The sequence below is a fragment of the Methanobrevibacter sp. genome, assembly GCF_030539555.1.
In the GTDB taxonomy this organism is placed as follows: Archaea; Methanobacteriota; Methanobacteria; order Methanobacteriales; family Methanobacteriaceae; genus Methanocatella.
In genome coordinates, this window is the sequence record NZ_JAUNXX010000001.1 from 1 (window position 1) to 57,671 (window position 57,671).

The 57,671-nt window shown below is 36.6% G+C and carries 42 protein-coding genes (1 of these 42 running past the window's edge); 7 read left to right on the plus strand and 35 right to left on the minus strand.

The features are described 5' to 3' along the window. The 6 genes from Q4Q55_RS00005 to budA form a co-directional block, all read right to left on the minus strand. Window positions 1-688: LlaJI family restriction endonuclease (locus tag Q4Q55_RS00005; RefSeq protein ID WP_303370771.1), on the minus strand; the 688-nt coding region annotated here is incomplete at its 3' end. Continuing rightward, complete coding sequence (locus tag Q4Q55_RS00010) at window positions 689-2,479, minus strand: AAA family ATPase (RefSeq protein ID WP_303370906.1); 1,791 nt, start codon at window positions 2,477-2,479, stop codon at window positions 689-691. 243 nt (window positions 2,480-2,722) lie between these two features. Next, a complete protein-coding gene (locus tag Q4Q55_RS00015) occupies window positions 2,723-2,920 on the minus strand; it encodes a hypothetical protein (RefSeq protein WP_295030645.1) in 198 nt (65 codons plus the stop codon). A gap of 101 nt (window positions 2,921-3,021) precedes the next feature. Beyond that, on the minus strand, window positions 3,022-3,147 hold the full coding sequence (locus Q4Q55_RS00020) for a hypothetical protein (RefSeq protein WP_303370772.1): 126 nt from the start codon (window positions 3,145-3,147) through the stop codon (window positions 3,022-3,024). Window positions 3,148-3,325: 178 nt separating this feature from the next. Further along, window positions 3,326-3,511, minus strand: coding sequence for a hypothetical protein (locus tag Q4Q55_RS00025; RefSeq protein WP_303370773.1), 186 nt, complete (start codon window positions 3,509-3,511; stop codon window positions 3,326-3,328). A gap of 349 nt (window positions 3,512-3,860) precedes the next feature. Then, the gene (budA, locus tag Q4Q55_RS00030; RefSeq protein ID WP_303370774.1) at window positions 3,861-4,670 is read right to left on the minus strand and encodes an acetolactate decarboxylase; all 810 of its coding nucleotides are present in this window, start codon (window positions 4,668-4,670) and stop codon (window positions 3,861-3,863) included. Window positions 4,671-5,007: 337 nt separating this feature from the next. Between budA and Q4Q55_RS00035 the strand changes: the two genes are divergently transcribed. Together Q4Q55_RS00035 and Q4Q55_RS00040 are read left to right on the plus strand one after the other, a co-directional pair. Then, window positions 5,008-5,652: a hypothetical protein gene (locus Q4Q55_RS00035; protein WP_303370775.1), complete on the plus strand. Its 645-nt coding sequence runs from the start codon at window positions 5,008-5,010 to the stop codon at window positions 5,650-5,652. 172 nt (window positions 5,653-5,824) lie between these two features. Further along, a complete protein-coding gene (locus Q4Q55_RS00040; protein WP_303370776.1) occupies window positions 5,825-6,436 on the plus strand; it encodes a hypothetical protein in 612 nt (203 codons plus the stop codon). Between the two features lie 21 nt (window positions 6,437-6,457). On the opposite strand, the gene Q4Q55_RS00045 is transcribed toward Q4Q55_RS00040, so the two are convergent. Further along, entirely contained in the window at window positions 6,458-6,961 is a 504-nt protein-coding gene (locus tag Q4Q55_RS00045; RefSeq protein WP_368660122.1) for a metallophosphoesterase family protein, read from the minus strand. A 75-nt stretch (window positions 6,962-7,036) separates the two neighbouring features. Between Q4Q55_RS00045 and Q4Q55_RS00050 the strand changes: the two genes are divergently transcribed. Beyond that, window positions 7,037-7,462, plus strand: coding sequence for a DUF4268 domain-containing protein (locus Q4Q55_RS00050; RefSeq protein WP_303370777.1), 426 nt, complete (start codon window positions 7,037-7,039; stop codon window positions 7,460-7,462). 185 nt (window positions 7,463-7,647) lie between these two features. Next, window positions 7,648-8,517 (plus strand): zinc ribbon domain-containing protein, encoded by an 870-nt coding sequence (locus Q4Q55_RS00055; RefSeq protein ID WP_303370778.1) that lies wholly within the window; start codon window positions 7,648-7,650, stop codon window positions 8,515-8,517. A 119-nt stretch (window positions 8,518-8,636) separates the two neighbouring features. Here Q4Q55_RS00055 and Q4Q55_RS00060 read toward each other — a convergent pair whose 3' ends face one another. From Q4Q55_RS00060 to Q4Q55_RS00085, 6 genes are all read right to left on the minus strand, one after another. Continuing rightward, complete coding sequence (locus Q4Q55_RS00060) at window positions 8,637-9,212, minus strand: Ig-like domain-containing protein (RefSeq protein ID WP_303370779.1); 576 nt, start codon at window positions 9,210-9,212, stop codon at window positions 8,637-8,639. A 165-nt stretch (window positions 9,213-9,377) separates the two neighbouring features. Continuing rightward, window positions 9,378-10,661, minus strand: a complete 1,284-nt coding sequence (locus Q4Q55_RS00065; protein WP_303370780.1) for a radical SAM protein — start codon at window positions 10,659-10,661, stop codon at window positions 9,378-9,380. Beyond that, window positions 10,639-10,965: a hypothetical protein gene (locus Q4Q55_RS00070; protein ID WP_303370781.1), complete on the minus strand. Its 327-nt coding sequence runs from the start codon at window positions 10,963-10,965 to the stop codon at window positions 10,639-10,641. Before Q4Q55_RS00070 ends, Q4Q55_RS00065 begins: the two co-directional genes overlap by 23 nt. A 21-nt stretch (window positions 10,966-10,986) precedes the next feature. Continuing rightward, window positions 10,987-11,706: an endonuclease/exonuclease/phosphatase family protein gene (locus Q4Q55_RS00075; RefSeq protein ID WP_303370782.1), complete on the minus strand. Its 720-nt coding sequence runs from the start codon at window positions 11,704-11,706 to the stop codon at window positions 10,987-10,989. Next, window positions 11,676-13,163 (minus strand): DUF2779 domain-containing protein, encoded by a 1,488-nt coding sequence (locus Q4Q55_RS00080; RefSeq protein WP_303370783.1) that lies wholly within the window; start codon window positions 13,161-13,163, stop codon window positions 11,676-11,678. The genes Q4Q55_RS00075 and Q4Q55_RS00080 overlap by 31 nt, the downstream gene beginning before the upstream one ends. 250 nt (window positions 13,164-13,413) lie before the next feature. Continuing rightward, window positions 13,414-13,998: a hypothetical protein gene (locus Q4Q55_RS00085; RefSeq protein ID WP_303370784.1), complete on the minus strand. Its 585-nt coding sequence runs from the start codon at window positions 13,996-13,998 to the stop codon at window positions 13,414-13,416. A 993-nt stretch (window positions 13,999-14,991) separates the two neighbouring features. Here Q4Q55_RS00085 and Q4Q55_RS00090 point away from each other — a divergent pair. Then, entirely contained in the window at window positions 14,992-15,825 is an 834-nt protein-coding gene (locus Q4Q55_RS00090) for a hypothetical protein (protein ID WP_303370785.1), read from the plus strand. Between the two features lie 779 nt (window positions 15,826-16,604). On the opposite strand, the gene Q4Q55_RS00095 is transcribed toward Q4Q55_RS00090, so the two are convergent. From Q4Q55_RS00095 to Q4Q55_RS00185, 19 genes are all read right to left on the minus strand, one after another. Beyond that, window positions 16,605-17,639 (minus strand): NADH:flavin oxidoreductase, encoded by a 1,035-nt coding sequence (locus Q4Q55_RS00095; protein ID WP_303370786.1) that lies wholly within the window; start codon window positions 17,637-17,639, stop codon window positions 16,605-16,607. A gap of 225 nt (window positions 17,640-17,864) precedes the next feature. Continuing rightward, the gene (locus Q4Q55_RS00100) at window positions 17,865-18,656 is read right to left on the minus strand and encodes a potassium channel family protein (RefSeq protein WP_303370787.1); all 792 of its coding nucleotides are present in this window, start codon (window positions 18,654-18,656) and stop codon (window positions 17,865-17,867) included. 968 nt (window positions 18,657-19,624) lie between these two features. Continuing rightward, window positions 19,625-20,299 carry a hypothetical protein gene (locus Q4Q55_RS00105; protein WP_303370788.1) on the minus strand — a complete coding sequence of 225 codons (675 nt, stop codon included), beginning with the start codon at window positions 20,297-20,299 and terminating at the stop codon, window positions 19,625-19,627. Between the two features lie 46 nt (window positions 20,300-20,345). After that, window positions 20,346-20,795, minus strand: coding sequence for a dCMP deaminase family protein (locus tag Q4Q55_RS00110; RefSeq protein WP_303370789.1), 450 nt, complete (start codon window positions 20,793-20,795; stop codon window positions 20,346-20,348). A gap of 197 nt (window positions 20,796-20,992) precedes the next feature. Then, window positions 20,993-21,664, minus strand: a complete 672-nt coding sequence (locus Q4Q55_RS00115; protein ID WP_303370790.1) for a hypothetical protein — start codon at window positions 21,662-21,664, stop codon at window positions 20,993-20,995. Between the two features lie 420 nt (window positions 21,665-22,084). Beyond that, on the minus strand, window positions 22,085-23,956 hold the full coding sequence (locus Q4Q55_RS00120; RefSeq protein ID WP_303370791.1) for a sensor histidine kinase: 1,872 nt from the start codon (window positions 23,954-23,956) through the stop codon (window positions 22,085-22,087). 255 nt (window positions 23,957-24,211) lie between these two features. Next, a complete protein-coding gene (locus tag Q4Q55_RS00125; protein WP_303370792.1) occupies window positions 24,212-24,583 on the minus strand; it encodes a hypothetical protein in 372 nt (123 codons plus the stop codon). A 55-nt stretch (window positions 24,584-24,638) separates the two neighbouring features. Then, the gene (locus tag Q4Q55_RS00130) at window positions 24,639-24,899 is read right to left on the minus strand and encodes a helix-turn-helix domain-containing protein (RefSeq protein WP_303370793.1); all 261 of its coding nucleotides are present in this window, start codon (window positions 24,897-24,899) and stop codon (window positions 24,639-24,641) included. A 91-nt stretch (window positions 24,900-24,990) separates the two neighbouring features. Continuing rightward, on the minus strand, window positions 24,991-25,950 hold the full coding sequence (locus Q4Q55_RS00135; RefSeq protein WP_303370794.1) for a tetratricopeptide repeat protein: 960 nt from the start codon (window positions 25,948-25,950) through the stop codon (window positions 24,991-24,993). Window positions 25,951-26,003: 53 nt separating this feature from the next. After that, window positions 26,004-29,696: an ATP-dependent DNA helicase gene (locus tag Q4Q55_RS00140; protein WP_303370795.1), complete on the minus strand. Its 3,693-nt coding sequence runs from the start codon at window positions 29,694-29,696 to the stop codon at window positions 26,004-26,006. Beyond that, window positions 29,686-30,543, minus strand: coding sequence for a hypothetical protein (locus tag Q4Q55_RS00145; RefSeq protein ID WP_303370796.1), 858 nt, complete (start codon window positions 30,541-30,543; stop codon window positions 29,686-29,688). The genes Q4Q55_RS00140 and Q4Q55_RS00145 overlap by 11 nt, the downstream gene beginning before the upstream one ends. Before the next feature lie 197 nt (window positions 30,544-30,740). Further along, window positions 30,741-31,115 carry a HEPN domain-containing protein gene (locus tag Q4Q55_RS00150; RefSeq protein ID WP_303370797.1) on the minus strand — a complete coding sequence of 125 codons (375 nt, stop codon included), beginning with the start codon at window positions 31,113-31,115 and terminating at the stop codon, window positions 30,741-30,743. Then, window positions 31,112-31,417, minus strand: coding sequence for a nucleotidyltransferase domain-containing protein (locus Q4Q55_RS00155; RefSeq protein WP_303370798.1), 306 nt, complete (start codon window positions 31,415-31,417; stop codon window positions 31,112-31,114). Before Q4Q55_RS00155 ends, Q4Q55_RS00150 begins: the two co-directional genes overlap by 4 nt. A 244-nt stretch (window positions 31,418-31,661) precedes the next feature. Continuing rightward, window positions 31,662-32,141 (minus strand): bacterioferritin, encoded by a 480-nt coding sequence (locus Q4Q55_RS00160; protein WP_303370799.1) that lies wholly within the window; start codon window positions 32,139-32,141, stop codon window positions 31,662-31,664. A gap of 62 nt (window positions 32,142-32,203) precedes the next feature. Beyond that, window positions 32,204-32,662: a MarR family winged helix-turn-helix transcriptional regulator gene (locus Q4Q55_RS00165; protein ID WP_303370800.1), complete on the minus strand. Its 459-nt coding sequence runs from the start codon at window positions 32,660-32,662 to the stop codon at window positions 32,204-32,206. 118 nt (window positions 32,663-32,780) lie between these two features. Then, window positions 32,781-33,128, minus strand: coding sequence for a hypothetical protein (locus Q4Q55_RS00170; RefSeq protein ID WP_303370801.1), 348 nt, complete (start codon window positions 33,126-33,128; stop codon window positions 32,781-32,783). A gap of 16 nt (window positions 33,129-33,144) precedes the next feature. Next, a complete protein-coding gene (locus Q4Q55_RS00175) occupies window positions 33,145-33,690 on the minus strand; it encodes a hypothetical protein (protein WP_303370802.1) in 546 nt (181 codons plus the stop codon). A gap of 589 nt (window positions 33,691-34,279) precedes the next feature. Continuing rightward, window positions 34,280-35,944 (minus strand): AMP-binding protein, encoded by a 1,665-nt coding sequence (locus Q4Q55_RS00180; RefSeq protein ID WP_303370803.1) that lies wholly within the window; start codon window positions 35,942-35,944, stop codon window positions 34,280-34,282. 165 nt (window positions 35,945-36,109) lie between these two features. Beyond that, complete coding sequence (locus Q4Q55_RS00185; protein ID WP_303370804.1) at window positions 36,110-36,682, minus strand: XRE family transcriptional regulator; 573 nt, start codon at window positions 36,680-36,682, stop codon at window positions 36,110-36,112. 452 nt (window positions 36,683-37,134) lie between these two features. On the opposite strand from Q4Q55_RS00185, the gene Q4Q55_RS00190 reads away from it, so the two are divergent. Further along, window positions 37,135-37,824, plus strand: coding sequence for a hypothetical protein (locus Q4Q55_RS00190; protein ID WP_303370805.1), 690 nt, complete (start codon window positions 37,135-37,137; stop codon window positions 37,822-37,824). Between the two features lie 250 nt (window positions 37,825-38,074). After that, the gene (locus Q4Q55_RS00195) at window positions 38,075-38,773 is read left to right on the plus strand and encodes a thymidylate synthase (RefSeq protein ID WP_303370806.1); all 699 of its coding nucleotides are present in this window, start codon (window positions 38,075-38,077) and stop codon (window positions 38,771-38,773) included. 14 nt (window positions 38,774-38,787) lie between these two features. Here the strand turns inward: Q4Q55_RS00195 and Q4Q55_RS00200 are convergent, their stop codons facing one another. The 3 genes from Q4Q55_RS00200 to Q4Q55_RS00210 all read right to left on the minus strand — a co-directional run. After that, complete coding sequence (locus tag Q4Q55_RS00200) at window positions 38,788-43,197, minus strand: C1 family peptidase (RefSeq protein WP_303370807.1); 4,410 nt, start codon at window positions 43,195-43,197, stop codon at window positions 38,788-38,790. Window positions 43,198-43,239: 42 nt separating this feature from the next. After that, window positions 43,240-46,995, minus strand: a complete 3,756-nt coding sequence (locus Q4Q55_RS00205; protein ID WP_303370808.1) for a C1 family peptidase — start codon at window positions 46,993-46,995, stop codon at window positions 43,240-43,242. 178 nt (window positions 46,996-47,173) lie between these two features. Further along, window positions 47,174-57,671, minus strand: partial view of a right-handed parallel beta-helix repeat-containing protein gene (locus Q4Q55_RS00210; RefSeq protein ID WP_303370809.1) — the 3' portion only. Its footprint extends 3,479 nt past the window's final position; the window shows 10,498 of its 13,977 coding nt (coding positions 3,480-13,977); its start codon lies off the right edge, out of view; the stop codon is at window positions 47,174-47,176.

A 57,671-nucleotide genomic window follows, 5' to 3' on the forward strand; every position in this document is an offset into this window, starting at 1 on the left:
CATTAAGCTCTTTTTCCAGTTTATTTAAAATAAATTCTGTTTCACCAAAATCATCCAACTCGTTATCTGATAGTTCAACTGGAGTTAGGTCAAACAAATCTAGTAAACCTGCTTTTTCCAAATATTTTGAGCATTCAGTAATAATATACTCATGTAAAAGTCTAAAATAATTAACTAAATCATTAATCTTATATTTGGTTTGAAGTTCAACATAATAGGGTTTATTGTCTTGAATAATTGCAACATTATCATTTACTGTACGGTTCCAGTCGATTTCACCGTTTCCGTTGACTTCCAAGATATTTTGAATACTTGTGTAAACCCCGTTTTCAAAGTAATCCTCCAGGAAAAAAAGCATCATGGACAGACGATTGAATGAAATGTCTTCAAGCTCATCATTTTGGAAGCTGAAGTCATCCTTTGATTTGTTGTATTTTTTAATAACACGAATAACTTGTTTAAAATCGTTTTTAATGTTTTCTTGTGAAGTGATGTATTTGGGATAAACATTGATGATAACATTTTCAATTATGATTACTCCAACATAACTGAACTGATACCCGTCACTTGTAAATTTGACAATATCAAACTTTAAAAGCTTATCTAGGGCGTTTTCATCGTTTTCAAGAATATCTAAAATATTTTTTCTCGAGTAATATTTTAGCTCTCTTACGTAGATGTTTTTCATTTATTCACCGTCATCATCTGTGATGAACTTCTCTTTTATAGAGTCTGTAAATATTTCAATTCCGTTTTTGTCGAATTCATCACAAACCTGGGAGTAGGTGATGTTTTTACCAGCCCCTGAGAACAGCTCATTTCTTTTGGATCTTGCAGCATCCTCAAACAAATACATGATAATTTTGTTTTTGAATATATCTTTGAAAGTTTCAGTTGGTATTTCTTTGTTCATGAATTCATTAAATGCAAAGAACGGTCCAATAAGTTTATCCTCATTGATTTTGTATGATAATAATTCATCGTTTATTGCTTTTCTGAGGTCGTTCCAATTAACTTCCTTATTGTTTAATGTGACTTCAGTGTTTTCGATTAGATTTTCATTGTTATCTATTGAGAAATATTTGAAATCCCATCTTCTCTTGAATGCAGTGTCCATTGGAAAAACTCCCTGGTCTGCAGAGTTCATGGTTGCCCATATGAATAAATTTTGCGGCAGGATGATTTTATCCTGATTTAGATAAGTTTTCATGTCTTCAGTTGCATCAATCGGATAAATGGATTCGTTGTTTTCACGGTCAAGAATCTGGAAAACATCACCGAAAACAGCTGCAACGTTAGCACGGTTGATTTCTTCAATTATTAATAAATAAGGTTCACTTGGATTATTTATTGCTTTTTTAAGGATTCTCATGAATGGACCCGGAACGTATTTGTATGTGATTGAATTGTTTTCAGGAACAGGTTTGTAAGTTCCGACAAAGTTTGCATAGGAATAGTCCGGATGGAATGTAACTCTTTCATAGTTGTCTTTGTGATCTTTTAAAAGAGAATCTTTATCTTGGTTTAAATTGTATGATTTTCCGGTTCCAGGAGCTCCAAAGTAGATTATGTTTCTTTTAAAATCCCATGAATCATCTGCAGTATAATCTTTTATCATCTGATTGATATTATCCAAATATTTAATATCAATTTTTTGATCCTTATTTAAACTTCTAATGTCTAGAACATACCTTTTTATATCATTTAACCCAATTGGTTTGTTAAAAATTTCAATTGAATCTTTATCAACCACATAATATCCTTTATAAGTAATTCCATTAACAGTTTCAGGATTGTCAAATTCATCAATAAAAATACATTTGGCAATTAGTTTATCTTCATATTTAAATAAAATTAAAGTTTTTCCAAATAAATAAACAGGTCTTCTTCGGTCATAGTGAAAATGACAATTTCTTTCATTAATTAACACATTTGATAGAAAATCGACAGCATTCTCATAAGTCAGACAATCAGGATTTTGAAGCGATAATGTTAATGTCTGAATTTTATTAATATACTCATTATTAGAGAAAACATTTAAAATATCTACTTTAGCATTCTCATTAATATTAAATACTGTTGTTTGAGCACCTAAAGTGCGTTGAGTTGTTTTTTTAAGAGAATCTTTTGGAATATCACCTAACCATTCAACATCACGAATATCATAATAATTATCATTAGCATCATCCACTTTGGTTATTTTATCTGAATGATAATAATCGGAAGTAATTCTACCCAACTGATATACTCTATTTTCCCTGTCGTATGTAACTACATAATCATCAACTTTAATATCATATACAAATCTTATAACCTGCATTGCAGAGCGAGTGTTTGAATATTTTTCATTAAACAATTCATAAATCTCATCAGAAGATTTATCTTTCAAATCACCTAAATCCCAACCGATAGCTACTAAATTAAATTGTTTAAAATCATCTATCAAAAAAGCATCTTTACCTGCTCGAACCATCCACATGTTTGTCAATATACTCACCAGACTTGTGTTAATCTTGTTAGAAATTATGTTGATTATTGCATAAAATTATTTCTAAAAAAAATGTAAATAAAAATTTTAAAAAAGAAAATTAATTAGTTTAAAACAATTATATTAACTTAACATGCATAAATTTTATCAAAAAATATAAAAAGAGTAATAAACATTATTTTTGTCTATCACAATCAAAATAAAGTTAATATACTTGAGATATATTTTTTGAAGCTATTCTTCATCGTCCATTTCGTCAAGTTCCTTTTGCAAGTCATGGATTTGCATTTCTTTGTAAAATCTTTCGAACTTGCCCACTTCAATGAGATAAGATGAAACTTCAAGAGCATCTCTAAAGGTATAATTGGACTCTTTGATAATTTGCTTTTTGTCTTCATCCATGTAGGATGATGTATTATTTATATTGGCCATAGCTATTACAACATGTATATAATAATTAATATAATATTTTATTATTTCAATTATATAAAATTATCATTATCTGATTTAAAACATTGCAAAATTATTAATTTTTACCTATTTGATTCTTTCATATGCAATTTAAGCTTTTCAATATTGTCATAATACCATGTACATTCCTTTAACATGGTCAATATTTCATTTTTATCATATGCTTCTATATCAAATCCTATAATCAAATTAACAAGCCTATCAAATGGAATGTCTTGAATAGTGAAATAATTCTTAACTTTTTATGAGTATCAGAATCAATATTTAAATTAACACTTTGCTTATTAGGATAACAGACATTATTATTAGACGGTGCATTATATATCTCATCATAAATGTCATAAGCAGTATTATCAACCTCAATATCTAACCAATTCTCATTACTAAATGCATTTTTAACATATCTGACAATATCAAAATTTCCAATCTCTTTTCTATTATTGCAGATACAGCTTCACTAAAGTTATTATACCTTCCGGATGCCACTATTTTTAATATTGATAATACAAATTTATCTAGAATAACTGTTCTTTGCTTTTCACGACTGTCCATTTCATAAAATAAAAAATAGTTTGGGATAGTTGAAACAACATTAAATTCTTTATGGACATCCATGTTATCTTGAATAGCTGAAATAACTCTCAATTTTCTATGGATGTTAAAATCAACAAATACATTAATCTTTTGAATATCTCTTCCATAACAGGCAGTATTGTCAATATCAATTTCTAACCAAGTTAAATCTCCATCGTATCTAAATGCATCTTTTACATTTCATGAGGTTATAATTAATCATCATATTAAAAAGAATAATAAACGAAGTGATTTTGCTAGTGAAAAGGATATTAATAGTTTAGTTCAAGTTATTTAAAAAAATAGAAAATGGAATAACTCAAAAGAGTTATTCTACACTGCTGATTTTATTTGTCATGTCTTCGGTGAAATTCATTTTTACAAATGTGTCATCGGTTGGAAGTATCATGTTGAATTCGTGGATTTCATCAATCTGGCCGGATCCGCTGAAATTATTGAATCCCAGGACGTGACCTCCTGTCGCCTTATCATCAGACAGGAAATGAAGATGCCATCCGTGCATGTTCAACTCATTCATGTACTCAGGGAAATATACTGCAACAAGTGTTCCGGTCTGGTCAGTATGGTTGAATACCTTTTGGTCTACTTTTGCAACATCAGTGAATTCCTTATATGGTTTTTCCTGTTTTTCAACGCTTCTAACAGTAATGTTTGAAAAATCACCTTTGATTTTGATTACATACATGTTGTTTACACCATATTTTTCAATTTCCTTGTCCAATTGACCGGTTAAGTCATCGAAATTCTTGGCAGTTATATTGGTTATGTTTCCATCTTCATCAAATTTGGTGATTGTGGCGAATGGTATGGTTTCATTATCCGGCACGACATTAATGCTTCCGTCAGCGGCTGCCTGATAAACAACACCGTCCAAAACTATCATCTCACCGTTTACTCCTTCAAATGTTCCAAGACCAATGTCTCCATGTGATTTAAAATCTCCTACTGTGATTACTCCGTTATATTCTCCATGCATGAAAGCCTGCATTAAAGAGACCTGATACATGGAATCATCATTATTATTATTGTTTAGAAACAATGAATTCTGAGCGCTGACTGCTGAAACAGCAAGCAGACCCACTACAATTAATGCAAAAAGTATTTTTTTATTCATCATGATTTCCTCCTTTTCGTATTAATTAACTGTATATCCTGTAGAGTAATTAAATTATGTGGAGAACGAAAGTTCTGTACATAAATTAATATTAAGAATAATAGTTTTGTTATATTGGAAAATAGCAATTTAATTTGTAGTTTTGGTTCATTAAGCAACAAAATCTTTATAAAACAATAAAAGGACAAATATTGACAAAAAAATTTGCCAGTAGAATTATATATATTTTTATTACTTTATATATTAAAATATAATTCATTAATTTTAGATTTAAAATAAATTTAAACCTTATTTTAATATTTAAGTGATGAAAAATCATATTTTAAAAAGGTGGAAAGAAATGACAGTTAGTCCTTATAAATTAGATGAATTTATATATGCTGTAAATACTTACAACGTAACTAAGAAACAACTCGCTTATTTTCTAAAAGATCCAAGTGAAGATATAAAATATATACAAAACAATTTTTTAGGAATTGGTGAAAATAGTTTTTATGTAGATATAACTACTATTGGACCTATCATGGAGAAATACTTTATTTCAGAGTATAAACAACTTCCAGGTCCAGATATGGAACAAAGTTATGTTACTGGCGACTATGAAGTCAAATATAATGTTAAATTTGAACTTATTAAAAATTTTGCAGTAGCATGTGGATATGTGACAAAAAGAAGTCAAGAAATAAAAAGTGAAGAATTTGTTGTATTTGGACAAGAGGATGAATGGGAAGAAAAAATAAAACCATTGATGGATGAAATAAATAAATTTGAATATGATGAATCTTTTTGGGAAGAATGGCCTCAAAAAAGAACTGAACTAAAAGAATATAATAATGCAAAACTAGAAGAGCAAAGAGAACGTATGAAAAAATTTAGGGAAGAACAAGAAGGTCGTAATCCACTTAGCATTATTGGTGAAGAAGCAAAAGATAATGCTGAATCTGACAAAGATACTTCTGAAGAACCTAATGATGACGAAAAATAATTTTTTCAAAATTGGAGATCTAAAAGTTTTGAATATTTCATTTGAAATATTCATTTCAAACTTTTTTTATAATTCTATTCATAAAAATATCTAGACAGTACATGATTTAATGTCTGTCAATCAAGATATATTAAATTTAGCCATTCAATGGAAGAGCATGATTTCACAGCATATGATAGCGATCAATCTGAAAATCCCAGATATCCAAAAGCACAACCGGACATTCATGAGCGAAAGGGAAATCAGTTTAAAGCTAATTTTTTTGAATTTTAAAAAAGGCTTCGGGAATTCCGGCCGGCAGGAAATAACTATAAATAAAATCAGGACAAGATTTTCCAATATGAAAGACATACTCAACAAATACATCAACCAGGACATAAGAATCAGGGACAATGACTCTTCGCAATATCACTTCTATCCCCTGACCGGAGTCGGCGACAACTACTTTACAATAAGCAATCCATTCGATGAGAGCTATGACGTTTACAACAGGCATATCCCCTACACTTCCATTCGTGAAATCATCGAAACCGATTCCGCCATAACAATCGAGCTTGCAGGCCATCATGATGCCATCAGGAAAATGGAAGATGACATAAGCACAATAAAAGAAGAGATTTTCAACGTAAAGGGATGCATAATCGGAAATTCCGTGCCTTTAGGCGAGATAATGAGAAAAGTTAAGGTGCTTGATGAAGACACCGTCAGGGAAAGGCAAAACTCCCTCAAGTCAATCGAACGCAATGTCTCAGCACTTGCAAACAACACCAGATTCTACAGATGAAAAAACCTTTCCGCAACGATTTTATAGCTCGATGAAAGTGACTTCAATGTCACTGACATGCCTATGGGCCTTATCGATTTCCAATATCGCAGCTGACGCCTGTGACTTGATGGGTCTGTTTGAACTTCCTGGATTTATGAATAAAACATCATCAATTATTTCACAGTGCGGCCTGTGGGTATGGCCGGTGACGAGGACATCAGCATCCAATTTCCCAGCCAGTCCGGAGAGCTTATCGAAATCACTGGAATATCGGGTCCCGTGGTTTACGGCTATCCTGAAGCTTTCCGTTTCAATGACTTCACTTTCATTCAAATCCAATTTATCGTTGTTTCCAAGAACCGCAACGACCGCAGAAATCTCTTCAAGCTCTTCAATGACCTTCCGGTGCGTGATGTCTCCTGCATGAATGATCAAATCAACACCGTCAAACGCTTCCCAGACCCTATCCGGCAGCCTGCCTCTTTTTTGCGAGATGTGGGTATCTGAAATCAAACCTATTCTCATGAGTGATATTTTTATCATATTTCCTAATTAAATAATACACATAATTTTATAACACTCCTGAAATATAATTAACCTTAAAAGGGCTGTGATAAAATGACTGAAACAGATATCAAAACATTACAAGAGGCATATTGGAAAAGACTAACTGAGGAAATAATTGACAACTACCCGGAATTCAAGCCAAGACATCCGGATAGAAACGCTTACTATTTGCCTTTGGGAAGCCGATTTGCACACATTTCAATGAAAGTCAACTCCAGAAAAAATATTCAGGAGTGCAAAATCGTTATGACCAAAAAGGAATTGTTCGATTACCTTAAAGAATTCAAGAAACATATTGAAGATGACCTTGGATTTTCACTTGACTGGGATAGGAAAAACGGCGTTGAATCACACATTACCATTTCAAATGATTTCAACATAAGAAATGAAGATGAATGGGACGGGGCAATCAGATGGCATTTGGACAATGCCTCTAAAATGCATCTGATATTTTCAGCAATGATTGATGATTACTGAGCAAATGAATTATATTCTAAAATTACAACAATTCTCATTTAATTAACTACATCTTAGTTTTAATATGATGCATCAGTAACAGATTTTAGAAAATTCCAGATTCTCCAATAACAACATCATTGCCATATGATAATCACAAAACTTAAGTTTTAGCAGAATCTAACCTAACTATAAGGAGGTAACATATGGTTCAGTATTGTAGAAAATGTGGAAAGGAACTTGATGATGATGCAGAATTCTGTGATGATTGCGGGTTTAATCTAAATGAAAGTTTAAATGACAACAAACCGGTTGTAAAACATGACCAAAACAATAAAAACGAATTTATAACCAAATTACCATTAATCCTTGCAATAATAGGTATTATCGTATCAGTTGCTGAAGGATTGGGCACACCAATGCTTATGGGTTGGGACAACATCCTGACTGCAATGGGAATAGGCATCATCGGAGGTTTAATGGGAATATTATTAATGGAAAAACTGGACGAACCATTAATTGCAGCGGTTGAATTTATTGCAACAGGTGCATTGGTTTACATATTTATCGGAAGATTTGGAGAAATATCTGCAGTATTATTCATTATTGCGGCAATTTTAGCTCTTTACTTCAAAGGCCATTATGCACATAACAAGAAATTATGGGCAATCCCAATTTTAACTGTCGTTTTAATATTCGTAATGCTGATTGCAGGAGGAGCATTATATCAGATGAATGCGGAAAACTCAATTGAAGTGGGAAACATCACATCAGATATTAAAAATGACGGTTACGGATATTATAACGGAAAAGTATATGGAGACATATTTGTAGGCACTGGCTTTGATTATCTGGAAGTTACAGTTAATTTTTATGATAGTCAGGACAAGATACTTTACTCAACAATTGCATGGAATGAGTTAAATCCAGACAGCGGAAAAACATACAAATTTGAAGGAATGTACTTTGATCAAAAACAACCCATAAAAGCAGAAGTTAAAGTAGTTGACTCCGCAAAGTCCACAACACCACTATATAGTGAAAATATAACCTTAACAACAGAAAGTGGAGTTTAAATACTCCATCCCTTTTATTTTTTTAATGAAATGCTCTTATTATTCTCAATAATCCGAAGAAATATGTAATTTGACTTCAAAAATTCAGACTCCTAAATTTTTTTATATGTTTTAATATCCTATGCCATGTTATATCCACCCCATGAATGACCAGTATTTTCATCATAATATTCAATATATCCTGTTTTTACATTTTTCTTCCAGTGAATATTTGGATCATCTGAAGCACCGGCTCCTGTTCCATAAATCCATTCATCTGAAGTGGATGAGCTTGATGATGAGCTTACTTCTTGTGTTTGTTTTTCTTCTTCTTTTATAGTTAATTTTTGTGTTGCATTACTGCCAGTGTAGTTTTCATTTCCACCATAAGTTACATTAACTGTATATTTTCCTTTATCTAAATCTAAATTAAGAGTAGCCTTACCTTTTGAATCAGTTTTTACTACATCATCAACAACTATTTTACCTTTTTTATTAGTAATTGTAATATTTACTATTTCTTTTGAAATTGGTGTTTTGTTTAAATCTGATAATCGAATAGATAATTTTCCATCAGTGTATTGTTCTTTTTCACTAGTTATTTTTACATTTGTAGGTTCTTTTGCTTCTGTTGGATTTAAAAACATAATTCCAGCTATTGCAATAAGAATTACAATTATTATTATTAATATTATAATTATATTTTTGTTTTCCATTTTTCATCTTCCAGTAGTTTTATATGTATATATCTTATTAGTATGTTACGATATATTTTTTTAATTTATATGGAAAGTTTTGGAAAAGAAGTTTTGAATAACAAAACATTTATTTTTAATCAAAAACATGACTTAAATAAAATAAGTAGTGAAAATATAATCCACTCAATCATTTAACAGTTGAATTTCTTGTGTAATCAAATTCAGATTATCGTCAAATTCCTGAATCAGGATATGAGTAGCTTCCTCTTTTTCAACAATATTGTATCTTATCACTTCTCTTTTCAAATAGACCTTAATCTTATTTTCCTGTGATAAAACTTCATATGCATTTGACAATATGTATTTTGAATCGATTTCAGCAATGATATTATCAAACATGACATCCCTTTTGGAAAATTTAAATTCAAGATAATTATACTTATCAATTTCCCATAATTTTAAAGGTTCAATTTTATTCAGCTCATCCAAATTTGATTTGTCAATGGATACATTGGATAAATGATTTATCGGATATAAAACAACAAAGAAGTTATAATCCAACTCCAGACTGTCAAAACATTTCTGTAATTTGGATATGACTATTTCTTTTAGTTTGGAAAATTCATCATTATAAATGGAATCATATTCAAAAATAAATTCTGTTCTTTTAAACATCCCATCCGGGAAGTTATTCATGTGGAAATTTAGAATTGGTGCGATTTTAAGTAGAATTTCCGAAATTATATACTTTTTAACATAAGTGTATTGAAGATTAAAAACTTTTTCTTCAAATTCCTTTTTATATCTGTAAGCATCCACTGATATTTCTTGAAATTCATCAGTTTCAATATAATTAAAAAATTCAATGTTTTTAAATCCCATTTCTTGTAATTTTTCGCAGTCTGATTTGATATCCTCATCCGTGTTGAATTTTGGAATTTTTGGAACGCGTACACGTATTTTTTCCGGTTCGACATTTGCTAAAAGATACTTCAAATTAGATATGAACAGATCATAATCTCCTTTTGTATACAGTTCATATCCCATTTTGTCCATATCTTTAGTATCGACTATAAAATAATCTATACAATCAATGATATCTTTTAGAAATTCCTGTTTGGTTGAAAGGGAAGTTTCCAAGGTGAATTTCCATCCGGTGGATTTATATTTACTAATAAATTCCTTGATAAATTTGTGATGAAGCAACGGTTCTCCACCTCCAAAGACCAAACCGCCACCGGTTGCTAAAAAGTAAATATGATCCTTTTTAACTTCATCATACAGTTCGTCTAGGGTGTATTTTTTAGGTTTGACTGAGTCATCCCAACTGAATGGATTAATACAATAAGCGCATCTCAAAGGACATCCCATGCATCCGATTAATGTAGAAACACCATCTCCGTCACTATATGTTCTCAGTCGTGAGATTTTGGAAACGTTAACCTTATTCATATTCATAGCTCTCATTAGGATAATCATCTAAAGCAGGCGTGCCATCCAACTCAACAATTTCATCAGAATTGAAAAGATTTGTAACTTTTTCTTTGGCAACATCCAATTTGAAAATATTTTTGATGTTGACTTTTTCACCGGATTGCTGTTTTTTAAGAATCTCATGAGTTAGATAATCGAGTTCTGATTCACATTTCGGGCAAGTTCCGGTGCAATCTCCCTCAAAGGTGCATTCCTCACTAATGTATTCAATATTATTTTCATCTGCAATTGTTTGTCTTACTTCTTTTAACAAATCGCATTTATCTCTACCTTTCATAAACTCACATACTATAAACATTTAAATTTCAAAAATCATCGGCAGATGATCACTTTCCTTGAGCCATCGCTCTTCACCGCCAATTTTTAAGTATTTAATTCGTCCTGGAGATTCAAATATATGATCCAAATGATATGGTTTATCCAAATGTCGGTACATATAAAAAGTTGCCTGTGACTCTTCACCTTGCTTTTCATCATTCAAGTAATGGTAAGTATCTACCAGACCAATATCTTCAAGATTTTCTTTCATTTCAAAGACATTTCGGGCATGTGTTTTCTTTAATCTTGCATCACAATTAAAATCTCCGCAGATAATCATGTCTTCATTGAAGAAGTCAGAATCTTTATGTAGCTCATAATATCTTGTTATTTCTTTTGGATATTCATTTGTTTTATATTTTTTATTTGGATTTGTCCAAATTCCTAAAAGATTAAAAGAATCATTTACTCTGACGGGAATGAAATATCTAAGCCCATTATCATCTAAATCAACCAATTTTATGTCAACATCATCACGGGCAAATATTCCTAAACCTCTATATTTATCCTCTCCAACCCAAAAATAATTGGAAGCGAATCGCCTATATTCCTCAGTTTTAGATTCAATAGGATTTCCACATTCCTGAATAACATAAATATCTGCATTTTCTTTTATAATTTCTTTAAACGATTCATGAAATTTACCATTACAGTTCCAGGTTATGATTTTCATTGTGTTACCTCTATGAATTTCTCCCATATCTTTACCATGGCCAGTGTGTCAAGTTCACAGTATTTAAGTAAACCTTCCCTTATCACTTCCGCCTCTTCAGGCGTCTTACCTTTCAGAGTTAAAAATGCGGATGATGCTTCACTTCCGTTGTGAACTACTGAAAGATTTACATAATCCAGTTCGGGGTCATCTGGATAGAGTGCGGGCAGGACATATTTTATTGAATATGATCCTTTCATCTCTTTTGTATAATAGTCCCTGTCCTTGAATGGCACCATCAGGTCAACCATATTGCTGTTTATTCTCTCCATTTCGCTTTTCAAATCGGGAAAGATTTCTGCGATTTCTTTGTTTCGTGTGGCTTCAAAGGATTTGTTGTATACAATGACGCTACCGTTTTCGGGCATGTCACGAATCATGTTTTCTGCAAAAGTCCTGATCGGGTTGTCGTCATCAACTTCAGCGAGGTATTCGAGATGCTCCATAGGCCCCCCCTCTTCTTTAATAACATGCAGCGAGTACTGGAAGGGTATCTGCTGGTATGGCTTTGTATTTTCATATTCGGGAATTGCATACTGGCAGGTTTCATAATCGATGAAGTATAGGGGATAAACCAGAGAGTCCAGAAGCTTTTTTATGGCTTTTTTATTGATTTTCGCTTCCCTGTCATTGACTTCAAAGTCAATCTGCTCGAGGTACTTTGGGTTGAGCTTTTCGTTTTCAAGGTCTTTGAATGACACTTTGCCTTCATAGTACTTTTCGAACTTTTTGGATTTGTACATTCCGCTTATATCAAAGACATTGGGTGTAGGCAAATCCCGTGTGCAGTAATCCCAGAAATCACAGGAATAGGGTTCAAAGCAGTGCTTTCCAATGTCCTTAACAGGCTCACTACCACCATCATGCTCGGCCATGAACTTATTGATATAATCAATGTTTTCTCTTATTTCATCCTGCTTTTCAATGGCCGTGTCGGTTATATCCTCAATTTTGAAGAGTTTTTCAACTTCAAGTTCCTCGCCCCTTACGTATTCATTGTTAATGTAGACAATGGCCACCTTTTTAACGTTCAAACCAAGGTTTGACAATACGAAATACTGATATGATGCATCATCGAGATACGCATCCTTTATTTTTGTGGAACTTTTAACTTCATAGATTTCCACGCCGTCATCATCGTTTTTAAGGATATCGACGCTGCAGAAACTGTTGTCATAAATGAATGATGCTTCCGTGATGACATCCGCTTTATTTTTAAGCAAATCAGCGGTCTTTTTTACTCTTGAAGTGATATTTTCATCATATGCCACGTCATTATAATCTCCGAAAAGTCCCTTTGCAAGTTCACCCACTTTTTTTCCGACTTCCATGGTGGTGTTTGCATTTTCATCATCCGGAAGGGGCTTAAATCTATTTAGCCATAAAATCTTTTCACACTGCACGGCCAAACAATACTTTGATTTTGAAAGAAACATTCTACCCATAATAGCAACCTCTTAATAATAATTTATTGCAGGTTTTAATTATAGTTTACATCGCCATTACTCTTTAGAGGTGAAAATCAAATTTTTGAAACTAGAAAAAAAGTCCTCTGCCATGACATGATTTTAAAAAACAATGACGGTTAAAAAGCCCAAGGCATGAAGATTAATGAAATAATTTTTTTAAATATCAGCTCAACTTAAAAAAATAAAAATGATTTTTAGAAATTAATCTAAAAATCGTTCATGTCACTTATTTTTCCAGAGGTGCAATACTGTCAATTATACCATCGATTTCTGAAGTGTATAAATTGGTAGTGGCATTGTTTGTAAAAATAAGTAATTTATGTTCTTTTCCGTCTTTAATGAATGTAACTGACCTGAAGTGGTCAACAGGGTCAGTGAAAGGTGCGGCTATTTCCGGTGGGAACTCAATCCATGCTTCATCGCTTCCTTCAACTTCAGTTGAAACTGTCATGTTTTTTAGTTTATCCGGATGTGCAGCAAATTCATGCACTGTATATCCATTCACGGTTTTGTTTGTTACATTTTCATATCCTGACTCGTTTCCCTTGGTTTTGACGGCTCCGAAGAATTCATCTTCAAACTTGTCATCTGTCTTTAATTGCGGTGTGAAAGTTACATTAATGTCACCGCAGGATGCAACAAGCTTCTTGTCATCAAGAGTGTAGTTGCCAGGTACTGTAATCTGTGAACCGTCGCCTTCCAAATGTTTTTCTCCACCTAAAAAGTCGAACCATCCTGCACTTACAACGCTCAAACAGCTGAAGACTGCAAGAACTATTATTGTTATTGCCAATATTTTTTTGGTATTCATTTTAATCTCCCATTTTTTTGAATAATAGAATCTGAATGTTTTAAACAATTCTGCAACAATGCAGAAATATGTTACATAAGAAACTAGAATTCTATAATTAATTGTTTAAACAGATTTGCATATATATTTTGCTAAATAATTTGACATGATGCAAACCGATTGAACCTCTCCGGATTGTAGAAGCCGGAGAATTCTTGCACGCCATAGGTGAGAAATATGCTCATAAGGGGATTAGGTTCTGAAATTTTGATGAGTATCTTATCCAATGTTAAAAATATTGCTGAAAAATAGTGTTGAATTAAGATTCGTCACTGCAGAAGGTTATTCAAGTGCATATGGATTTTATATAAGTCATAACTTCATTAACCTGAAAAAAATGAGGATAAAATAAAGGAAAAATTAGATATCCTAATAGAACGAAATCCAGAGAAAACATTTTATTTATATTTGGATTTATGGGTTCTAGAATGACACTTTTCTAGCTGCATCATGCTCTTTTTAAATTCCTTATCCTTTTTGAGAGAGCTTCAACATTCTATTTAAAAAATGCCCAATATTACCAAAGATAAAAACAGCAACAGTGATTACTATAAGTTTAGGAAATATGCTTGCATCCCTAAATCTTTCAATTAAGTTTCTATTGGAACTTTGAGCAGATTTTGAATTATTCAATCCTGCACCGCAATTTGAGCAAAAATTATTATAATCTATCTGCCGGAAGCCACTTATACTTGTTTAGCCATTAAATCTTTTCACACTGCACGCCCAGGCAATACTTGGATTTTGACAGGTATTCTACCCATAATAGCAACCCGTATCATACATTTTGATTATACTTAACGCTGGTCATGATTATTTACAGATTGAATTTTCTCCTATCTTGGCAATATTGCTTAAATTCAATAATTTGCTTTTAAAAAAACATTTATTAAATGATTTGTCTTTTAATTTAAAAATTAACATTTATTAAACGAGTAAATCTAATTAAACCATATGAAAATAAAAGATTTTGTTATTTGTTTAATTCTTTTGTTGACCGGTGCTTTTGATGTTGAACATGATGAATACTCCAAATTAGAAAAAACTTCCAATCTTTCAATAAGAAGAGATGATTTGCCCGATGATTTCAGTGAAGAAGCTTATGGAACTATAGTTGAATTCATACAAAAAACCAGAGATTTGGATAATGAATGGGCAGTATACTTTGATTATATTACAGGTGAAATTCTTAAAGCAACTAATGGTGAAAGCAATAATGTTAAAATATATTTTAACGAAAAGGAATTTGAAAATCATCATGTTGCATCCATCCATAATCATCCCAAAGATGTTTTTTCTCCACCATCGGAGAATAATTTTGGAATAATGACAAGGAATTTTGAGGATTACGAGTTGGTTGCAGGTTTTGAATATTTCTGGATATTGAAAGCAAAAAATGTCCATGAAAAATTGATTCATGAAGTTAAATTTGTTTCGAGATTGATTTTTAGAGCGGCATTGGAAAATTCTAAACTAATGTATGATGATTGGAATGAAATCAATGACGAATGCGATAGGGCTTATGGAAATCAACTATTAAACTATATTAATAATAAAAACATAAAAGATATACAATTATCTAAAATGGAGTATATTGTCATGTCCACTAAATCAAATTATCCTAAAGCACAATACAACTGTTTAAAGAGAATCTATGATCCTGAAGAATTCAGAAAAGCTGATGAACGCAATGCAAATCCCAACATATTGACCGGTAAGGATGCCATTTATGCATTGTATCAGTTAATGGGCATGGAAATTGAATACGATGATATTTTTGAAGAGTAATTCACAGTTGTCCATACTATAAGTTTAATTTCCTTTTTTTAAAATAATTATCCCCAGCATCCATAGTTATCAAATTCCCTTAAAGTCGAAAAGTATTCGGTAAAAATCACATCCTGGATTAGAATGTGTCAATCAATCCAAAATCAGCAATAATTATTAAAAGATAGATTATTCTATCTTTTATAACCTCTTTTAAATATTTGAATCGCTCTTTAAGATTTGTTTAGTTATTTTAAAGTTTTGTGATTCTACTATAGTTTTCTGCAATAAATATACATTCTAACAGAATTTGATTTATAGTAATCCAATCCTATCTCAAGAATTCTTTGTGTGAAATATTTTTGCCAGCGCATTAAAATCCACCTATTATAATTAACAATTTTTATAAATTATAAATAATTAATAATTAATCAAGAGGATTTTAACCTCCACAATAGGTGATAACCTGATTAAATTATGTATAAATCAATATCATGTGTTGAATTGCAGATTTAATTCTGCAATTGATATTGATTATAATTTCAGTTTTTCAATACTCATTTTCTTATTATCCAAATAATGCTAATTCAATTCCCCCGCCGAAAGCATTACTACCAGAATATCTTCTAGCAGAATTCTTGGCAATATTTCAATACCCTTGTTTTCAATTTTCAAATATAAACATCAACTAAACTAAATTCTTCACAATATTCGTATTTTATTTAAAACAGAAAAAGGAGGTTATTTCCATCCACTTCATTTAATTCTATAATACGAACATTATTTTAAAAACATCCTTGCTATCCTGCTAAATCCACCTCTCGCAAGATGCATTTATGTAAATGTGATGAGTAACAGCGGTTGCAGGATATGCATTTTGAAATCACTGCAGAATCCTTTTTCATCTTATTGGGAAGGTCAGGTTCGCATAGAAGCGGTCGTGAGAGTGAAATCATACTTATATTTGTTTTATTTAAAATGTATTCAATTGTGTCCGTGCTGCGCAATCCTCCGACAACAGATACAGGGCATGAGACTGAATCCGCAATCTTAATAGCAGTGGATACGAAATATCCTTCATTGACATGTACCTTGATTGCTGCAACAGAAGTGCCGTTGCCGCTGACCTCAATGGAGTCAATCCCAGCTCGGTCCAATATCCTGCAGATGGCAATGCACTCATCTTCATCCACACCCCCAAATGTGAAATCGCTGGAGTTGATTTTTATTGTGATGTGGAGCGCCGGGGCAACTTTACGGATGCCGTCCATAATCTCAACTAGAATCCTGCATCGATTTTCTGTTGATCCGCCGTACTTATCTGTCCTGTGATTAGCTGCAGGAGATATGAAACGGCTCAGGAAAAAGAAGTGAGCGGCATGAATTTGAATGCCGTCAAAGCCTGCCTCATCTGCACGGGAAGCTGCATCGACAAACTGACTTATTACCATCCGTATTTCATCTACACTCATATCATCCGGCTCGACCTTCATGTATCTGCCGTTCTTTTCCCTGTGATAATCTCCAAGAGCAATCTCGGTGATGACCGGGCAGCCTTCAGCGTGTATTATATCTACCAGTTTGCGATATTGGGCTATCAAAGCATCATCACACAGCCTCATAGTACCGTCAGAATTGTGATCGTGTGGAACAACACTTGTAAAGCCTGTGATGATTACGCCGACACCGCCCTTTGCCAGCTCGCAATAGATGTCGTAGGCTTCATCCATCAAGCTTCCATCTGAATTTGCGATTCCTTCCCAAGTGGCGGAGCGTATCAGACGGTTGCGGAGAGTCAGGTTATTCATTTCAACAGGTTCAAATATTTTTTTCATTAAAATAATCTCCTATTTTCAAAATAGTTATAAAAAATAATTTAAGCATTATTTATTCCCTTATTTATTAGTTAAACTATTTTTATATTTTTATAATTATGTTTTATTCACATACCATTAAGATGAACATGACCTATTTTTCATCTTGTTTAAGCATCCATTATCATCAGGGAAAATATTCAATAATTTGCTTTTAATTTAAAAAATAAAACATATGTTAAACCGTCACTTGCGCTCGATGAGTTCCTTCAGCTCACTGATTTCATCCCTCAATTGCCTGTTTTCCTCTTTAACGGTCATCAACTCATTCATGATTGTTTGAGAGTTCTCCTCTACTGCTTTTCTGATTTCATCATCCTCATTTTCCAATATCCTGTCTGTGAAAAATGAGGACATGACCGCTGTGATTGTGGAAACCAAAGCCAATCCAATCAGAATCAGAATCATGGCCAGGACTTTCTGATTATGGGTTGCCGGAGTCACATCACCGTATCCGACAGTGGTGAGGGTGACTATGACGAAATACAAATCATCGATTCCCCCAAAACTGGGACCGAAAAAACAGAACAGTCCGGTGAACAGTATTACTGTGGCAACAAACCATACCATAACCTTGTGCATTCCTGTCTTATCGAATATGTCTCTAATGGACTGCAGCCTGCTTGACAAAAGGAATATGCTGAGGAGTTTCAAAAGCCTGAGATATCTTAAAAGACTGGAGCCCGGAACGGTAGCGCTAAAAATAAGATCCAAAGGTATGGATGCAACAAGACCCATCATGGTCAACGGATTCAATATGAAATCCCTCCGGGATGGCGCAAGATAGAGGCTCACCGAGTATTCAAAAAGAAGGATTATGCAGACGGCCCAATCAAAATGCTGGATATTCCGGGCAATGCTATCAGGAATCTCAAAAATCAGGGCGACGGTAATGAGAAACACGTCTATGACTATCAGAGCGTAAAAAAAGTAATAGCCAATATTTTTTAATTTGATTTGCCTGCCGAATATTTCCATCTTCTGTCTGCTCCCGATTAAAATCTCTTGTAAAAAGTTATGTAAAAAATATTTATTAAATATTTTTATGCGTTGTATCTGTTAATGGGCATGGAAATTGAATACGATGATATTTTTAAATAATAATTGAGTTTACCCTGAATACCCATTCATCTCGATTTAGACAATCAAAGACATTCCTGTGCAGAAACAATGAAAAAATTAAAATATGCCCATCACAAAAGCATCTTAAATGGCCATCATGTCCCGGCAAACGGCACCTCACAAAGACATAGAATAATTGATTTGAAGTTCAATTAAACCGGCAGTTGAAAATCTTCATTTTGATTTGCCAAGTCACTTTTCACATTAACGTAATCCTTACCAATATCCAGATGTTTTAAAATGGAATGGGCCCATATGTAAATAATTTAAAAAAGCATTTTTGCATGACCTATGCAGATGCCAATGTCAAAAGAGATATACTTAAACACAATATATACATAATCATGCATTGATAAAGCACAGCAGCAGTTCCTCAGACAATTCAAAAGCGGGAAAACACACCTCCAAGAACATACTCCAACAGAGGCAACTACGCTCCTTCATATTCAGAATGCCCTTCATACGGAGCCCCGTACTACGACGGTTACTGCGAGGAATGCGGATATCCCGACATCAACCAGGGTTGAATCGGGGAGAACTACTAGAAAATAGAGCAAAGCCAAATTAACATGACACATCAATACCTAAAATTGAAAATGAGTGTATGAAATGGCAGGATTTAACTTAAATCTGGCTTTGATTGTGATGAACAATTTCTTTTCATCTTAACTTCTTAACTATTTTTTCAATCATATTTTGCAAGAATATCTTAACTGTTTTGAATTCAAAAAAAAACAGAATTTAAAAATCAAATTCGGTGAAGAAATTTCGCAGTGCCCGATAAATGATTCATATGCAAACATTTTTTTTAAATCAGAACATATTCACTCCTTAAGTACGAAATCAGGAAAGTTGTAGTGAAAGCGGGGTTTTGGATTGTCTTCCTTAATCATTACAACAATATGGACCTTATCGAAGAGATAGTGTTTTACTTCAGTTGAATATGAGCGCTTATATGTCTTTTTAATAAGCTTCTCTTTCTTTTCGCATTCCTCTTCGGTTGAAAACGGAATGTAGATTATCTCAACAGTATCAGTTACGTCACATAACTTGGAAGATGATGAGGAGTATGCAGTTCGTGTTGTTCCTGAAAATTTATAGGATACAGATCCTCCTTTTCTCCTCGCTCCGGATTTTGTTGCCTTATACCTGAAAATCTTAGCGTCGTTCAATGTTGAATCCTCTTCGCTGTCAACCCATTTCCAGTTATTATCTTTCATATCCCTGCAATATGCATCAAAATATTTGAAATCGTGAGGGATTATATTGCGATAGATGATGGATTCAGGTTCGTATTTGACTCTTGGCAGGTCAGTCAAAAGCACTGATGCAAGGAAAAACAGAATTATGCTTGCCATGCATCCGACAAAGACTCCCCCCAGGAGGTCATCTGAATATCCGCCTGTCAGAATTTTTACAGCCGCATATCCTATCGAGAAGAGAAAGAGAAATGTGCTGAAATATAATATTGCCTTTTGAACGCTTTGCTTCAAGCCCATACTTTACACCATTTTCAAATAATCAATTTTAATCCATCATTTCAAGTTATCGAAGCTCTGAAACTCCCTTTTTGGATACTATCCTGTCGATTCCTGAGTTTTTAATCATCCTGAAGCATATCGGACAGGGTTCGGCATCATCTATTTCCACCCATGTGCCGTCGTCGAACTTTTCTCCGGCCAGATAGATTGTTGAGCCGATCATCTCGTTTCTGCTTGCGCTCAGCATTGCGTTCTGTTCTGCATGGACTGAAAAGCAGTCGTTGTAGTTTCCCGAATTGGACGGCAGGTTCATCCTCTGACAGTCCCCTCTGTCGCAGCAGTTTTCATCTCCTCTCGGATTTCCGTTGTATCCTGTGCTCACTATCTCGTCGTTGTTTACTATCACAGCGCCGTAGCGTCTTTTAAGGCATGTGCTTCTTTTTGATACTGCAAGGGCGATCAGAAGATAGTACTCGTTTTTGCTCATACGGTTTGCATTGTTTTCATCCGCCATAAATTTTCATCTCCATCATTAAGGAATTATATTATGATATGTGGTTAATGATTTAAGTCAGTTTTTACAATTGACATGGTAAACATATGATGAAAGTTGCATGGGATTTAGAAGAACACTCTTCCCATTTGCCATCCCATCACTAAGGACAATAGTGAAACACTAAAAAAAAGAAAAATTGTCAGATTAACTGACAGCTAAACGATTCTCAGGTGATTTGCATTCAGATATCCTTCAGCATACCTGTAGCCGTAAGTTGTGTAAAGAAAGATTACAGGAACCTTCTTAAGGCTGTTAGTGTTTACAAGGATATTTGCAAGAATCGGATATTTCTGATATTTGTAAGACAGTACGCGGTATTTCTTGACCCATGTTGAAACTGAGTGCTGATATGCGCTCAAACCGATTCCACGTGCATTGTCAGGGTTTTTCACCCAATATGTGTATTCGGATACACGGCTCCATCCGTTACGGTACATGTTTTTGAATGCCGCAAGATATGAACCATACCATGTCCTTACCAGGTTAAGCCTCTTGACCTTTGTGAGAGTTTTGTAGTAGGGTATCTTGTAGGTTTTGTAGTAACCGGTCTTTACAAGTATTGACCTGTATACATTCTTCTTGTATGCCAGAACAAGTGACTTGTACTTTGCGGCGGGAATCTGAATGTAGTAGTTTCCCCATTTGACTATCTTGTTTCGGTAGAGAACCGGTCCGTTTCCATTTACAACCTGCAGTTTCATTTTGGTGCTTGACGGAGTGAACTGGCCGTTTCCGTTGAATTTGATGAGGACATTGTATATGCCTGCAGTCAGAGGCATCACCACAGAAACCACACCGTTGGCGTCGCTTTTGACGTAGAGATTCATTAGAAACTGTGATCCCTTGTATATGGTGAACGTTACCGGCTGGTTTTTTATGGCGCTGGCTGTGTCAAGGTCATAGAGTTCCGCCTGAATAATCGGAGCGTATGTCCTTTTAAGGTAGGTTATCTTGATTTTTGCAGTGTTCCTGTAATCTGAACCGGTGGCTTCAAGAAAGTCCCCGTCATCAGTTGCTTGATAGCTTTCATCGCTAGTCGCTGAGAGGTTGTCTGATATCACTTCAGAGGATAATGTCTGATTTTCACAACTCGCAAGTTCATCGGCAGATAGGACTTCACTGTCTCCTGCTGATATGCCGTCATCAAGTTCCAGAGTCTGGTTTTCCTCCGCAGCGCTGACACATCCGACAGCCAAAATCAGAATTGCCAATGCAAACAGCAGCAATATTCCTTTTTTCATGACTCCTCATCCATGTATAGTATGCTTCATTCCCATAGGGAAAATCAGAGTATATTCTGTTCCGTTTTTATGTTCAGTGAGCTTGATTTCACCGTCAAGCTGCTTTGTAAGGTTCTTGATGATTTCCCAGCCCAGATTGGTGGTGACGTTATCAGGGTTTTCAATGCCCTGTCCGTTGTCCTTGAACACCATTTTGGCATGGTCCTTGTCGATTTTTGTGATTGTCTTGGTTATTTTATTGTTACGACCGGACTTGTCAGGGAATGCGTGCTTTATAGCATTCATGGTCAGCTCATCCATAATCAGAAGCAATGGAGTTATGACTTCAATTGTAAGATGGAGATCCTTATCAACATTTGATTCGAACTCCACATTGTCCCTTATTCCCACAAGGGTTTTCAGCTGAAGATCCTGATCGTCTATGAAGTCCTTGAGGTTGATGTTTTTGAAGTCACGTGTATTGTATGTTTTCTCGTGAAGAAGAGCAAGTGAGGTCAGACGTGCCTGCATATGGTCAATGACCACTTCCGGATTGTTGCGATATGCCCTTTTTTCAAGATTAAGGAAACTGTTGAGAACCTGGAGGTTGTTCTTGACTCTATGGTGAACCTCCTTGATTAGTATTACCTGATAGTCGTTTGATTTTCGCAGTTCAAGCTGCTTGTTTCTCTCATCGGTGATGTCAGCCAAAAATCCTATGCTATGCTTTTGGTTGCCGAATTCGAAGCGTTCGATATACAGCTCGCAGATTTTAAGATTTCTCTCATCCCCGTCAACATAATATGTGAAGGTTTCATCGATTGTGTCCACTTCACCGTTGACAAGCTTTAATATCTGCTCTTTTGTACTGTCCTCAACGATGTGCTTTATAACATCGATTGAATGGACGTAGCTTTTAGGATCCTGGTGTATGAAATAGTAAAAGCCCTGTGAGAATTCATAATGCTTGGTGTTCAGCGGTTCAATCAGCAATGCCAATTTTTTGCTGTTTTTAAATCCGTTCAATAGGAAATCTACAGGTTTTGAGGATGATTGTGACTGCTTGGTGATGTCGTTCATCATTCCGTATCGGCTTATGAGATTTCCGTTCTCATCGAAATTCGAATAGAGGTTTATTTCAAGATACTTGAGCGTTCCGTCATCAGTCTTGATTCTGATGATGTCCTCGTGATGCCCTACATCGGTGTCCATGATTTTAAGGATTCTTTCTATGAGCTTCTTGTCTTCAGGAATGGCCAAATCGAATACTATATTGTGGTAGTCATCATGCTCATCTCTTGGACGGTTTATGATATTGTATATACCCTGTGTCCATGTGTATTTTCCGCCGACCTTACGATAGCTTCCTGTCTGTGTAAAGTACTCCATAAGGTTTGCCTTGTCCTCGGCATGGTCAATCAGGTCTGATTCGAATAAATTCGGTGTGGTAGAACCGATATGGTCTGCAAGAACAAACAGACGGTTCATCTCATAGATGATTTTGACATTGGTGATTTTTGAGAGCTTTTTCACACCGTAATAGAAAACCCTCATTTCCTTGGTTTTCTGGGTTCTGTAAACTTCTGTGAAATATTCGTGGAAAATGCCATAAAAAATTGGTGAAATCTTGCTTAAAAGCCTTCCCTTGACGTCCTCCTGCTTCAGGTTTCCCCTGTTGAGTATGAAATCTCCCAGCGATTTGATTATGAAATCGTTTCCGTCATTGTGAGGTATGAAAATATTCACATCCATCGGCACGTTGCTTATTAGCTGTGGAAACGGAACGTCGTCCACATGAAACTCCATTGGCGTTGGCTGATACAGTTTCTTTTCATTTAAATCATAAATACGAAGCTCATTAATATTTTCCAATTTTCTATAATCCTTATAAACCTTCATCTTAAAAATTCCTTCAATTAAAGTCAGTCACACAGATAATACCATTACAATAAAACGATACCATGAGCGGAAAATATCATACATTCAATGCAAAGCGAGAAACAATAATTGGGAAGCACTGAACATTAATAGAACATATGGTTACTACATGATATTATCATATTCAATATTAATAGATTTATAGTAAATACTATTTAAACTTGACACCGCCAAAAGGTATTCGGCAGCTTGGCCGGTAAAGATTTTTCCGGCCTTTCAGGAAAATTTTCGCAGGTCAAGTTTCCAGTTCTTGTATGCAAGGTCCCTGTCGATTTCTTTCCACTCCAGACCGGATTTTTCAACATTCCTCTTTAATGTCTGAAGACTGTGGGATTTCAAGTCAGATCCTCTATAGTACCAGAACTCCCCTTTCCTGTAGACATTAAGGAATCCTGTATAGTTTGCCTTGTCCTCTTCAAGGGATTTTTGCGCAAGGTCCCGGTCAAGAACCGACCATTTAAGCCCATGCATGCGGACAAGGAATTCCAAATCCTTCAGATTGCCTGCCTCATGGGACTTTTCACCAAAAATGTATTTCCAACTCAAGTCATCCATCTGGTATACGTTCATGAACCCGGAAAATTTCATCTTTTCTGCCTCCGGTTTAAAAAAAAATGTGATGAGGATTGAAATTAGGTCAATCCTAGTCCAAATTTTCGGCTATTTCCTCTCCGACCGGCGTAAGCCTGTAAAGTCTTCCGCGCTTAACTTCTTCATTTATACATTCCACAATACCTGTTTCCTTTAAGTCCTTTAAAACATTTGATATGTGGCTCATGTTTATAGATGTTGCTTTTGAAATTTCAGTTGGGGTTTTTACCCCTCCTTCAAGTGTTTTCACTGTCTTATATCTGTATGAAGAAATATGAACACGTGCATATTTTTTTAACGTCTCATCGTCCATATTAACACATCCTAATTTTTAATCGTTATTATTATATATTGTTAACAAGGTGTAAATAAGTTTTGTGTTATTAAGGTGTAAATAGCGATGGCTAACTGGCCGGGTCAAGCTGGCTCAGGATGTCCCTTTCACAGCTGGAGTCTTTTGAAAGAGCCTCAAGGGCAAAGGCTTTTCCTTCAACTGCCCTTGTGAAATCATCATCCAAAACGAAGTGGTTGTCAAGAAATTCGCAGAAACATTCAAGCGCCTTTTCATGCTCATTCATCTCATTGAAGATTGAAGCCTTTAAAAGAAGCGGTTTTTTATCAATCTTATGAGCCATGTCAAGGCTTTCAATGCAGTCCATCCCCAAGACGTATTGGCAGTAGCCCCTGCCGAAATATGCCGTGTCGTTTTTGCGCACACCCAAGGATGCGTCGAAACTGGCCAGCGCCTCATCAAATCTGGAAAGTTCACACAGGACAAATGCCTTCTTATTCAGGAGCTTGAAGAGAATCCTGTTCTTGAATTTTGAAGGGTTGACTAGAGCCTTTTCATAGAAATCCAAAGCCTTCTCGTATTCTCCTCTTGATGATGCTTCATCGCCTGCATAGATGTTTCTTTTAATCCTTGGGAAATTGTCCCTTTCACCAGCAGATTCCTTTAAAAGCATCCTGTAATAATCATTATCACTGACTGAGGACTTTCTGTAGAATCTGAGGGCCTTGACGAAGTGTCCCTGAGCGTATAGCGCATGGGACTTGCTGATTAGTGCACCTGAATACTTGTCATCATACCAGATTACGCTGTCGAAGCATTCAATGGCCTTTGCGTACTTTTTTCTGCTGAGAAATCCTATTCCCTCATCCAGAACATTCCTTATTTGTATTTCCTTTTGAAGATGTCTTAGCGGATAGAATCTGTTTAGGTTTTCAACGCTGATTCTCTGCATGAACGCATCATTCGAACTCATCCAGTTCGTTTCAATCTCACCAAATCGAATCCTTACCATGTCTGCCTTTGTTGAAACAGACAAATCATCTGTCAATTCCTGAAGTTCACTCAAGCTCATCACGAATATTTATATTGAAAACCCCTTAAATATCTTATTCAAAAATAAGATTCTCATCTCTCAAACATACAGGTCACCGAGCTGAACTCGCAGTTCCTGCAGTTTACGACATGCTTTGGATAGTCATCGTTTTCAATATGGGTTATTACGCTTTTAAGATAGTCAAAAATAAAATCGTTTCTTTCAAATGAGATTTCATACTGCTTGTTTTCATCAAGGACATGGAGTATAAGGGAATTTATCTCAAAGTTCTCGTTTTCAAGAAGGGCATATGCATAATAGCATAACATCTGCATGTAGAAGTAGTGGTAGTTTCGCATTTCATCACGGGACTTTATGAAATGAACAAGATTGACCGAAGTGTCGTTTTCCCTTACTATCAAATCGATTATTCCGTTGACGTCATAGCCGCCGATTTCAAGTGACACCGGATGATTGAAATCGACGATTTCACACTCCCTTCCATAGTCAATCCAGTAATCCGCCACATGATCAAAAAGCCGGGTGAGATAATCCCTCATGGTCTTGGAGGCAAAGCCGTATGACTTCACGACTTCACCCACAAGCCCGACAATGTCCTGCCTTGACCAGTCCCTTTCAAGTTTTGGATTATGGATTGTGTTAAGGATGACTCTCATTTTCGAGTTTATGAACTTGTTGATGTTTTTGGGATTGCGATAGCCCAGATTATTCTCCAGATTGTACCTCAAAGGACAGAAAAGATAATCGCCGAGTATGTCCTCGAATTCTATCTGCCTGAACAGGTTGCTTTCACGGGGCATGTGGGAGGTCACCTTCTTGAGGCCCTCGACGTCATCAGGTTCTATGCGCTCTATCACACCGAAATCATCCTCGAATCTATCCAAAACGTCAGGCAGAGGAGTGTTCATTCTTGCCTCAACGCTTGAAAGGATGAGAAGCTCTTCTGCACGGGTGTTTGCAACATAAACTATGCGCTCCTCCTCGCGGTTCAGCGCCTTCAGCTCATCTGATTCGGACATCTTGTATTTCAAAAACCTGTTCGGTGTCGGATAGGTCGGTCTTTCAAAGTCATCGCTTTTCCTGCCCCTGAAAAGAATCGGGAACTTGTTTTCCTTAAGCGATGCGGTTATGACAACTGGATATTCAAGTCCCTTGGCCTTGTGGACCGTCATGATATGGACCTTGTCTGTGTTGTCCTCGTATTCGTTGATAGGGCAGCTGTAGTACTTGAGAGAACGGTGCAGGTAATTGAAAAGGCCCACGACATCATGCTTTCCCATGATGTTTTCATAATCGGATATTATTCCGGATATCAGTGCAAGGTTAAGTGACGCCTTTCTTGACTGGAAGTCTGATTTCGATGATAGCTCCTCAAGATAACCCGTGATGTTGAGCAGCCTGTAGAACACTTCAAGGGAAGTGGGCTTTTTGGAGGTGTCAATGTTCCTGTCGAAAAGCAACCTCTTGAGCTCGTTTAATTTGGTGAAAAAGTCCAAATCGTGCTCGTCGGTGATTCCGATTGCTAGAAGCTCTCTTCTTGAGAGGGTTGAGATGTCTATTTTGTTTGCCTTCCTGAATATGTCCTCAAGAACATCATCCGAATAATCCCTCACCACATCCATGAATGAGCCTGACTTAGTGTTTTTCTCAAGGGGATCATACCTGGATGTGTAGCTTACCACGTTCTGGTGATACTTGAACTCGATTTCCTCAAGCACCTGTATTGTCCTGTAGCTTAGATGGAAGATTTTTGAGGAATTGTAATACCTGTCCGTGAAGGAAAGCAGGTTTATCCAATGACCTCTGTCCCCATATCTTGCAATCAGCGTAGGGCTGAATGGCAAAATATACCAGAAGAGTGCCAGAACTGCCTTCGCCTCGTCCTGATAGATAAGGTCGTCGATTCCCTTAAGGTAATATGGAATGCCCTCCCTGGTGAATACGTCAAGTATTTCCTTCTTGTCCCTGTGTGAGCGGAAGAGAACGCAAATGTCACTGTATTTGCCTATCTTTTTAAAGGATTTCAGGTTCTTGACAATGAATGCTATTGAGCGGTACTCTTCAGATTCGTCCCTGCTTTCAAGAAGATAAACAGGCATTTTGGAAGGGTTTGAGGCCTTAAGGTTTTTTTGGGTCTGCCTTTTGGATTCTATGTATCTCTCGTTGAACTCGACAATCTCAGAGCTTGAGCGGTAATTGTTGACCAGAGTCCTGTTTTCAAACTCGTCACTGTTGGCATAATCCGTGAAAAATTGGGGGTTTGCTCCCCTGAAAGAGTAGATACTCTGGTCGGCATCCCCAACAACAGTGAAGGTGTCAGCTACAGACTGAAGCCTCTCGAATATCTGCATCTGAATCGCATCGGTGTCCTGAAACTCGTCAATGAGAATGTTTTTGTACTCGACACGTGCGAGATTTCTCTCGTCGCTTAAAAGCTCCAGGGCCTTGAGTAGCAGATAGTTCTGATCGCAGACATGTTCCCTTTCCATCAGCTCAATCCAGTCGGGGTATGACTTTGCAATCTGAATGAAACGTGAATTGTATAAATCCTCCTCGAAGTTATTGTACTTTATCTCCTTTTTGGAGGGATATCCTGAATTGTTGCGGAAGTATTCGCGAATCCATGTTTTGTACTCATCGCTTACGCTGAAGTTATCCTCAACATACTCGACAAGGCCTGGGGTGTCCACCTCAAAAAGCGCATATTCCTCATACTTTTTCAGGGCCTGTGCAGATTCGAAGCTTCTCAGGAATGATTCGCACCTGAATCCAAGCTCCTCCTTGTGCTTGTTGAAAAAAAGGTTTCTCTCGGAGTCCCTTTTAAGCAGGTTATATGGAATTTGCGAAAAGTCTGAAAGTACTGAGCGGCAGTAGCTGTGAATGGTGCTTATTCTCATCTGGTTTATCACACTCAAATCGAGTTTTGTATCCTTTTTGAAGCGTTCCCTAAGCTCGTCTGCAGCCTTGTTGGTGAATGTGATGACAAGTATTGATGACGGCTCTGCGCTTTCAAGAAGGTGAAGTACCCTTTCAATAATCACGCGGGTCTTTCCCGCACCTGGGCCTGCATTGATGATGAGCGGCTTTTCACCGTCATATTCAACGGCGCTTTCCTGATAGCTGTCCAGTTCAATTTCAACAGGAATTTCACGAACAATACAATAGTCCTTTCTTTTATGGGCTTCAAAGTTAAGCTTGCGTGTGAGAGGGTTTTTTTCACTGTCGACCAAATCAAGGCCAAGGATGTTATTTTTGATGAATATGTCGAGATTGCGCCTGACTTTTTCTATTGTAGATTTTTTCAAATCCCCCGTTAAATCACTTAAAAAGATCATGTCATCACCGGAGTCGATACCGATAAATTTTGGAGATATTGAATCGGCTTTAAGGTTATCCAAAAGCAGGAAAAGTTCAACATCACTCAATTTTGGATTTTTTCCAAGATATTCAAGGTCAAAGTCATAATCCACCTTCAAAAACTCTTCGCGGGGATTGTAATAGTTTTCATAAATGATATCAAAAATCTGCCTGTGAGCCGCCTTAACGTCAGTGATGTTGAAATGCACGGAGGTGTCATTGAAGACATCTATGGTGAAAACCAGTTTCTGGGAGGTTCTCTCACAGAAGACATCCAAAATCACCTTGGCCGCCGCCATTGCCATGGTGTAGTTTTTCAGGACAGCGAGCTTTTCCATGACTATGCACAGGTCATGCAAGTCCCTGAACTTTGTTTTGAGAAAAGAAAAAACGCTGTCAACCCTCATATGCCTCACTATAATAATTGATACACATCCTTGTCAGGAACGCTCCGTTGATTCTCTCGGCACATACCAGACCGTTTAAAATTTTTGATCTAACGTCCCTTTTGATTGCCTCGCCGTCGGCAATCGTGAGATGCTTGTTTTCAAGAAGCTTATTGAATGAATCGCCATTTCCCAAAACCAGACTTTCCCATTTGGAAATGGCTTCAGCCTTCTTGGCTTCAGATCTTCGCATCACCTTATCGAGAAAAGAAACCTTAACGCTTGTGAAATTTAATCCGTCAAGAATCTCGGTATAAAGCTCATTTGCAATCTGGACAATGTCTGAATCACGGATGTTTGGATAGTCCCTTTTCACCTTGTCTATAACCAGAGTGTCATAGTTTTTTCCGACAATCATTTCAAGGGACTTTATGTATGAGCCCTGCTTGACGGCGTTTGAAAAATAATACTCCAGACCGCGCTTGATTTCGAAATCACTGATGTTGTCTTCGGTGATTTGCCTCTCCAGTCTGGTGTAGATAATGTCCATGTCCCTGGGTGAAACTTCATATCCCGAAAGGTATTTCAAATAAAACTCGCTGCTTTCATCCATCAGCTGACCCAGATATTCCAGCTTGGATCTTTTCTCCTTCACATGCCACATCTCAGTGAAATAGTCCTGTATCACTTCAACAAGATTGTCATCACCGGATATTTTCCCATCTGAAATGTCATTTCTGATTTTTGATATGACAAGCTCGCATTCCTCAAGGCTCAAATCATAAGAGTAGAGGAGATATTTGAAAAAGGGAGTATCATACTCTCCGATAAGTTCATCCAATCTTGAAATAATTACTTCACTAGTCATGCTTAATAAATGTTTGTAAAAAATAAAATAAATAATTTTTCAATTTCAATGAAACATCATGATTGAACTGCAATATATCAATCAATAATTCAATTACTATTGGAAACATCCTAATTTAAATTTCGTATATTATCTTCGGAATGTTTGAAATGTTTATAGTTATAACATGGAATGTCCAAATGTATCTTTAAGAGAAGTTATAAAAATTTTTTAGCTTCTGCTATGAATTGTTCAGCTTGAATTAGACAATCAAAGGCTTCCTGTTTATTAAAATCAACAGTGAAATCATAACTAGATTTTCTTCTAAGTTTTTTGGCATTAGAATAATAAGTATAAATGTCTTGACTGAAATCGCCGTCATGCACAAAATCTTTGCTGAATTGAGTTAAAATAGTGTCATGTTTCTTACTGATGAAATCATGAGTAAGTAATAATGCTTTAGCAGCATCAAACATTGCATAATATGAATGAGTTATTGAACCTCTATATTTTCCAGCATCAAATAAAATTTGAGCCATACTTAACTCTTCGACTGCCAAGTCCATAACTCCGTTAACTTCTTCCATATTCATATTGGAACACCTTCTGCCATCACGGTTTTAAGGAAGCTATAATCTTTTGTTTTATTAAAATGTTCTTCAGTCATTACATGTGGTGAAATCACTTCTTCTTTTTCAAGAATAAAATCAACAACAATATTATCAATAATGGATTCCAATTCATGATTATCATGATTAATAACAATTAATATATCAATATCCGATTCATCATTATCCTCACCACGTGCAACAGATCCAAATAAAATCATTCTAATAATCTCATCTGAATTGATAGCATTAGCAAACTCATGAGCAATTTCAATCCTATTATGCAATACAATCACCAATGACAAATTCGTTAATAAATAATTTGAATTTCATCAATAATAAATACTTTGAAACTGTGACTGTATGAAAAAACACAAACTACGATTGAAAAATAGTAACATTATCCAAAAATGAAAACTACTCTAAAGACAATAAATATACAATATTTCGAATACAATTGGAAACATAGACTATAAAAAAATAATTTGTTGAAATAATAAAAAAAGAGATTTCAGCAATCCCTTAAAGTGTTTATTCGGCAGGTACGCCGTTGATTAATAATTGGGTTAAGTAATTTTCTTTTCCAATCATTTTAATTAAGTCTAATTGTTGTTCGCTCCAGCCCATATCCTCTTCTTCATCCTTGAGATATACTTTCATCAAGTCATAGGTTGTTGCATCGAATATTCCTGAATCCATCATTTCGTTTAATAATTTAATTCCTTCAACAGATACATTGTAGTCATGTTCAATGAATTCGATTATATCATCGAAGATTGGTTGTGCTTCCTGTGCTTCCTGTTTGATTTCTCCGCCTAAATCGAGAATACGGTCCATGAACTGTTCAACGAAATCCATTTCTTCGGTTGCATGAGCTGCATATTTGTCTCCTAATGCTTGAAAACCCAGACCGGCAAATATTTTGGATTGGATTCTGTGTCCAAATGAATTTGCGGATAATCCGGTTACAAGAAACTGTAGTGCTTCAATTGTTTTTTCTTTATCAGACATGATTTTCACCTTAGTTAAATGACTTAAGATTCTTAAGTGTATAATTGAATATCTGAACTATACTATTTAAAATTAACGAATATGTTAGCCCACTCGTAATATGCTTGAATCATCTTCTTGAATTTTTCTGCATCTTCCACACTGTAATCCTCAAAAAATTTGGCATCAAATTCATACATTTCTTTTAATAGTGAAGAAATAATTAATTTGGATTTATCAGTAACATTTAAAATCTTTTTAGACTTATTATTTTCATCAGTGCTACGGTGTATTAATTCGTTTTTTTCAAGCCGTTTGATTATTTGAGCAACGTTAGCTTCTGAAACAAACAGTATTTCAGACAATTCCCTTTGAGTCAAACCGGGATTATGATGAATCATACTCAAATATGTGAAATCACGGGGAGTAATTTCAGGATAATTGTCCTTTAAATATTTGGTGTATTGAATGCTGATATAATCAATATATAATGCAATTGGTGTGAAAGGGATTCTTTCATCACCTGAATTCAAATCAATCATAAAAAACCACTTAGATATATATTTTTATAATTAATATATTAATCTTTGGGAAATTATAGACAAGAAAGAATAATAAAAAGTTAATACAATCAAAAAGAAGGTGATTTTGTAAAAATCATCACCTCATTTTTTTGGCCAGATCCTCATCAAAGACATACCATATCCTATTGTCCGAAATCACCGATTCTTTAAGCTCACAGACAGAATATGCAACGATTACATATTCCCTTTCACAGTAGCACCAGAGCTTGCCGAAAAGGTGAACCCTGAACATTCCTGTCTTGTTCTGAGAATAGTTGAAAATCAGTTCGGCTGTCAGTGACTCTTCCAGATAAAGGAAGATGTCCTTCAGCTGTCTGTCCTCAACATGACTCAAGTCCAAGATCCCGTAGTCAATGTCTCTTAATGTTTCACCGTTTAGAAAGTCTACAATTTCACTTGAATATCTAATCCCGTCTATCTCCATTTTCACCTCAAAAAAGCTATCGATGAATCTGCTGTTCATCTTCAAAAATCATATCCCACAGTATAGTGACAATTTCCCTGTTTAACGGATTGTCCAATGACAGAAAATCCTCGTTTCCCTTATCAGATCCGAATTCAGCAAAGTAGGGTGTGTGAGCACACCCCTCTTCGATTGTGGTTCCAAGCACAACCCTGCCCTTCTGGACTTTGACCCCAAAATCGGCAAAGTCAAAAAGCAAAACCTTTTCCACATCCCCAGTTTTGAAGGTCTTAATCTCTCTACCGCACTCGAGTGTGAACAGGGCTCCGTTTGATGTGGCCTGCCCTGTTGCAAGAATCAGCCTGAGATATATTCCGTCTCCTTCAATCTTTCGATGGATGAATTCAAAGAATGCCTCATCCATGCTTTCAAATTCATATTTTTCATCAGCCTCACCGGCATAGGTCGGCATGCGGTCATCTGATGTCAGTTCATCCACATAGAAATGAAAATCATCTCTTTTACCTACAGCGTTTTCAACAGTCCTAGCTACGTTTATATTGATTTTTCTGGATATTCTCATATTTTTTTTCCTCTAATGGCAATGGCAAATGGGAAAAATCAAACTGGAAATTCCCAAATATATTAAAAGTTTTTAGTAGCTATCCGGCCAGAGTCAAATAGGAGTCAAACAAAATGATTTAAAATGCAAATAGAACAGGTTACGGCCAAATAGCTACTTGTCAAAATTACAAATGAATGACAGTTGTTTGATTAGGAAAGGTGAAATATGATTTTTAAGTTTTATGAAATTTACTAATCAAACAACCGGTAAAGGTGATTAGAACACCACTTCTCTCCAGACAGCGGTTTTAAAATATTGTGGCATTGTTATCAACTCCTTTCAAAGCGATGAATTCATATAGAGTCAGATTACTTAATTTCGATATAATGGTGTGGTTAACTTATATCTATTTTTTGTTGTGCAGTATTTTATTTGTAAATACACTATATATAAACCTTTCGTTTTAAGGGCAATTTTTCAAAAAAAGTATGATTTTACATAGAAATATATCTATCAAAACAGGTATTAAAAAGAGTCAGTTCAAGACAAGAGCAATTCTACAAGCTCAAAGCAATATTAAAAAATGAAAAAAATAAGTTAAGAAGAGCTATAATTCTCCCCTTTGGCGCCTTTCATCCAAGTACTTGAGACCTAAGTCGCCCAGTTTGTATTTCTGGATTTTACCACTGGTTGTAAGAGGGAACTCATCCACAAAGAAGACATATTTAGGCACCTTATATCTTGCAATGGATCCTATACAGAAATCACGGATATCCGCTTCGGTCACATCGTCAAAGCCATCTTCCTTAATGATGAATGCACCTACAATCTCTCCGTACTTTTCATCGGGAATTCCTGCAACCTGAACATCCTGAACGCATTCATGGGTAAAGAGAAACTCCTCAATCTCACGAGGGTATATGTTTTCCCCACCACGGATAATCATGTCCTTGATACGTCCGACGATTGAATAATATCCGTCCTCATCCACTGTTGCAAGGTCTCCTGAGTGAAGCCACCCGTCAGGTTCAATGGTTTCTGCAGTCTTTTCAGGCATGTTGTAATAACCTTTCATTACGTTAAAGCCTCTGCACATGATTTCTCCGGTTTCACCGACACCGAGTTCCTCACCGGTTTCAGGATCAACAATCTTAACCTCAATATTAGGGAACTTACGCCCGACTGTGTTGATTTTTTTCTCAAAGCTGTCAGCAGCATTGGTTTGTGTAAAACCCGGAGCCGCTTCGGTAAGTCCATATACACTGGTGATTTCCTTCATGTTCATCTTTTCGATTGCATCCTTCATGGTTTCGACCGGACATGTTGAACCTGCCATGATTCCTGTACGAAGGGAACTCATGTCAAACATGTCAAACATCGGATGGTTCATCATTCCTATAAACATTGTAGGAACACCGTAGATTGAAGTGCACTTTTCCTTCTGGATTGAGGAAATCGCCAGAAGAGGATCGTACTCCTCAAGCACAACCATGGTTGAGCCGTGGGTTATTACTGCCATTACGCCAAGCACTGTTCCAAAACAGTGGAATAACGGCACCTGCAAAAGCAGCCTGTCATCGGGAGAATAGTTCATGTTTTCCCCAATGTAGTAACCGTCATTTACGATATTTCTTGAAGTGAGCATTACGCCTTTCGGAAATCCTTCGGTTCCGGAAGTATACTGCATGTTGATTACATCATGCTGTGTAACTGAATCCTTGATTTTCTGGTATTCATCGTCATCGTAGTTCATGCCTAAAAGCAGGAGTTCATTGGTGTTGTACATTCCCCTGTGCTTTTCCTGACCCACATGGAAGATGAATTTCAGATGAGGGAATTTTTCGCTGACAAGGCTTCCTCTTGCGCAGTTCTTCATTTCAGGCACAAGTCCGTGGATTATGTCAAAATAGCTTGTGTCCCTGAATCCGTCGGTCATCGCTATTGCCTTCATGTCTGACTGCTTGAGGACATATTCCAGCTCATGTGACTGGTAAGCCGTATTGACCGTTACGATTGTTGCACCTATCTTTGCTGTCGCAAACATGTATGTAAGCCATTCAGGCACGTTTTTAGCCCAAATTCCTACGTGATCTCCTTTTTCAATTCCGATAGCCAGCATCCCTTTTGCCAGGTTATCCACCCTTTCATCAAATTCCTTATAAGTAAATCTTAAGTTCCTGTCCGGATAAACGATAAATTCATGATCTGGTTGCTTTTCAACCATTGTCTCGAAAAACTTTCCTAATGCGAGTTCTGTAAATAATTCTGACATACTTTTCACCTAATTATATTAAATCAATCAACAATAAAATAACTAAACCAAAATGCAAATCATAAATGCAATCCCAATTGCAATGTTTTTAAGTTTAAATTCAAATCGGCTGTGTAAAATCTATCTATTTTTGGTTTTAAAGTTATTTTACTCATTTTATCTACCTCAGTATGGAGTGTAAAGTACTGCTAGGATTTTAGCATCGTTTTCACTGCTTGCGTGTAGGTGGTGCGGTACCGCTGAGTCATAAAATATTGTGTCGCCTTCACCGATTGTGAAAGTGTCCTTTCCGTAGATGACTTCAATCTCACCTTCAAGCACATAGATGAACTCTTCACCTTCGTGTGAGGAAAGTTCCTTTTCGCCCTTTTCATATTTGATGTCTATCATGAAAGGGTCTATGTTTCTGTCTATTTTGCCTGCACCTAATGAGTGGAATTCCAGATTGGTTGCGTTTGTAACGTCTTCCCTTCCGGAGAAATAAAGTGAGTTCTGGGTTTTTCCTCCACGGGTAACGACCGGGCCGAGTTCAGGAGTATCATCTAAAAATGTACCTAATCTAACTCCAAGTGCCCTTGCCATTTTGGTTAATGGTGTGAGTGACGGAATCACTTCACCTGCTTCCATAGCTTCGAGAACTTCCTGCTTTACGCCACTTCTTTGGGCTAGGTCTTCTATAGACATGTCTTGTCTAGCTCTAATGTCTTTAATCTTTTTTGCAAAATCTTCATTTGTCATATTTTTCACACAAAATTTTTTGAATTTACACTTAAAACAATTTAAGTATTTATAATTATATTCAATAGGCTATTTAAATATATCTTTCAAACTAAACAATTGAACAGTTTTGCGGATTTTGATTGAAAATTAAATATGAAATTTTCCCAAATTAAAAAATTGCTTTTAAATTGATGTAAAAACTGTTATGAATCCATAATATTGATTATATCTGTAAAATTGACCTTAAAAACTACAAAAAGATTATATCTGATGAGATACAATCTTTAATTGTAAAGATTCATCCTCAAATCTTTACAAAAAAGTCATGTAGAAAAACTCGAAAGAACTATATTCGTTTGTGAATCACTCCCTTGAATGTAAATAGGGCCGGAAGAAAGCCGGCCTTATTTACAAATTTCACCAAAATATTTTTTAAAAAGAAACCCATAAATTAAAATCAAGGTGAAAATTTGCAGAATAAAAATAAAATAGTGATTATCATCGCTCTTATTTTAGTTATAGGAGGTCTTGCCTATTATGAGGCAAACTACCACATCAACAACATTTCCTATACAACACTTGGAAATACAAGCATAGGCACCGTGGAAAAAGGAATTTCCGGAAATGCAAGTGCAGACACCACCATAGCACTCATTACAGGAATCCATCCAAGAGAAACACTGTCAATCGAACCTGAAATACAGGCTGCAAGGGAATTCGGAAGCAATGACGTTAAGATAATCCATTATAAGGTTACTGTAACAGACAGGCCGGAGGATTATGATGTCGGAAGGGCAAACGGAGAAAGTCTTGTTGAGGAATTTGTCAATCCGGATGTGACCCAATCAGACGCTCAGGCAGTTGTCATAAGCCATTCACACAATCCCGACTATGGTGTCGGATTTTACGTTGCAACTCCTGAAATGGACAATGCTTCAGTCGATATGGCTGAAAAGATAAATCAAACCAGTGATTTCAATTATTATCCGGTTACCGGAAATGAAACTTACAAATCAACTTCCGCAGTTCTGGTTTCAAAACCGATTGCACAGGCAGGATATCCTACACTGGTATATGAAATTCCCGAAGACATCACAGAGCAGACTGCAACATCCAAAACCAAGGAACTTTTTGAAATGATTTGCAAAATCGTTTCCTAATTTTTTCCATTTTTCTCATCATAATTTGACATCAATATCCTTGAACAATCAATTGATTAAAATGGCAGTTAAACCAAAAGTATTACTAATTATTGAAGTGTTTTTTAAAATATGAATAATTACTGCAATAATGGAATATTTGGAATTCTAAAATATAGATGGAATGGACAATAAATTTAATTTTTTTAAAATAATAGAAATTATTTATATAATATTGGCTAAAAATTTAATTAATTAAAGGAGCTATCTTATGTTAACAATCAATCAATGTTACCTAGATTTTGTCGATAAAATCTTAAAAGAAGGAAAAGAAACTTACAAGGACTCAAATCATCATCTGGTCGAAAGCTTAGGAAACTTTTATATCATTGACGATCCCTTCGACCTTAAGTTCAGGGCAAAATACCAGCACTACACACCGGAAATGCTATTATCAGACATCAAATCCGGAAAATTCGATATGGAATCCTGCCCAATCAAAAGCGACGCACTCTATGAATATGTGAAATCCGCTGAAAACCCTGACGACCAGGGATTCGTATACACATACCCTAACCGTATCTATGCCCATTTTGACATAGACCAGTTCAACACAATGAAACAGAGAATATTGACTGCAACCGGTTCCAACAGGGCAGTTGCAGTTACAATTGACCCTTCACTGGATGCTGACAGGGAAGACATTCCATGCCTTCAGTTCCTGCAGTGCATTGTCCGTGACAATGAGCTGACCATCCACTGCATATTCAGAAGCAACGATATCTTCGGTGCGTTTTACTCAAACATGTTTTTCATAGCATATCTGGGCTTGAAAATGAAAGAAGAAGTTAACAAGGAAATCATGGGTGAAAAGTTAAACTTCGGCGGAGTCCACTATCACTCAACCTCAGGCCATATCTATAATACTGATTTAAGATCAGCTCGCAAACTAATCAAAGCAAACAAATAAGGTTTTACATAACCTTATTTTTTGACTGTCACCACTTTACTTATTTTAGCAGTTCCATAAACTGCAGTCAATGTGAACTTGCCTGTTTTTGATAAAGCATTTATTTTAAAAATAGCTATTCCCTTGGAATTTGTTTTAGCCTTATATGTCCTTGTCATGAATTTGACTTTAACATACTTGTTTTTGATGATTTCACCGTTGGAATTGAGTAGTTTAACTGTGTATTTGAATGTTCTGGACTTTTTAACAATTTTATTGGCCATTATTAAAGTAGGCTTTACGGTTATCTTATTTGAGACCTTAACGTTTTTGTATGTAGCGGTTATTGTGTAGGTTTTAGGGCTTAAGGCAATCTTTATGGATGCAAAACCGGAACTGTCCGTTGTTTTCGTATATCTTTTGCCGTTTAGAGTGAATGTTACCTTAACTCCTTTAGCTGCATTACCGTAATCGTCAAAGACTTTCACCCTATAACAGGTGCCCGCACCGTAATACATGACAATGTTCTTATTTTGAGTGATTCTTGATACGACTTTAATGCTTTGTGTCTTGATTTCACCGGACTTGTCGTTTGTAACCTTTACATCATATGTTCCCGGTTTCAGGTTAATGGTCAATGAAGCTGTTTTATAGCTAACCTGATTTATCTCCAATGTTGTACTATCTTGCGAGTTAACCTTATATACTGCATTTTGAGCATAGACAGTTGCATCCGGAAGAACAATTGTGGTTTTGACAACTACTCTAGCGAAACTTGATGAATTGATATGCTTTTCGCTTCCCCTGAATTCAATGACAACATCATAACTGCCCACATCCAAAGCCAAATCTGCATTTACAGTTCCGTCACCGCCAGTGGTAGCATTGTATGTTTTACCGGCTATTGTATAGTATATTTCCTCTCCTGCAACAGGATTGCCGCATTTGTCTGTCAATTTAATGGCCAGCTTTTCTCCGCTTCCATAGTCCGTTGTCAGATTGCCGGCGACAATACATGTCCTGGCGCAGTTTATTGTGAAGTTATCTGAAATGTCGTGCGCCTCATATAATGATGAAACTAGCCTGACTGTGAAACTGTATGATCCCATATCCAAATCAGCAAATCTGATTGATTTAAAGCCGTTGGCCAATTTAAAAGGATAATCCATACCGTTGATGTTAATGACAATGTTTTCGCTGACGGATTTTGATGATGTGATATTGATAGTGACGCTGTCCTGTGCGACTTCAACCTCACATGAAAGGACAAGGGGAGCCCTGTTGATTGTTAACCCTACAGAAGCATTGCTTTCAATGTATATTGAATCTCCTCCAAAGTAAAGGTCGATATTGTAGACACCGACATCTGCAATGTTACTTATTTCTATCTGACCGTTTGAATCCGTGAATCTGGTATATGTGTCTTTTCCCGCAGAATATGATACAGGCTTATCTGAAAGGGGACTCCCATACCTGTCAACCAGTCTGGCCACCAGCCTGTCGCCGCTTTCATATGTGGTTATAAGGTCATCTGCAACAATATAAGTTCTAACGGAAGTTATTGTGAAATTTGCTGAAGCGTCAGCAGAATCGTACAGTTCGCTTGGAAGGCTAACGCAGATTTCATAAAAACCGCAGTCAAGGTCTGTCAGGTTGTATGAATAAACACCATTGCTCAAAGCGAATGTCTGATTATTCACAATTATGCTTTCGTTTAAAGGTTTTGAAATGGTTATTTTGACAAAGGCACTGTCCAGATAAACAGTAACGTCAACATTTATTTCAACCCTGACCCTTGACACGTTAACGGATGTGGAATTGCCGGAAGATATGTAACCTAGAGAGACATATTCCACATAAACATCGTAAAAACCTAAATCAAAGTCATAGTTCAAATCTGCGAATCCGTTTGAAACTTCACGTTCAAAAATCTCTCCGGATATGTTGAATATAGCTTTTCCACCATCCACAGGATTGCCGTATTGGTTTGTGACATGAACGCTGATATTTGCATAGTTATCATCTGCATGCAGTGTGATTGATGTCTGTGTTGCTATCTCATCGCCAACAGTGAATGCCTTGATGCATGCCACCTGTGAAGAGTAGGTATGGCCAGGATATTCCCATTCAAGTTCATAGAGATCCTGCCAGTTTACACCATCATAGCTGACAAATGAGACATTTTCTGAATAAATCAAGCTGTTAAGGCTAACATATTCGGAAATTGGAAATGCAGCTTCCTCGTCGACTGTTATGTTGAAGACCACCTCAAAGATATCCCCTGCTTTTAGCGGAACGAATTCCTTTAATCCGATTGTGTAGTAACCTGGATTTGAAAATCCGTTTTGAACAAGTTTCAATGTGCTGTTGACATATATTGAGATTGTCCAATTGCTATCCTTCTGGAAATATGTTGAAACAGCGGCAATGTACTCGTTTTCTGTGGAAGTGAATATGTTTTTATACCATACGGTGTTTGTTGAGTTCAAAAAGTAATCTGTTTTGCCCGGAATGTCGTATTGGTAGTTTTTGTCATACTTTATTGAATCGTTAAAAATAAAGGCAAATGATGAGTCGAAGCTTCCCACCTTGGCGCAGGTTGTGTCATAATATGAAACATAATAATATCCTTTGTTTCCCCAACTGTCACCCCAGCTGTTTCTGACTATCCAAGCGCCTTTGCCCGGAGCCCCTGAAATGACAAAATCATCATCCCATCCGACTATGGTGACCGCATGATTGCAGGATGTGCCCTTATTATAGTATTGAACATAATTTCCTCCTGAATAGCGCGGCGCTGCATAAATTGCAGTGTAGACTGCACCGTAGTCCATTATTGCCCTTTTGATTGCATCATTGTCTGTGAAGTTATCCCTTTTGAGATAGACTATATTCTGAATATGAGTTAACGGAGCCAATACAGCAGACAACTGACTGCTGTCGTCGTATAAATCTTCACTTTGATAAACGGGGCCCAGCCAGCTTACAAGATACCCTATTCCCATCTCATCATATCCTCCATCATTGGTTTTCATATTCCATCCGTAATCTGAGTAAAATGAGATGATGTTTTTCATGTTCTCTTCAGACAGGATGATATTTTCCCCACCGGATTTAAGAAGGGCTGATTCAAGACTTGCTATAGTGGCAAACGCCCAGCAGTTACCTCCGTTCAGCTGATTTTTGACAGATCCGACATGACCCAAATCCACAAGATTGTAATAGCTTGGAAATGTACCGTTGAAGGCAGGTGAGTATCTGTATAATGTATAGTTGGCGTCGAATATGAACATGTTAATTTCTGATGAATTGAACAGGTCATTGTATGACGATGCAATGTTGTTTATGTATGTGTTGTTGTCTGCATATGATTCCTCGTTCAGGATGCTGTAAACAGCGCCTGCACAGATTTCTGCGGAATTGTTTTCAAAACGATTATAATCCGCTTGAGCAAAATAGCATGCATCAATATATAGCGCACCGCCATTTCTTGCATGATTGCATTTGAAATCAGAGCTTATAACTTCAGCAGTTCCATAGATTTGATAGACTGCACCGCCATTGTATTTTGCAGTGTTGTTTGAAAATTCAAGATCATGCAGATATGAATTGGAGTTCAAAACACAGACTGCACCGCCGAATGTGGATTTTGAATTATAAAAACTGGAATGGTTAGCGGTCAGGTTATATTCAATAACATAAATTGCACCTCCGGCATCATTAAGTGACTCATCAGATATGAATCGGGAGTTCACTATCCTTATGCCTGATTTATTCACGCCGGGTGAGATGCATGCTATGGCTCCTCCGTAGTTATATGCAACGTTGTTGAGAAATGTGGAGTTGTAAATCTCCAATATTCCTCCGCTCATATAGATTGCACCGCCATATTCTGCGTAATTGTCTTCAAAAATACAGTCGTTGAGATAAACGTCATATTTGCTGTTCGGACAGTAAATGGCTCCTCCATAAGATTTTTCATGACTGGCCGCATTTCCTGTGGAATCCTTAAATATTACAGCTGATGCGTTCAGTTTTCCCTGGTTGAATATTTGAGTGTTTGATAGGGTGATGTTTCTGATAATGAAATTTTCATTGATCAGGAAAACTTTTCCGTTTCCTTTAATTATTGTGTTTTGAGAGTCGTGCCCAAAAATGGATACATTGGTTTTGGAGTTAAGTGGAGTGAAATTATACTCTCCGCCAGCCAGATGGATGACTGAGTTATCCTTGATTCTACTGTCAGTCAGATCCCTATATGGATTCTCACTGGATCCGTCACCTGTATCGTTTTCAATATTCGAATCGAAATAATAATGAGTCATTTCCTCATCGGCATTATGAATCTCCGTTTGATTATCACCTGCGAAACTTGCATTGGTGAGTGAAAATAAAAAAAGTAATGCCAATAAAATGACAGTCATCCTGTTGAGTTTTTTGGACAAAATATCACCAATACTATTTAACTGCCTAATGATTATAAATAACTATCTAATAACGGTGATTATTTTTTTCACTTTTGCAGTTCCATAGCTTGCGACAATATTGAACCTGCCCAGAATCAGATAAGATTTGAGTTTGAATGTGGCTATTCCTTTTGCATTCGTTTTTGCATAATATGTGTGTCCTCTGTATTTGAGGGTTATCTTCTTATTTTTCAGGATTTTTCCCTGATTTGAGAGCAGCTTAACATTATAGCCGAAGACCTTGAATTTTTTGACTGTTCTATCGGACATGACAATTGTAGGTTTGATAACGACCTTGTTTGAAACCTTAAATCCGTTATATGAAGCGGTTATGGTATATGTTTTAGGCTGGCCTGCGAGTTTAAGATAGGCATAGCCGTTGGAATCTGTGTATCTGGAGTAGCTTTTGGAATTGAAAGTGAATGTGACCTTAACATTCCTTGCAATGTTCCCGTTATCGTCGTATGCCCTTACCTTATAGCTTTTGCCGGCTCCATAATACATTGTCACACCTGAATTTCCCAGCAGGCGTGCAACGACATTGATTGTCTGGGTTTTGCTTTCTCCGGTTTCTGGATTGACGATTGTGAGCTTGTATGATCCTGGGGAAAGCTTGAGATTATATTTCAGTTTGCCGTTTGCATCGGTTGTGGTGGAATAGGTTTTTGATGAAATGACAAGGTTCACCTTCCTATTGGTCAATAGCTTGCCTTCTCCATCACGTAAAACTGCATTATAATATGAATTATAGGTGTATTTGGCAGTTTCAGGCAAAGTTAATGTTGAAAGGACCGTAATCTTACGGTTAAAGTCAAAAGATGAATCATCCTTAAATCCGATTTTGACATAATGACTGCCGACATCCAGTTTTAAGCTGACTGAAGCTGTTCCATCACTGCCTGTTAATGAAGTGTAAACTGAATCGCCGACAGTGAAGCTTATTTGCTTATCTGAAACACCATTTCCGTTTTTGTCCTTTAGAATTGCAGAGTATGCAAACTGACCATAATAAACAGTGAGATTGTCAGCTGAGAGGAACACTTCACCTGCATTGAATGTGATGCTGGATGAGTTGCTGTTGTAGCCATTTGCAGTAAATACCGCCTTGACAGTGTTGTTGTTCTGGTTCTTGAATACATGGTTAAGTATGGCCGCACCGTCCTGGACGTTTATTCTAAAGGATTCATCACCGACGATAAAAGTCACAGCCCCTGAAGTGACGGGATTTCCATAGCTGTCAATGACACTAGCTTTGACAGATATAGGATTGTAATCATCGGAAATTTCAAGGTTAATGCTTGCATTCAGCTTGTCAGTGATTGTGAATGCCTTTATGCATGCCACCTGTGAATTATAGATGTGGTCGGGATATGCCCACTCCAAATCATATAAATCAGCCCAACTTTTACCGTCATAGCTAATATAGGATATGTTTGATGAGTACAGCTCATAATTGAGAGAAATCTTTTCTGAAATTGGAACAGCTGCATCCCCATCAACTGTTATTTTGAATACAACCTCAAAGACATCACCTAAATTGAGCGGGATCAGCTGGCCCAAAGAGATTGTCTTATAGCTTGTAGTTGAAAATCCTGTTTTTGTAAGCTTCAGATTATCGTTTACGTAAATTGAAATCTGCCAATTTGTATCCTTTTCAAAATATGTTGAAACGGCCGCCAGATATTCATTGCCTTTTGAAGTGAATTTGTTTTTATACCAGACTGTAGTTGAAGAGTTTATAAAGTAATCGGTAAGTCCCGGAATGTCATATTGGTAGTTCCTATCGAAATTCATCGTATCATTCAATATGAATGTATAAGTGGCTGATGGCTTATTTATCGGTGCGCATTTGATGTCATAATAGGAAACATAATAGAATCCGTCATTTTCACTGGTTGTCCCCCAGCTGTTTTTTATAATCCATGCCCCATCTCCTTCAGGATTGTTTCTGAAGTTATCACGGGAGTATGTATCGTCCCATCCGACAATGATTACCGCATGGTTTGCTCCGGTATTGGCATCATTGTAATAGCTTTTACCTTTCAGATAGCTTGTGCTCCAATAAATTGAAGTTGAAACGGCACCATAATCCAATATAGCTTTTTTAATTGCATCATTATCTGTGTAAGAGGTTCTTGTTAAAAATGCAATGTTTTGAACATGCATGAAACTGTTGAATATTGGGGACAACACTGAGAAATCTGTATAAATGTCATCACTTTCATTAACAGGACCCAGCCAACTTGTGAGATATCCTATAGCCATTTTATCATACCCTCCATCATTAGGTGACATAGCCCATCCGTAATCGGAGTAAAGAGACATCAGGTTTTTCATGTTCTCTTCAGACAAATCATAGGATACTCCTGTTGCTTTTAAAAGACATGATTCAAGAGCACCTATGGCTGCAAAAGCCCAGCAGTTTCCTCCGTTCTGCTGATTTTTAACAGGAGTGACATATCCGTAATCGTTTAGATTGTATCTGACAGGTAATTTTCCGTCATATGAAGAATTGAATTTGAGCAGACTATAGTTTCCGTTTCCGATGAACAATTCGGGGATTTCCATCTCGAAAACATCATTGCCGATGAATGTGTTGTTAAGCTCCTCATCCAGGATTGAATCATAATAGGTATCGCTTCCGAGAGAATATATTGCATCATCGGTGTTGTTGGTGAATGTGTTTGAGCTAATCATGAAAATGTCCACTGCACTTACATACAATGCTCCGCCTCTGGCAGCAGAATTGCCAGTCAATGTTGAATTTGATATTGAAAATTCATGATACATTGCAAAAACTGCTCCGCCGTCATATGCAGCGCTATTGTTTACTGCAGTGAAGTTATTCAATGTAGTGGTGGATTTCAGACAGACCATTGCTCCTCCGAAATTTGATGAACAGTTTTCTATATTCAAAGCGTCTGCAGTTAAACTGGAATCAATCAGATAAATTGCACCTGCCACATCGTTAATAGAATAACCGTTTGAGAATTTGGTTTTGTTGATGAAGACATTTGCATCGTTTTCACAGAAAATTGAACCTGCACACAATCCCGCATAATTATAGCTGAAAATGGAGTTTGCAATTTTTAAAACTCCATTGCTTATGTAGATTGCCCCTCCGTTTGAAGCATGATTGGCTGTGAATGTGGAATTGTTGACTGTTAGATTGCCCCCTTCAATATGGATTGCTCCTCCTTTTTGAGCATAGTTATTTGAAAATGTGCAGTTATTCAGATTAACACATGCATTTTTGTTTTTAACGTTGATTGCACTGCCCTGATATAGAGTAGATGCGTAGTTATCTTTAAAGATGCAATTTTTGGCAACGAGACTGCCGCTGCATTCAATCTTAAAGTCAATAAGTGTGATGTTTCTTAAGGTCAGTGAGCTTGAAGATTTTAGGGCTATCTGATACCTGTTATACTTGACTATTGTATCCGAAGCGCTGCTCCCTATAATTGTCAGGTTACTTACAGAGCAGTATTTATTCAAATTATACTCTCCTCTGGCCAGATATAGCGTAGATCCGTCTTTTATATTATCTGCATTCAAATCCTTAAAAGGATTTTCAATAGAACCGTTACCCGTATCATTTTCAGCATTTGCATCAAAGTAATATGACACTGATGTTAATATGTCCCCATCCTGTTGGATTGGATTTTCAGTTTGCCCATCAGCAGCAACTACAGTTTCATTGTCATCAGCATATGACAAGGGCATTGCAATTGCCAAACAAAATACTGAAAATAACACAAACAATTTAAATTTATTCAAGCTACTTCCTCCTTTTAAACAATTTAAACACTGAAGAATGTTAAATTGTATAAAGTATTGTTATTTATAAATTTAATAGTATAAATAATGATTGCTAAAAAAAAGAGTTCTGTTAGTTTTTTGGAAATATTTTAAAAAAAAATAGTGAGGGAGTTGAAAACTCCCGAAAATTTTAGTTTTAGTGTTTGCGCCTTTTGATAGGTATAAGTGCGAAAATGACCAATGCCAATAAAGCTATCGGATTTCCGGTTGCATGCATGAGAGAAACATGCTCCATATGCTCACGATACTTATGAGAGATGTTTTTATCCTGTGTCTCATTTTTCTCAGAAGAAGTACTGTTTTGCACTTCAAAGTCAACTTTGTCTGTTACCTTACCTGTCATGTTACATCCAGCTGTAATCTCATTTGTGAAGTTTCCAACTTTAGTAGCCCTATAGACTATTTTAAAGCTTACGGAATCACCCGGAGACAAACTGCCAGAGTAAACGAACTTATCGCCCTGTCTGGTCCAGCCTTTACCGATTAGTTTGACAAAGACCAAACCTTCAGGAGCATTTTCTTTTACGAAAATACCTCCGACCTTGCAATTGCCGTCGTTAGTAACAGTAATCTTGAAAGTAACTAATTTGCCAACTTTTACAGAAGCATTGACAACTTCCTTAACCACTTTAATGCTTGGTTCAACCGGTTCTAGCTTAATGACAACAGTTTTGTTGTCTGAAAAAGCACCTCCAGTCAAATCAGAGTAAGCAGCCACTTCCGGAGTAAATACTCCTTCACGGGTAGTGGTGAAGAATAGTTTGTAGCTAGCTGATTCGCCAGGCTTTAGAATGCCAGCATAGCTGAACCTATTACCATTCTGAGTCCATCCTGATGCAGCGGCACATAAAACATTGACAACTGTTTGAGCAGTATCTTCGTTTTCATAACCTGTGTAGATTAGGCCGTCAGGGAATTTATTTATAGTATAAACACCTGTAAGGTCACAATCACCTTCATTTGTAACAACAACAGTGAAACTGATATAGCTGTCCACGAAAGCAAGTGGATTATTTGATATCTCACGAACTGTCAGATATGGAGTGTATACTAAAACACTGTCATCATCACTGCAATTGACGGTTTTATCTGAACTTGCAGTTGCTCTATCAACAAATACACCTGATGTGACTGTAGTTACGACAATAGTCAAATCGACTGAATCACCAACAGCTAAAGAACCATTATAATGGAATCTGGTTCCATCATAAGTCCAATTAGAGCCAGTGAAGTGGTCATAAATCAAATCATCTGAGATAACATTATCAATAGCAATACCTGTAAGGATCATACCTCCATCATTTGTAACAGTGATTGTGAAGCTGGTCTGACTACCGGAATATACAAACTCGTCATTTGCCCTGTTGACTATAGACATAGATGCGTTGTTTACTTTTACAGTACTGTTTGAAACGACTGTATCTTCACCCTCATTGTAGACTACATTTACAACATTTGTCAAATTACCGTATTGAGTGGATCTAGCTACAATCCAATATGTTACGTCTGATCCTGCAGTTAATTCATCAAGATACCATACAACGGAATTACCGGATTTGGAATAGCCTTCACTTGCATTTACAAATACAAAACCTTCAGGCAATTCATCGATTACGTTTATGAAGGTAGCTGTGAATTCATCCGCATTTTTAACCACAATAGTGAAGTTGACTAAAGTGTCATTATGGATTAAAGTTTCATTGGCAGTTTTTGTAACTGTCAAATTAACATAAACCACTTCAACACCATCCTCTGATTTGACAGGAGTGTCATTTTCAGTACTTGTTACCTCAACAGCATTTGTCCAATTACCTATGGAAGTTGCCATTGTTGTAACAGTGAATTCTACGGATTCTCCAGGTTTAATCATGTCCACTATCATTTCACCATTGCCTATGTCAAATCTATCATCGTTTGAACTGTAGATTTCCAAACCTTCTTGTGTTATGTCCCTAATTACAACATGAGTTGCATTGGATGGGCCTTTGTTTGTAACGGTTATTGTAAATGTCACATAGTCCTCATAACCTATTCTGTCAACATTTGCAGTTTTGTTAACCACCAACTTGACGATAGGAATAACATTGAAAGTTGCAGTATCGTTTACAATAGTCTTATTCTCTTTTGCTGTAGCATTAACGGTATTTGTGAATGTACCGCCAGTTAAAGCTTTAACCATAACCCATACACTGAATGTTTCGCCACCTGCAAGTGAACCTACGTTCCAGACAAGCTTGCCTCCATCCTGTGTTAAGGTTCCGTTATGACCTTTAATCTCAAATGCTGTAAGGTCAATCATGTCTGTAACGGTTACATTGTTAGCAGCTATTGAAGCGTTGTTTGTTACTTCAATTGTGAAATTAATAAGCTCCAATACATTTACAGATACAGGATTAGCTGTTTTTACAACTGTAAGATTGATTGGAACTACCTCAACAGTTTCACTGTCACTAACAACAGTGTCATTTTCATTGGATGACACATGTACTTCATTGGTCCAATTTCCAATATCTTTGGATTTGACTTGAATCCAAAGTTCCACACTGGATTTGCTTTGGAAATTAGTGTAATTCCAGCTTACTGTCTGACCGTCTAGCATGTAGCCTTCAGTTGCGTTGACAAATTCAAATCCTTTAGGTAAAACATCACTGACTGTTACATTGAATACGGTAACCAAACTGGTGTTGTTCACAATGATTTTGAAGTTAACAAGAGTATTGTTACCGACAATTGTCACGTCAGCTGTTTTGCTTACAGTCAATATAACCGGAACAACTTCAACATCTGTGAAGTTATTCAGTATTGTTGAATTCTCATCACATGTGATATTAACTTTATTTGTCCAGTTGCCTACGGCATTGGATCTTGCCTGTATCCAATAGGTCCTATGTTCGCCACTGGTTAAATTACCGACAAACCAAATAACTTTCTGACCGTCCAGTTCATAACCTTCTGTTGCATTTACAAATGCAAATCCGTCAGGAAGCAAATCAGTGAGCCATACATCAGTAGCATTAACACGGGAAGTGTTATTTACAAGAATTGTAAAGTTAACTAAAGTGTTATTTCCGACAACAGTCAAATCAGCAGTCTTAATAATGGTAGCGTTGACTTCAACTACTTCCACATCAACATCATCGCTGACAACAGTAGAGTTCTCATAGGATTTCACTTCAACAACATTAGTCATATTGCCAACAGAGTTAGTTCTCACGACAACCTGATAGGTTGCGTTTTTACCGCTTGGCAAACTGCCAATTGTCCAAGTGATTTCCTGACCGTCAGTTTTATTATTGCCAGATACACTTACAATAGTAAATCCATCAGGTATGATGTCTTTAACTGTTACGTTTGTCGCATCAACACGTGCTGTGTTATTTACAACAATTGTGAAGGTAACTTCAGTGTTGTTTCCAACAACAGTCACATCAGCAGTTTTATTGACGGTTAAAATAACCGGAACAACTTCTACTGTAGCATCATCGCTGACAACTGTAGAGTTCTCATAGGATTTCACTTCAACAGCATTAGTCATGTTGCCTGTGGAATTGGTTCTTGCTGTAATCCATAGCATGATTGCACTGCCGTTGACCATATCACCAACATTCCAACTGATTAATGTTTTACCGTTCGGCAAAGTACTGATATCTTCAACCAAATCAGTTACATTGGATCCGATTGAATCAATCACCAGACCTGCAGGCAAGTAATCATTAATCACAACATCAGTGGCATTCACAATTGAGTCCAAAGAGACAACGATTGTGAAGTTAACCAAAGTATTGTTAGCAACAACAGTCAAATCAACAGTCTTATCGACAGTCATGATTACGTCAACAACTTCAACCTCAGCACTGGAGTTCACAACAGTCTTATTCTCATTGGATGAGACATTAACAGTATTTGTCCAGTTACCTACAGATAAAGATTTTGCAACAATTGTGAAAGTTTTATCCTTGCCACTGTTTAAATCCAAAGTCCAGCTTACAACATTACCTGCTGTTAGATTACCTTCAGTTACTTCTACAAATTCAAAGCCTTTAGGCAATTCATCTATGATTTTTACGCCTGTTGCATTGATTTTACCAGTGTTATTCACAACAATTGTGAAAGTGACTCTGGTGTTGTTTCCAACAATGCGCAAATCACTTGATTTTACAACAGTCAAGTTTACAGGAAGAACTTTTACGATTGCAGTATCATTGATTTTAGTGGAATTCTCTTTGCTTGTTACATTGACTTCATTTGTCAGATTACCAATTGCTGCAGTTCTTGCAACAACCCATAGCTTGATTGCACTGCCGTTGACCATTTCAGCAATGTTCCAACTTATTAATGTTTTACCGTTCGGCAAAGTACTGTTATCTCCAACCAAACCTGTTACATTGGATCCGATTGAATCAAGCACCAGGCCTGCAGGCAAGTAATCATTAATCACAACATCAGTGGCATTCACAATAGAGGTATTATTGACGACGATTGTGAAGTTAACCAAAGTGTTATTGCCCACAACAGTCACGTTAACAGTCTTATTGACAGTCAAGATGACAGGAACAACATTTACAATAGCTTCATCTTCATCACCAGTCTCATTCTCCTTGGAGAATACACTAGCAACGTTGGTTAAATTATCTATAACTGCAGTTCTTGCAACAATCCATAACTTAATGGCTGTGCCGTTTGAGATTTCACAAGGACCCCATGAAACAATTGTGCCGTCACTGCCGCTGTAAACGGTAGCTTCCAAGCCGGTCAAATTACATCCTTTTGAAACGAGTATTAAGCCATCCGGTAAACTGTCTTGGATAATTACTTCAGTTGCATTCACAATAGAAGTGTTGTTTACAATGATTGTGAAGTTAACCAAAGTGTTATTGCCCACAACAGTCACGTTAGCAGTCTTATTGATAGTTATGATAGCGAGTGCTGCTTTAACAGAAACACTTGAATCAACAAGAGTTGTGTTCTCATTACATGTTACATTAACCTTGTTGGTTAAGTCACCCTCTTTAACTATTTTCATAGTTATGTTGAATACATAAGACTCTGTAGGTTTAATCAATGGAACTGCCAGTTCTCCGGTCTTATTATTGTAACCGGTCACATTTGCAGATACAAATTCGAATCCTTCAGGAACGATATCTGTAATTAATACACCTGTTGCATTGGAAATGCCATTGTTTGTAACATTGATTGTGAATACGACATTATTTCCAACAACGATAATCTCGTCCGCTTTTACGTTGACAACTTTGCTGATGTCCAATTTGACTATAGGAAGAACTTTAACGGTAGCTGAACTGTTATGAGTATGTGACTCTTCACTACAGTTTACATAAGCTGTATTAGTGAATGTACCATTTGTAATAGCCCTAACAAGAATCCAGACACTGTATTCCTGTTCACTGGCTAAATTGCCTACGTCCCATTTGATGAAATGATCTGTTGTAGTATTGGTACCGTTTGTGTTGAGTATTTCAAACTCTTTTGGCACCATGTCAGTGATATTTATATGGGTGGCTTGTGCGGATCCGTGATTTTTAATTTTAATTGTGAAATTAACCAAATCACCAATATATACAGTAGTTACATTAGCGGTTTTGTTGATTCTGATGTCAGTTTCTAAAACCTCTACAGTAACATCGGCTGATTTGACAGTTTCGTTTTGATCACATTTCACATGCACATAATTTGTAAATTCACCGATTTCCTTAGTTTCAACTTTAATGCTTACCTCCGCAGACTTGCCGCTTTCAAGGAATGGAATTACATAATGCAATTCATAACCTTTCTGCAATTCAAGTCCATTAGGAAGATCATCATCAATTGCAACATTGGTTGCATTTGAAGGGCCGTTATTTGTCACGACAATTGTGAAAGTAAGAACATCACCTACAATTGCATCAGCATAATCCACAATTTTTTTAACAGTCAAATTAACCACAGGATTAACTTTTACACTTGTGCTTGAAGATTTAACTGTATCATTCTCATTGCAGGTCACATTGACAACATTTGTTAAGGTACCGTTTGTAATAGCTTTTAAGGTAACAGTAAATATATATGATTTACCTGCTTCTATTAAATCAACAGTAAGCAAACCTGTTTTATTGTCATATCCTGTTGCATTGGATTCGACAAAACTGAAACCTTTTGGGACAATATCTGTAATGTTTACCATAGTTGCATTAGCCTTAGCGTTGTTAGTAACGTTAATGGTGAATGTAACCTTATCACCAACATTTATTTCATTGATTTGAGCGGTTTTATTTATTGTAAGATTAAATAGAATCACTTCAAACCATACGGTTGCATTGTTATTGGTGTAGTTCCATTCTGCCTCATCGCAGGTAACGTTTACTGTATTGTTGAATTTGCCTAATTTTGTAGCGTCGAATACCATTGTCAGTACTGCATCAGTGCCGTTAGCTAACTTTTCGATAGTCCAAAGATTACTTGAAGTATCATATTTACCTTTTGTAACATTCACGTCCAGATATTCCAATCCGATTGGCAGCACATCCTTGATTTTTAAATTGGTTGCATTTGAAGCATTATTAGCATTGTTTACGGTTACTGTGAAAGTAACGTTGTTTCCGTAAATTGTGTAATAACTGGAAACTTCTTTTTCAATGCTTAAATCAACATATGGAATAATTTCCAAATCACATGAAGATAAAATGTATTTATAGTTTCTATCTTCCGGATGCTGTGCTTTGATTGTGTAATTTCCAGGAGCCAGTCCGGTTAAATCCAAAGAGTAGTTACCATACAAGTCAGTGTTGACTGTTTTTGCAAGTACAACTTCACCTGTTGCCTTGTCGATAACTTCAATGTTTATAACCTGATACCTTTCAAGTGAATCCTGGTATAATTCTACACCATCTTCACTATTTAAAGCACCTGAAACGGGACTGACGTTAGCTTTTGTTTTTCTGGTTTGTGATTCGTCATTATTAGCTATGTAGGTTACTTCATCAAATACGATATCATTAACATCAGCTACATTGTAAATGCCGTTAATAATGTTGTCCCCACCAGTATAATTTGCTATGCTGAGTGTTACAGTTGTTCCGTAGAACGCTGTATCCGGAACAGCAGTGGCATTTAAAATGTATGACCAAGCCTGATTTTTAATGAAGGTATCATCATCCAATAAAGTGTTTGATGCATCATTATATAATGCAGAACCGTTGCATGCTTTGTTATCATTGAATTCACTGGAAATGACTTTTGCGTTGTCTGCACTTACGAATACTGCACCTCCCAATCCATCATCTGTTGCTGAAGGATCATTACCGTTACCATTGTATGATCGAAGAGTATTAGCAGTGTTATTATAGAATTTGGAGTTTTCTATAACAGTATTTTCACCGTCAATATATATCGCACCACCTTTGGTTTTAAGGTCTTTTGAAGTGCTTATCCTTAAGTCATAGGTAGCGTTGTTATTGTTGAAGTTGGAGTTGATAATCCTATTATTTGCGGCCCCAACGTAAACTGCACCACCTTGAATAGCAGCGTTTTCAGTGAAATCAGAACCATCAACAGTTATGTCTTCATTATTCAGATATACTGCACCACCAAGAATTGCCTCATTACCTGTGAAGTTGGAATTCTTGATGTCACCATCACTACCGTTGATAAATGCGGCACCACCACGATTTGCAGTGTTATTTACAAATTGGGAATTGTCTATAGTAGCATTAGTACCCAATTTCCAGTTAACAGCACCTCCATCCTCTAAAGCAGTGTTGTTTTCAAAGTATGAGTCCTTGATTGTCACATTAGTGTCATCACTGTGCTTGCAGTTTTGCAGATATACAGCACCACCGTAAGTAGCGTTGTTGTCTTCAAATCTGGAATTTTCTATTATACCATCAATACCTGACCAGCGAACAGCTCCACCATTATTGCTTGCATTGTTATTGGTGAAATTTGAATCTATGATTTGACCGTTATGGCCAGTCCAGGATACAGCTCCACCATCGTATGCACTGTTATCCTCAAATGTAGAGTTTATGATTGCACCATTTGTAGCTCCTTCATTCCAATCGATAGCACCACCTTCCCTAGAAGCTGTGTTATTGATGAACTTGGAGTTTTTGAATGTAGTGTTATCACAATCGCCAGTGTCCAGGTCTCTTAAATAAACTGCTCCACCGTTTGATTTTGCAGAGTTATTTTCAAAGATACAACCATCCACAAGACCGTTGGAACCTGTCCAGATAACAGCACCACCTTCACCAGAAGATCCGTAAGTTCCGGTTTCATCTCCTAAAGCCCTATTGTTGGTGAAATTAGATCCGACAATAGTACCATCAGTACCATACCAGAATACGGCACCACCATTAGCGCCTGCAGAGTTGTTTTCAAATGAAGAATCCTCTATTCTACCATTGGTTGCACCTGCATGCCAGTCAATAGCACCACCATTGATAACAGCAGTGTTGTTTTCAAAGTGTGAATTCTTAAATGTAGTATTATCCGCATCGCCTTCAGCGGATGCTTCAAGATATACTGCACCACCAAGAGCATTAGCTGTGTTGTTTACAAATTGAGAATTGTCTACAATACCATTGGAACCTGCCCATCTAATTGCACCTCCAGAACCACTTGTAAGGTTGTTTGGATCAACAGGACCTAAAGCATGGTTATTGGTGAAATTAGAGTTTTCGATTGTACCATTGGTACCATACCAGTTAACTGCACCACCGCTAAAGCTGGCGTTGTTGTTTTCAAATGTTGAATTTGAAATCTTACCGTTTTTAGCCAAGTAGTAATAGTTAATTGCTCCACCGTTGTTTCCGGCAGTGTTATTCTCAAAGTGAGAGTTGGCAAATGTATTGTTGTCACATTCAGCCCTTCCGTCAACACCACGTAAGTATACTGCACCACCGTTGTTGGTTGCACTATTATTAATAAACTCACAGTCGTCAACTAATCCGTTGGAACCAGTCCACATAACAGCTCCACCGTCACCAGCATTACCCATTACACATTGTACAGTACCGTTAGCTTTGTTGTTAGTGAAGTTAGAACCAATTATATCACCACTGTCACCAAACCAGAATACAGCTCCGGCATTAGCCTCAGCAGTGTTATTGTCGAATGTTGAATTTATAATAGCTCCATTAGTAGCACCTTCATGCCAGTCAATAGCACCACCGTTAACACCTGCATGGTTATTGTTAAAGTGAGAAGCTATGAATGTAGTATTATTGGCGTTATTTCCCTCAAATGAATCCAGATAAACTGCACCACCATGATTGTTGGCAGTGTTGTTTTCAAATGTACAATTATCCACTATACCATTAGAACCAGTCCACAAGACTGCTCCACCACTACCCTGAGACATATCAGTGAAACTGACATCGCCTAAAGCATGGTTATTTGTAAAGTTGGAGTTTTCGATTGTACCGTTAGTTCCATACCAGAAAACAGCGCCTGCACTGCGGTTAGCATTATTGTTTTCAAATGTTGAATTTGAAATCTTACCGTTTGTAGCTCCAGCGTGCCAGTCAATAGCACCACCATTAATACCTGCAGTGTTGTTCTCAAAGTGAGAATTAGCGAATGTAGTATTATCACAGGCACCTAATTCAGGAGAGGTTTCCAGATAAACTGCACCACCGTTTTTCGGAGCGGTATTATTTACGAATATACAATCATCGACAAGACCGTCAGATCCCATCCAGACGATTGCACCACCGTCTCCACCTTTACCTTCTTCAGTTTTATTCAAACCGGTAGCACGGTTATTTGTGAAGTTTGATGATACTATTGTACCGTCATCACCGTTCCAGAAAACAGCACCTCCAGCCCTGTTGGCAGTGTTATTTTCAAATGTGGAATTTTCTATTGTACCATTTGAAGCATACTCATACCAGGTAATAGCACCACCATTAGTTCCGGCCGTGTTATTTTCGAAGTGTGAATTTTTAAATGTATTGTTGTCACATTCCGCACGTACGTAACCGTCAGGCATTACCACACCTCTCAGGTATACTGCACCACCATGGTCTTTTGCTTCGTTACCAATGAATTTACAGTTATCGACAGTACCGTTGGATCCTGTCCACATAATAGCTCCACCGTCACCAGCATTACCCATTACACATTGTACAGTACCGTTAGCTTTGTTATTTGTAAAGTTGGAATCAGTTATACTGCCTCCATTTCCAAACCAGAATAATGCTCCGGCATTTGCACCGGCAGTGTTGTTTTCAAATGTACATTTATGGATTTGACCACCTGTAGCGCCTTCGTGCCAATCAATAGCACCACCATTAATTGAAGCTGAGTTATTTACGAAATTACATCCTGTGAAGTCACTTTCATGTGAATTTTCAAGATATACTGCTCCACCGAAACCTTCCATGACTGTAAAGTTGGTTACGGAATTTCTTGAGAAGTTACTTTCATAAATGTTAGTAATATTACCCACTACATATACAGCACCACCTTTCAATGCGATGTTTTCTTCAAATTTGGAATTTGAAATATTTGCATTGTTACCTTCAATGTAGACTGCACCACCACCAATACTGACATTTTCATTTTCTGCATTGACATGGTTGTCAGTGAAATTGCTTGAAGTTAAATTAATGTTGTTTCCAATGATTGATATCGCA

Excerpts from the sequence above, each read along its gene's own strand:
- Q4Q55_RS00075 (WP_303370782.1), bottom strand. The coding sequence starts at position 11,706 with ATGGGAGAAATTCATAGAGGTAACACAATGAAAATCATAACCTGGAAC.
- Q4Q55_RS00070 (WP_303370781.1), bottom strand. The coding sequence starts at position 10,965 with ATGAAAGGTAGAGATAAATGCGATTTGTTAAAAGAAGTAAGACAAACA.
- Q4Q55_RS00110 (WP_303370789.1), bottom strand. The coding sequence starts at position 20,795 with ATGGCGGATGAAAACAATGCAAACCGTATGAGCAAAAACGAGTACTAT.
- Q4Q55_RS00175 (WP_303370802.1), bottom strand. The coding sequence starts at position 33,690 with ATGAGAATATCCAGAAAAATCAATATAAACGTAGCTAGGACTGTTGAA.
- Q4Q55_RS00150 (WP_303370797.1), bottom strand. The coding sequence starts at position 31,115 with ATGAATATGGAAGAAGTTAACGGAGTTATGGACTTGGCAGTCGAAGAG.
- Q4Q55_RS00060 (WP_303370779.1), bottom strand. The coding sequence starts at position 9,212 with ATGGAAAACAAAAATATAATTATAATATTAATAATAATAATTGTAATT.
- Q4Q55_RS00045 (WP_368660122.1), bottom strand. The coding sequence starts at position 6,961 with ATGATAAAAATATCACTCATGAGAATAGGTTTGATTTCAGATACCCAC.
- Q4Q55_RS00090 (WP_303370785.1), top strand. The coding sequence starts at position 14,992 with ATGAAAATAAAAGATTTTGTTATTTGTTTAATTCTTTTGTTGACCGGT.
- Q4Q55_RS00125 (WP_303370792.1), bottom strand. The coding sequence starts at position 24,583 with ATGAAATTTTCCGGGTTCATGAACGTATACCAGATGGATGACTTGAGT.
- Q4Q55_RS00115 (WP_303370790.1), bottom strand. The coding sequence starts at position 21,664 with ATGAATCTCTACGTCAAAAGCGACGCCAACGGTGTGGTTTCTGTGGTG.
- Q4Q55_RS00085 (WP_303370784.1), bottom strand. The coding sequence starts at position 13,998 with ATGAATACCAAAAAAATATTGGCAATAACAATAATAGTTCTTGCAGTC.
- Q4Q55_RS00165 (WP_303370800.1), bottom strand. The coding sequence starts at position 32,662 with ATGATTGATTTGAATTCAGGTGATGAAAGAATCCCTTTCACACCAATT.
- Q4Q55_RS00055 (WP_303370778.1), top strand. The coding sequence starts at position 7,648 with ATGGTTCAGTATTGTAGAAAATGTGGAAAGGAACTTGATGATGATGCA.
- Q4Q55_RS00160 (WP_303370799.1), bottom strand. The coding sequence starts at position 32,141 with ATGTCTGATAAAGAAAAAACAATTGAAGCACTACAGTTTCTTGTAACC.
- Q4Q55_RS00140 (WP_303370795.1), bottom strand. The coding sequence starts at position 29,696 with ATGAGGGTTGACAGCGTTTTTTCTTTTCTCAAAACAAAGTTCAGGGAC.
- Q4Q55_RS00015 (WP_295030645.1), bottom strand. The coding sequence starts at position 2,920 with ATGGCCAATATAAATAATACATCATCCTACATGGATGAAGACAAAAAG.
- Q4Q55_RS00095 (WP_303370786.1), bottom strand. The coding sequence starts at position 17,639 with ATGAAAAAAATATTTGAACCTGTTGAAATGAATAACCTGACTCTCCGC.
- Q4Q55_RS00170 (WP_303370801.1), bottom strand. The coding sequence starts at position 33,128 with ATGGAGATAGACGGGATTAGATATTCAAGTGAAATTGTAGACTTTCTA.
- Q4Q55_RS00180 (WP_303370803.1), bottom strand. The coding sequence starts at position 35,944 with ATGTCAGAATTATTTACAGAACTCGCATTAGGAAAGTTTTTCGAGACA.
- Q4Q55_RS00105 (WP_303370788.1), bottom strand. The coding sequence starts at position 20,299 with ATGGGCTTGAAGCAAAGCGTTCAAAAGGCAATATTATATTTCAGCACA.
- Q4Q55_RS00195 (WP_303370806.1), top strand. The coding sequence starts at position 38,075 with ATGTTAACAATCAATCAATGTTACCTAGATTTTGTCGATAAAATCTTA.
- budA (WP_303370774.1), bottom strand. The coding sequence starts at position 4,670 with ATGATGAATAAAAAAATACTTTTTGCATTAATTGTAGTGGGTCTGCTT.
- Q4Q55_RS00050 (WP_303370777.1), top strand. The coding sequence starts at position 7,037 with ATGACTGAAACAGATATCAAAACATTACAAGAGGCATATTGGAAAAGA.
- Q4Q55_RS00100 (WP_303370787.1), bottom strand. The coding sequence starts at position 18,656 with ATGGAAATATTCGGCAGGCAAATCAAATTAAAAAATATTGGCTATTAC.
- Q4Q55_RS00010 (WP_303370906.1), bottom strand. The coding sequence starts at position 2,479 with ATGTGGATGGTTCGAGCAGGTAAAGATGCTTTTTTGATAGATGATTTT.
- Q4Q55_RS00120 (WP_303370791.1), bottom strand. The coding sequence starts at position 23,956 with ATGAAGGTTTATAAGGATTATAGAAAATTGGAAAATATTAATGAGCTT.
- Q4Q55_RS00025 (WP_303370773.1), bottom strand. The coding sequence starts at position 3,511 with ATGGACAGTCGTGAAAAGCAAAGAACAGTTATTCTAGATAAATTTGTA.
- Q4Q55_RS00040 (WP_303370776.1), top strand. The coding sequence starts at position 5,825 with ATGATAGCGATCAATCTGAAAATCCCAGATATCCAAAAGCACAACCGG.
- Q4Q55_RS00185 (WP_303370804.1), bottom strand. The coding sequence starts at position 36,682 with ATGACAAATGAAGATTTTGCAAAAAAGATTAAAGACATTAGAGCTAGA.
- Q4Q55_RS00080 (WP_303370783.1), bottom strand. The coding sequence starts at position 13,163 with ATGGGTAGAATGTTTCTTTCAAAATCAAAGTATTGTTTGGCCGTGCAG.
- Q4Q55_RS00135 (WP_303370794.1), bottom strand. The coding sequence starts at position 25,950 with ATGAGCTTGAGTGAACTTCAGGAATTGACAGATGATTTGTCTGTTTCA.
- Q4Q55_RS00145 (WP_303370796.1), bottom strand. The coding sequence starts at position 30,543 with ATGACTAGTGAAGTAATTATTTCAAGATTGGATGAACTTATCGGAGAG.
- Q4Q55_RS00130 (WP_303370793.1), bottom strand. The coding sequence starts at position 24,899 with ATGGACGATGAGACGTTAAAAAAATATGCACGTGTTCATATTTCTTCA.
- Q4Q55_RS00065 (WP_303370780.1), bottom strand. The coding sequence starts at position 10,661 with ATGAGAGCTATGAATATGAATAAGGTTAACGTTTCCAAAATCTCACGA.
- Q4Q55_RS00035 (WP_303370775.1), top strand. The coding sequence starts at position 5,008 with ATGACAGTTAGTCCTTATAAATTAGATGAATTTATATATGCTGTAAAT.